The organism is Ferruginivarius sediminum, from assembly GCF_003344765.1.
Lineage (GTDB): Bacteria > Pseudomonadota > Alphaproteobacteria > Kiloniellales > Rhodovibrionaceae > Ferruginivarius > Ferruginivarius sediminum.
This window is the reverse complement of record NZ_QPMH01000002.1, coordinates 221,080-278,750: the sequence shown is the minus strand read 5'-3', so window position 1 is coordinate 278,750 and position 57,671 is coordinate 221,080. Positions and strand designations below refer to the sequence as shown.

The 57,671-nt window shown below is 66.7% G+C and carries 48 protein-coding genes (2 of these 48 only partly in view); 27 read left to right on the top strand and 21 right to left on the bottom strand.

What is annotated here, in order from left to right; all coding sequences use genetic code 11:
- Positions 1-1,128: the 5' portion of an alpha/beta fold hydrolase gene (locus tag DRB17_RS03245; protein WP_114580726.1), read on the bottom strand. The gene continues 105 nt to the left of window position 1, outside the view; 1,128 of the gene's 1,233 nt are visible here — the first part of the coding sequence; it begins with the start codon at positions 1,126-1,128; the stop codon falls past the left edge of the window.
- A 181-nt stretch (positions 1,129-1,309) separates the two neighbouring features.
- Between DRB17_RS03245 and DRB17_RS03240 the strand changes: the two genes are divergently transcribed.
- A complete protein-coding gene (locus tag DRB17_RS03240; RefSeq protein WP_114580725.1) occupies positions 1,310-1,555 on the top strand; it encodes a hypothetical protein in 246 nt (81 codons plus the stop codon).
- An 80-nt stretch (positions 1,556-1,635) separates the two neighbouring features.
- The gene (gene phaR, locus DRB17_RS03235; protein WP_114580724.1) at positions 1,636-2,391 is read left to right on the top strand and encodes a polyhydroxyalkanoate synthesis repressor PhaR; all 756 of its coding nucleotides are present in this window, start codon (positions 1,636-1,638) and stop codon (positions 2,389-2,391) included.
- A 92-nt stretch (positions 2,392-2,483) separates the two neighbouring features.
- On the opposite strand, the gene DRB17_RS03230 is transcribed toward phaR, so the two are convergent.
- The gene (locus DRB17_RS03230) at positions 2,484-4,250 is read right to left on the bottom strand and encodes a putative bifunctional diguanylate cyclase/phosphodiesterase (RefSeq protein WP_147274788.1); all 1,767 of its coding nucleotides are present in this window, start codon (positions 4,248-4,250) and stop codon (positions 2,484-2,486) included.
- A gap of 258 nt (positions 4,251-4,508) precedes the next feature.
- Here DRB17_RS03230 and DRB17_RS03225 point away from each other — a divergent pair, with 258 nt between their 5' ends.
- Together DRB17_RS03225 and DRB17_RS03220 are read left to right on the top strand one after the other, a co-directional pair.
- Complete coding sequence (locus DRB17_RS03225; RefSeq protein ID WP_147274787.1) at positions 4,509-4,871, top strand: hypothetical protein; 363 nt, start codon at positions 4,509-4,511, stop codon at positions 4,869-4,871.
- Positions 4,872-5,295: 424 nt separating this feature from the next.
- On the top strand, positions 5,296-5,673 hold the full coding sequence (locus tag DRB17_RS03220; RefSeq protein WP_277738561.1) for a helix-turn-helix domain-containing protein: 378 nt from the start codon (positions 5,296-5,298) through the stop codon (positions 5,671-5,673).
- Positions 5,674-5,695: 22 nt separating this feature from the next.
- Here the strand turns inward: DRB17_RS03220 and DRB17_RS03215 are convergent, their stop codons facing one another.
- Positions 5,696-6,427, bottom strand: a complete 732-nt coding sequence (locus tag DRB17_RS03215; RefSeq protein ID WP_114580721.1) for a DUF72 domain-containing protein — start codon at positions 6,425-6,427, stop codon at positions 5,696-5,698.
- A 166-nt stretch (positions 6,428-6,593) separates the two neighbouring features.
- Between DRB17_RS03215 and DRB17_RS03210 the strand changes: the two genes are divergently transcribed.
- Complete coding sequence (locus DRB17_RS03210; protein WP_114580720.1) at positions 6,594-9,311, top strand: HAD-IC family P-type ATPase; 2,718 nt, start codon at positions 6,594-6,596, stop codon at positions 9,309-9,311.
- Here the strand turns inward: DRB17_RS03210 and DRB17_RS03205 are convergent.
- Positions 9,289-10,152 (bottom strand): DMT family transporter, encoded by an 864-nt coding sequence (locus DRB17_RS03205; protein ID WP_161958679.1) that lies wholly within the window; start codon positions 10,150-10,152, stop codon positions 9,289-9,291. The genes DRB17_RS03210 and DRB17_RS03205 overlap by 23 nt on opposite strands.
- Positions 10,153-10,323: 171 nt before the next feature.
- Between DRB17_RS03205 and DRB17_RS03200 the strand changes: the two genes are divergently transcribed.
- Positions 10,324-11,241, top strand: coding sequence for a LysR family transcriptional regulator (locus DRB17_RS03200; RefSeq protein ID WP_161958678.1), 918 nt, complete (start codon positions 10,324-10,326; stop codon positions 11,239-11,241).
- A gap of 65 nt (positions 11,242-11,306) precedes the next feature.
- Here DRB17_RS03200 and DRB17_RS03195 read toward each other — a convergent pair whose 3' ends face one another.
- The 3 genes from DRB17_RS03195 to DRB17_RS03185 all read right to left on the bottom strand — a co-directional run bounded on the left by DRB17_RS03195 (position 11,307) and on the right by DRB17_RS03185 (position 16,005).
- Positions 11,307-12,665, bottom strand: coding sequence for a hypothetical protein (locus DRB17_RS03195; RefSeq protein WP_147274786.1), 1,359 nt, complete (start codon positions 12,663-12,665; stop codon positions 11,307-11,309).
- Between the two features lie 153 nt (positions 12,666-12,818).
- Positions 12,819-13,301: a hypothetical protein gene (locus DRB17_RS03190; protein WP_147274785.1), complete on the bottom strand. Its 483-nt coding sequence runs from the start codon at positions 13,299-13,301 to the stop codon at positions 12,819-12,821.
- Positions 13,302-13,476: 175 nt separating this feature from the next.
- Positions 13,477-16,005, bottom strand: coding sequence for an outer membrane beta-barrel protein (locus DRB17_RS03185; RefSeq protein WP_161958677.1), 2,529 nt, complete (start codon positions 16,003-16,005; stop codon positions 13,477-13,479).
- 344 nt (positions 16,006-16,349) lie between these two features.
- Between DRB17_RS03185 and glpK the strand changes: the two genes are divergently transcribed.
- Positions 16,350-17,843: a glycerol kinase GlpK gene (gene glpK / locus DRB17_RS03180; protein ID WP_114580714.1), complete on the top strand. Its 1,494-nt coding sequence runs from the start codon at positions 16,350-16,352 to the stop codon at positions 17,841-17,843.
- 16 nt (positions 17,844-17,859) lie between these two features.
- Here glpK and DRB17_RS03175 read toward each other — a convergent pair whose 3' ends face one another.
- Positions 17,860-18,429, bottom strand: a complete 570-nt coding sequence (locus DRB17_RS03175) for a CHAP domain-containing protein (RefSeq protein ID WP_114580713.1) — start codon at positions 18,427-18,429, stop codon at positions 17,860-17,862.
- Positions 18,430-18,527: 98 nt separating this feature from the next.
- Positions 18,528-19,211: a tetratricopeptide repeat protein gene (locus DRB17_RS03170; RefSeq protein WP_114580712.1), complete on the bottom strand. Its 684-nt coding sequence runs from the start codon at positions 19,209-19,211 to the stop codon at positions 18,528-18,530.
- Between the two features lie 167 nt (positions 19,212-19,378).
- Between DRB17_RS03170 and DRB17_RS03165 the strand changes: the two genes are divergently transcribed.
- The 3 genes from DRB17_RS03165 to DRB17_RS03155 all read left to right on the top strand — a co-directional run bounded on the left by DRB17_RS03165 (position 19,379) and on the right by DRB17_RS03155 (position 21,953).
- Positions 19,379-19,855 carry a DUF3830 family protein gene (locus DRB17_RS03165; protein WP_114580711.1) on the top strand — a complete coding sequence of 159 codons (477 nt, stop codon included), beginning with the start codon at positions 19,379-19,381 and terminating at the stop codon, positions 19,853-19,855.
- 96 nt (positions 19,856-19,951) lie between these two features.
- Positions 19,952-20,371 carry a secondary thiamine-phosphate synthase enzyme YjbQ gene (locus DRB17_RS03160; RefSeq protein WP_114580710.1) on the top strand — a complete coding sequence of 140 codons (420 nt, stop codon included), beginning with the start codon at positions 19,952-19,954 and terminating at the stop codon, positions 20,369-20,371.
- Between the two features lie 133 nt (positions 20,372-20,504).
- A complete protein-coding gene (locus tag DRB17_RS03155; RefSeq protein WP_114580709.1) occupies positions 20,505-21,953 on the top strand; it encodes a Do family serine endopeptidase in 1,449 nt (482 codons plus the stop codon).
- A gap of 80 nt (positions 21,954-22,033) precedes the next feature.
- Here DRB17_RS03155 and DRB17_RS03150 read toward each other — a convergent pair whose 3' ends face one another.
- A complete protein-coding gene (locus DRB17_RS03150; RefSeq protein WP_114580708.1) occupies positions 22,034-22,444 on the bottom strand; it encodes an RNA-binding S4 domain-containing protein in 411 nt (136 codons plus the stop codon).
- Positions 22,441-25,077: a helicase-related protein gene (locus tag DRB17_RS03145; RefSeq protein WP_114580707.1), complete on the bottom strand. Its 2,637-nt coding sequence runs from the start codon at positions 25,075-25,077 to the stop codon at positions 22,441-22,443. Before DRB17_RS03145 ends, DRB17_RS03150 begins: the two co-directional genes overlap by 4 nt.
- A 252-nt stretch (positions 25,078-25,329) precedes the next feature.
- On the opposite strand from DRB17_RS03145, the gene htpG reads away from it, so the two are divergent.
- On the top strand, positions 25,330-27,213 hold the full coding sequence (gene htpG / locus DRB17_RS03140) for a molecular chaperone HtpG (RefSeq protein WP_114580706.1): 1,884 nt from the start codon (positions 25,330-25,332) through the stop codon (positions 27,211-27,213).
- Between the two features lie 155 nt (positions 27,214-27,368).
- On the opposite strand, the gene DRB17_RS03135 is transcribed toward htpG, so the two are convergent.
- The 4 genes from DRB17_RS03135 to acnA form a co-directional block, all read right to left on the bottom strand.
- Positions 27,369-27,854 carry a DUF2147 domain-containing protein gene (locus DRB17_RS03135; protein WP_161958676.1) on the bottom strand — a complete coding sequence of 162 codons (486 nt, stop codon included), beginning with the start codon at positions 27,852-27,854 and terminating at the stop codon, positions 27,369-27,371.
- Positions 27,855-28,336: 482 nt separating this feature from the next.
- Entirely contained in the window at positions 28,337-29,083 is a 747-nt protein-coding gene (locus DRB17_RS03130) for a DUF1223 domain-containing protein (protein ID WP_161958675.1), read from the bottom strand.
- Positions 29,084-29,166: 83 nt separating this feature from the next.
- Positions 29,167-30,087 (bottom strand): transglutaminase family protein, encoded by a 921-nt coding sequence (locus DRB17_RS03125; RefSeq protein ID WP_114580703.1) that lies wholly within the window; start codon positions 30,085-30,087, stop codon positions 29,167-29,169.
- Positions 30,088-30,138: 51 nt separating this feature from the next.
- Positions 30,139-32,901, bottom strand: coding sequence for an aconitate hydratase AcnA (acnA, locus tag DRB17_RS03120; protein WP_114580702.1), 2,763 nt, complete (start codon positions 32,899-32,901; stop codon positions 30,139-30,141).
- Positions 32,902-33,229: 328 nt separating this feature from the next.
- On the opposite strand from acnA, the gene DRB17_RS03115 reads away from it, so the two are divergent.
- The 9 genes from DRB17_RS03115 (at position 33,230) to DRB17_RS03075 (ending at position 44,036) form a co-directional block, all read left to right on the top strand.
- Positions 33,230-33,691 (top strand): acyl-CoA thioesterase, encoded by a 462-nt coding sequence (locus DRB17_RS03115; RefSeq protein ID WP_114580701.1) that lies wholly within the window; start codon positions 33,230-33,232, stop codon positions 33,689-33,691.
- Positions 33,692-34,046: 355 nt separating this feature from the next.
- Positions 34,047-36,056, top strand: coding sequence for an AMP-binding protein (locus DRB17_RS03110; protein ID WP_114580700.1), 2,010 nt, complete (start codon positions 34,047-34,049; stop codon positions 36,054-36,056).
- A gap of 8 nt (positions 36,057-36,064) precedes the next feature.
- Positions 36,065-36,901 (top strand): ABC transporter ATP-binding protein, encoded by an 837-nt coding sequence (locus DRB17_RS03105; protein WP_114580699.1) that lies wholly within the window; start codon positions 36,065-36,067, stop codon positions 36,899-36,901.
- Positions 36,902-36,961: 60 nt separating this feature from the next.
- On the top strand, positions 36,962-37,897 hold the full coding sequence (locus DRB17_RS03100) for a branched-chain amino acid ABC transporter permease (protein WP_114580698.1): 936 nt from the start codon (positions 36,962-36,964) through the stop codon (positions 37,895-37,897).
- 4 nt (positions 37,898-37,901) lie between these two features.
- A complete protein-coding gene (locus tag DRB17_RS03095) occupies positions 37,902-38,978 on the top strand; it encodes a branched-chain amino acid ABC transporter permease (RefSeq protein WP_114580697.1) in 1,077 nt (358 codons plus the stop codon).
- Positions 38,979-39,067: 89 nt separating this feature from the next.
- A complete protein-coding gene (locus tag DRB17_RS03090; protein WP_114580696.1) occupies positions 39,068-40,405 on the top strand; it encodes an ABC transporter substrate-binding protein in 1,338 nt (445 codons plus the stop codon).
- A 117-nt stretch (positions 40,406-40,522) separates the two neighbouring features.
- A complete protein-coding gene (locus DRB17_RS03085; protein ID WP_114580695.1) occupies positions 40,523-41,377 on the top strand; it encodes an ABC transporter ATP-binding protein in 855 nt (284 codons plus the stop codon).
- 29 nt (positions 41,378-41,406) lie between these two features.
- On the top strand, positions 41,407-42,666 hold the full coding sequence (locus DRB17_RS03080; RefSeq protein ID WP_114580694.1) for a phenylacetate--CoA ligase family protein: 1,260 nt from the start codon (positions 41,407-41,409) through the stop codon (positions 42,664-42,666).
- A 191-nt stretch (positions 42,667-42,857) separates the two neighbouring features.
- A complete protein-coding gene (locus tag DRB17_RS03075) occupies positions 42,858-44,036 on the top strand; it encodes a bactofilin family protein (protein ID WP_147274784.1) in 1,179 nt (392 codons plus the stop codon).
- 20 nt (positions 44,037-44,056) lie between these two features.
- Here the strand turns inward: DRB17_RS03075 and DRB17_RS03070 are convergent, their stop codons facing one another.
- Positions 44,057-45,037: a Gfo/Idh/MocA family protein gene (locus tag DRB17_RS03070; protein WP_114580692.1), complete on the bottom strand. Its 981-nt coding sequence runs from the start codon at positions 45,035-45,037 to the stop codon at positions 44,057-44,059.
- A gap of 210 nt (positions 45,038-45,247) precedes the next feature.
- Here DRB17_RS03070 and DRB17_RS03065 point away from each other — a divergent pair, with 210 nt between their 5' ends.
- A complete protein-coding gene (locus DRB17_RS03065; protein WP_114580691.1) occupies positions 45,248-45,886 on the top strand; it encodes a cytochrome c oxidase assembly protein in 639 nt (212 codons plus the stop codon).
- Here the strand turns inward: DRB17_RS03065 and DRB17_RS03060 are convergent.
- Positions 45,877-47,250, bottom strand: a complete 1,374-nt coding sequence (locus tag DRB17_RS03060; protein ID WP_114580690.1) for an MATE family efflux transporter — start codon at positions 47,248-47,250, stop codon at positions 45,877-45,879. The two genes, DRB17_RS03065 and DRB17_RS03060, sit on opposite strands and share 10 nt — an antisense overlap.
- Before the next feature lie 214 nt (positions 47,251-47,464).
- Between DRB17_RS03060 and DRB17_RS03055 the strand changes: the two genes are divergently transcribed.
- The 5 genes from DRB17_RS03055 (at position 47,465) to glcF (ending at position 53,153) form a co-directional block, all read left to right on the top strand.
- Complete coding sequence (locus DRB17_RS03055) at positions 47,465-48,433, top strand: SAM-dependent methyltransferase (RefSeq protein WP_114580689.1); 969 nt, start codon at positions 47,465-47,467, stop codon at positions 48,431-48,433.
- Positions 48,434-48,591: 158 nt separating this feature from the next.
- Positions 48,592-48,717: a type B 50S ribosomal protein L36 gene (ykgO, locus tag DRB17_RS03050; protein WP_114580688.1), complete on the top strand. Its 126-nt coding sequence runs from the start codon at positions 48,592-48,594 to the stop codon at positions 48,715-48,717.
- A 273-nt stretch (positions 48,718-48,990) separates the two neighbouring features.
- A complete protein-coding gene (locus DRB17_RS03045; protein WP_114580851.1) occupies positions 48,991-50,472 on the top strand; it encodes an FAD-linked oxidase C-terminal domain-containing protein in 1,482 nt (493 codons plus the stop codon).
- Between the two features lie 4 nt (positions 50,473-50,476).
- Complete coding sequence (gene glcE / locus DRB17_RS03040; RefSeq protein WP_114580687.1) at positions 50,477-51,706, top strand: glycolate oxidase subunit GlcE; 1,230 nt, start codon at positions 50,477-50,479, stop codon at positions 51,704-51,706.
- Between the two features lie 106 nt (positions 51,707-51,812).
- Positions 51,813-53,153: a glycolate oxidase subunit GlcF gene (glcF, locus tag DRB17_RS03035; protein ID WP_114580686.1), complete on the top strand. Its 1,341-nt coding sequence runs from the start codon at positions 51,813-51,815 to the stop codon at positions 53,151-53,153.
- 13 nt (positions 53,154-53,166) lie between these two features.
- Here glcF and DRB17_RS03030 read toward each other — a convergent pair whose 3' ends face one another.
- From DRB17_RS03030 to DRB17_RS03020, 3 genes are all read right to left on the bottom strand, one after another.
- Positions 53,167-54,462, bottom strand: coding sequence for a TadG family pilus assembly protein (locus tag DRB17_RS03030; protein WP_114580685.1), 1,296 nt, complete (start codon positions 54,460-54,462; stop codon positions 53,167-53,169).
- Entirely contained in the window at positions 54,462-54,896 is a 435-nt protein-coding gene (locus DRB17_RS03025; protein WP_114580684.1) for a TadE/TadG family type IV pilus assembly protein, read from the bottom strand. Before DRB17_RS03025 ends, DRB17_RS03030 begins: the two co-directional genes overlap by 1 nt.
- Positions 54,897-55,119: 223 nt before the next feature.
- The gene (locus DRB17_RS03020) at positions 55,120-56,211 is read right to left on the bottom strand and encodes a M14 family metallopeptidase (protein WP_114580683.1); all 1,092 of its coding nucleotides are present in this window, start codon (positions 56,209-56,211) and stop codon (positions 55,120-55,122) included.
- Between the two features lie 76 nt (positions 56,212-56,287).
- Between DRB17_RS03020 and DRB17_RS03015 the strand changes: the two genes are divergently transcribed.
- Positions 56,288-56,845: a tetratricopeptide repeat protein gene (locus DRB17_RS03015; protein ID WP_114580682.1), complete on the top strand. Its 558-nt coding sequence runs from the start codon at positions 56,288-56,290 to the stop codon at positions 56,843-56,845.
- Between the two features lie 191 nt (positions 56,846-57,036).
- On the opposite strand, the gene DRB17_RS03010 is transcribed toward DRB17_RS03015, so the two are convergent.
- On the bottom strand, positions 57,037-57,671 hold the 3' portion of the coding sequence (locus tag DRB17_RS03010; protein ID WP_114580681.1) for an HpcH/HpaI aldolase/citrate lyase family protein. Its footprint extends 346 nt past the window's final position; the window shows 635 of its 981 coding nt (coding positions 347-981); its start codon lies beyond the right edge, outside the window; the stop codon is at positions 57,037-57,039.

The window sequence follows — 57,671 nt, the reverse complement described above, 5'->3', positions numbered from 1 at the left end:
CGTCCTGACCTCGGCGCGCGGAAGCGCCCTTCCAAGCGCGGCGGCGGAGGCCGGCGGCACGATGCGGTCATGTTGCGGCACCAGGCAAAGCGCCGGCATGTCGGCGTGCGCGGGATCGACCGGTCGCCCGGCGATCTGCCAGCCGCCGCGCGGCGGCGTGTTCGCGCCGTACCAGTCGTAGAGGCATTCCCGCGCCACCGGCGCGGCCAGCGGGACGCCGTCGTTCAGCCAGTCCTCCAGCGCGACGAACACCTCGGCGCGGCGGCTGTCCTGATCCAGGCGGCCGAACGTCAGGAACTTCCGCACCGCCGTGTGCGGGTCGAGACCCGAGAACAGCATCTGGATCGCATCGACTGGAAGCTGACCCATCGCCTGCATCGCCGGCTCCATGAGCTGCCCGGCGCGCGCGGCAAGCCGTGCCTGCGCGCCCTGCTCGGCGTGGAAGTCCCAGGGGGTTGCCAGTAGCGCCAGCGCACCGACGTCGCGGCGCCGGCGCTGCGCCAGGGCGAGCGCCAACATCCCGCCCATGCAATAGCCCAGCACCGCGACCGGCCCGCGCGCGACCTCGCATGCCGCGTCCAGCGCGCCTTCCAGCCGGCCGGCGATATAGTCGGTGAGGGTGAAGGATTTCTCAGCCGGCCCCGGCCAGCCCCAGTCGACCAGCAGGGGACGTACACCATCCGCCGCCAGCGTGCGCAACAGGCTGTTATCCGCCTTCAGGTCCAGAACGTAGGCACGATTGATGAGCGAGGGCACGCAAAGCACGACGGGCCCGCCGGACCTCGCCCCCTCGACCGCGCCGTAATCGCGCAGGCAGGTGCTCCCGTCGCGCCAGATCGCGGGGGGGTCCGTCACGTCGCGGCGATAGGGATGATGACGATAGGCCTGGATGCCGGACAGAAGATCGTGGTGGCGCCGTGTCGCCACCTTGGCCAGGGCGGCGGAGAAGGCTTCAGGACTGACGTTTTCGAGATCGGCGCGCAGCCGATCCGCCGTTTCCGCCAGTTCCGGACTCGAGGGAAGCCACCCGCTCTTCCAGAGTGGCAAGGCGGCGTAGGAGCTCGTCCACGTCCACAGCGCCGTCGCCAGATGGCCCGGAAGCGGTCTGGGTCCCAGCCGTTTGCCCATCCTGCCCTCGTGCTTGCGGCGTCCCGGCCCCGCCCACTGCCTGTGACGTGGGCGCTTCGAACGCCTGGCCGGCCTGATTCGCCGCCGTCGCCATCGCGGCCATCGCGGCGGCGGGCCAGGCAGCCCATGCCATGGCGCCGCCCGGAACGGACGATTTAGGCGCGCTTGCGGCATCCATGGAATGACCCGGCGCGGGCATTCCCGTCAACTGAAGGAAACGCTCCACAGCCTCGGCGAATTCCGCATCGCCGGCAAGCGCGGTCATCTGGTCCTGCCAGAGGTCCAGATATCGTCGTGCCAAGTCTTCGAGATCCGCCCCATCCGACATGGCCGGGAGTATAACGGCGACACCTTCGAATGGCCAGACGGCGTGCTGCGACGCAGCACGCACTTGCGCGGCGCAAACATCCGGGTCATCCGTCGTTGACAGGCCATATTGCATCGCCGCAGTATCCACAAAGGCCAGTGTAAAACCGGCTTCGCTTGCACCGGGTGAGAGGGCAGTGAATGGCGCGAGATGAGCAGAATGAGCCGCGCGGCGGCCGCTCCGGCCGTACCCAGGGTCCGATCGTTATCAAGAAATACGCGAACCGGCGGCTCTACAACACGGCGACGAGCAGCTACGTCACGCTGGACCATCTGTGTCAGATGGTGAAGGACGATTTCGATTTCGTCGTGTACGACGCCAAAACGGGCGAGGACATCACCCGCTCGGTCCTGACCCAGATCATCGTGGAAGAGGAGTCGAAGGGTACCAACCTGTTGCCGATCACCTTCCTGCGGCAACTGATCAGCTTCTACGGACACAGCATGCAGGGCCTCGTGCCCCGCTATCTGGAACACATGATGGGCGCGTTCGCCGCGAACCAGGACCGCCTGCGCCAGCAGATGCAGGAGACGATGAGCGGCATGTTCCCCTTCGGCAGCAACCTGGAGGAGATGAGCCGTCAGAACGCCGCGCTGATGGAAAGCGCGATGAAGATGTTCAGCCCCTTCGGCGTTCCGCCCACCCAGGACGAAGAAGGCGGGGGTCACGCGCAAGGCGAAAGTGAGCCGGAATCTGCTGGCGGCGAGCAGGGTCAGGCAGGCGAAAACGGCGGCGAGGACGAATCGCTGGCGCAACTGAAGCGTCAGGTTGATCTGCTGCAACAGCAGCTGGACGACCTGGCCCATCGACAGCAAGATAGCGAGGACGGCGAGCCCAAGCCCGGCGGCAAGGCCGTGGCGCAGGGCAAGCGGCGCCAGGGTTCGGGTTCGTCCTGAGCCGGCGCCACGACCGCGCGTGAGAAAGCGGACTTTTTAACCAGAAAACGGATCGCGTCGCGGCTACGGGCCCAAGCGGATCGAACCCGCGGTCAGGCCTGCCCGCTGCCCCGGCGCACGCTGGTCGATATATCCACGACCTGGTCCGCGCCGGCCGGCCCGGCCCCCGCTTCCCGCTCGGCCTCCGACCACGGCTCGTCCAGCGCCGGTTTGCCGAAGAAATAGCCCTGCAGCAGGTCGGCGCCTTCGGCGGAGAGGATGTCCGACTCTTCCCGCGTCTCGACGCATTCGGCCACCGCGGAAAGATCCAGGGAGTTCGCGAGGCCCAGCAGGTTGCGCACGAAAAGGCGGTTCTGCGGTTCGGTCGCGATATCGCGGACGAACGAGCCATCGATCTTGACGATATCGACGGTGAGCGCCTTGAGATGCCGGAACGTCATGAAACCGGCCCCGAAGTCGTCGAGCGCCACCCGGCAGCCCAGGTCGCGAACCGCGCGCACGAAACGGGCGGATTCCTCCACGTCCCGCAAGGCAGCGGTTTCGGTGATCTCGACCACCAGACGACGGGCGACATCCGGCCGGTCACGAAGCTTGCCGGTCAGCGCCCGCAGCCAAGAGCGATCGCTGGCCGTCAGCCCCGAGATGTTGATGGCGAGACTCGCCCGCGGATCGTTGCGCAGCACCTCGACCGCGAGATCGAGGCCGTGCCTGTCCAGGGCGCGCATCAGGCCAAGCTGCTCCACAACCGGCACGAAACGACCGGCGGGAACGATCTCGCCGTCGCGGCGGCGCAGACGAAGCAGGCACTCGTAGAAATCCACGCGTCCGTCGGTGCTGCGCACGATCGGCTGATAGGCGAAGACGAGCCGCCCCTCCTTCAGCGCTTCCTGCACCTCCGCCCCGATGTCCAGCGAGGCGCGATCGGAGCGGCGCTGCTCTTCCGTCATCTCGTACAGGCCGACGCAGTTGCGCCCGCGGGCCTTCGCCTGCCGCAGCGCCCCCTCGCCCTTCACCATCAGGTCGTAGCTGGTGTTGGCCTGCTGGGGGAACATCACCACGCCGGCCGAGGCCGTGACGCGCACCGGTCCTGCTGGCGTTTCCACGACCTGCCGGCGGATCTCGTTGGCCGCCCGCTCGGCCGCGGCCATTGCCTCTCGCTGATCGCAGCGATGCAGCACCGCGCCGAAGCAGTCGCCGCCAATGCGGCCGACGACGTCGCTGGCGCGCAGGCAGGTGGTCAGCCGCTCTCCGACCGCGACCAGGACCGCGTCGCCCGCCTCGTAGCCGAAGGCGCTATTGATCATGGCGAGCTGGTCCAGGCCGATCGCCAGGAAAGCGCCCGACAGGCCGAAACGTCCGCTCTCCACCAGCGCCTGATCCAGCGCCTGGCGCAGGCGGAGCTTGTTCGCCTGCCCGGTCAGCTCGTCATAGTTCGCCAGATAGGCGAGCCGCTCCTCGTTCGCCTTGCGCGAGGTGACAAGCCGCATCGTGCCGACCAGCCGCAGGGCCGCGCCGCTGCGCACCGCATCCAGGGCGCCGCGGTCGTGCACCCAGTGGAAATCGCCGTCAGGCCCGCGCAGGCGGTATTCGCAATCGTAGGCAAGGCCGCTGGAGATATGCTCGCTCAACACCTTCTGGCGCTGGGGCAGATCCTCGGGGTGGATGCGCGTGCTCAGCCGCTCTCCCGTCGCGGGCACGTCGTCGTTGGTGCAGTCGAACAGCTTGGTGAGATCGCCGTGCCAGACGATGGTATCGCTGGCGACGTCCCACTCGTAAACGATATCGCCGGCGGCCATCAGCGCCGCGCGCAGCCGGGCGAGTTCGTCCACACGGTCCTGTTGGCCGTTCGGCCCAGCCAAAATGCCCTCCTAGCGGCGTACGCCTTCTGCCTGAATTCGGGTCGCCCGACTGCCGCGAGGGTAGCGGGACGATTCTTAATAAAGGGTGAGTCGTCTTATCGGTGATTCCATTTAAATTCCTAAATAAATATATTTAAAAATCGTGGTTAATTTTGCGGCATCTTGTTGTATTTTCTAGCGCGTCTGGACTTTTGAGGGTAATTTGGTAAACTTTCTGTTAACAGGGTCGCCCCCTTACACGCCGGAGTTGCATGCGCGATGGCTCACCTATCCAACCTGCCTCCCGACCCGGCGCCATCCAGGGAAATGCGGATCGCCCCGCACGCGCCCATGCGGGCCATCGCACCCAGCGCGCGCACGTCGTCCGGTCACGGCAAGCCCTTCACGGCGATTCCCTTCCACCTTCCCGCCGGGCAGAAGGCGGCTTTGGCGGCCGGCTTCGGAGCGCGGGTCGATTCCGGATTGCTGTCGCCGGCGCTGATGTCGGCGCTGGCCCAAACCGAACGGCCGGCTGCCGACGGGCGCATCCCGGCAAGGCTCGCCAACACAGCATATCGTCGCTATGGCGCCCAGCCGCCCCTCTGGCCATCGGCCTCGCGTGTGTTCCTGACCCGCATCTGATCGCGGCCGGGCACAGGGTCCGTACCCGCCTCTTCCTGGTTCTACGGGTCTGGCTTTTCTACCAATCAGCTATATTTATGACATAATTTACTACTAATAATAGTAAACGCCTAGGTTTCCAGTCGCATAAATCTCTTTACCTTTTGATCAATTCGCGGTAGTTACGGGGCAAAACTTTTGTCGCTGCGCTTTTACGGGTCGCCCCCGGCCCGGCAGCGGCTTGAGTGGGGCACGGTGGGACGGGATGGAGAGAGGTATCGGACGCCGCCTTGTTCCGGCCCTCGCGTGCCAGCCGGCGTAGCCGGCAACATGACAACCAAAAGAGGATAAACGCCTCATGTATAACATGGAATCGTCAGAAGCACTCCTCGAATCCGCCGAGGATGCCACCCCGCACCCCGCACCCCATCGCACCGGAACCACTGTGACCAAGCGTTCGCCCAAGACCACCAAGATCGAGTGTCATGTGGGTCGCCGGATTCGTGAGCGGCGGACCATGCTGGGTCTGACGCAGCAGCAGCTTGCCGACCTCATCGGCATCACCTACCAGCAGGCGCACAAGTACGAACGCGGCATCAACCGTGTCTCGGCGGGGCGGCTCTACGAGATGGCCAAGGTCCTGGGCGTCGACGTCGGATACTTCTTCGACGGCTTCGACGAGACCGACAGCGAATCCACCTCGGAACGCCAGCGCATGTGCCTGGATCTCGCCCGCAATTTCTCGCGCATCAACGACCAGCGCCAGCAGGAGGCGCTTGCGCAGCTTGCCCGCTCGCTGGCGGAGCGGGCCTGCGAGCAGTAAGCCGGTAATCTACTCACCTCTCCTATAGGAATCCCTGGAGCCGCGTCGCATCCCGCGCGGCGTAGCCGGCCTCGTCGTTGTCGAAGAAGCAATAGACGTCACGCCCCTCGCCGCTCCACTCCCGGATGCGCGCGGCCCAGTCCTGCAATGCACTGTCCGCATAGCTACCGGTATAAGCCTCCTCCTTCGGTCCGTGGAGGCGGATATAGGCCAGCTTGCCGGTCGCTCGAAGCGGCGACAGGCGGCCTTCCAGGTCATACATCACCAGGGCTGCATGGTGCGCGTCGAGCAGGTCGAAAATCGGCTCGTCGAACCAACTCCGGTCCCTGAACTCGAAAGCATAGCGGTGACCGGACGGCAGGACCTCCAGCAAGGCGCGCAGGCGCCCCAGGTTGATGTGGAAGTTCGGCGGCAGCTGGAAGAGGATCGGCCCCAGCTTGTCGCCCAGCGTCTCCACCGCCTCGAAGAACTTCACCACACTCTGGTCCGGATCCTTCAGCTTCTTCATGTGCGTGATGTAGCGGCTGGCCTTGCAGGCGAACTCGAAGCCGTCGGGCGTGGACCCGCGCCACTCCTCGAAGGTTTCCAGCTTCGGCAGGGAATAGAAGGTGTTGTTCACCTCCGTCACCGCGAACTGCTGGGCATAATACGAGAGATAGTCGCTCGAAGCCGTGCCCTCGGGATAGAACGGGCCGACCCAGTGGCGATAGCTCCAGCCGCTCGTGCCGATCCGGATGCGTCCCGGTGCTGGCATGATGATGCTCTCCCCTTCCCGTCTCGCGTTGCGGCGGCGCTGCCCGTCTCGACTCAGCCATACACAGAGCCGCGCCGCGCGCTTTGATGCCCATCAATGCCAACCGCAAGGCGTCATGTTGCATTGCGGCTCACCTTGATCCCGCCCCGCTGTGAGCCGTCACTTGATGAAAGATATCCCACCTCCCTGGCACGCGCGCGGCATCGGCGAAACGCTGCAAGCTCTGGAAGTTTCTGAAAGCGGGCTTTCGGCGCACGAGGCCGGCCAGCGGCTGGAACGCCACGGACCGAACACCCTGCCGACGCGCCGGCGGCGCGGGCCGCTGCGGCGCTTCCTGACACAGTTCGACAACCTGCTGATCTATGTGCTCCTCGCCGCGGCGGCGGTGACGGCCGGGCTGCAGCATTGGGTCGATACCGGTGTCATCCTGGGCGTCGTGGTCGTCAACGCCATCATCGGCTTTCTGCAGGAAGGCAAGGCCGAGCACGCACTCGATGCCATCGCACAGATGCTCTCGCCGCAGGCCCGCGTCCTCCGCGACGGCCACCGGCAGACGGTCGCGGCGGCCGATTTGGTGCCCGGCGACGTGGTCGAGCTTGCCTCGGGCGACAAGGTTCCAGCGGACCTGCGGCTGCTGCGCGTGCGCAGCCTGCAGACACAGGAGGCCGCGCTGACCGGCGAATCGCTGGCCGTCGACAAAACCACGGAGCCCGTGGCGCCCGACGCGGCGCTGGGCGACCGCGCCTGCATGGCCTACTCCGGCACGCTCGTCACTTATGGGCGGGGCACGGGTGTCGTCGTTGCCACCGGCAAGGACACCGAGATCGGCCGCATCTCGGAGATGCTGGCCGGCGTGCGGACGCTGACCACGCCGCTGCTACAGCAGATGGCGGTGTTCGGTCGCTGGCTGACCGGCGCGATCCTGGCCCTGGCGGCGGTCGCCTTCGCCTTCGGCGTCTGGCTGCGGGGCTATGAAGCAGCCGAAATGTTCCTGGCGGCGGTCGGCCTTGCGGTCGCGGCGATTCCCGAAGGACTGCCGGCCATCATGACCATCACGCTCGCCATCGGCGTTGCCGGCATGGCGCGGGAATGCGCCATAATCCGCCGCCTGCCGGCGGTGGAGACGCTGGGTGCGGTAACCGTCATCTGCTCCGACAAGACCGGAACGCTCACCCGCAACGAGTTGAGCGTGCAGCACGTGGCCACCCCCACCGCAGACTACACCGTCAGCGGCAGCGGTTATCGTCCCGACGGGCGGATTTCCCTGAACGGGCAGCCCATCGACCCGCACGAGGTGCCCGAGCTGCTGGCCGCCGTGCAGGCCGGCGTACTCTGTAACGATGGCGAACTGCGGGCCGAAGCCGACGGGGAGTGGGAGGTGGAGGGCACGCCCGTTGACGGCGCGCTGCTGACGCTCGGCCTGAAAGCCGGACTGGAAAAAGAGGGCCTGGACTCGGCCTTCGCCCGGCTGGACGCCATCCCTTTCGAATCCGCGCACAAGTACATGGCGACCCTGCATGCCGCCGAACACGGGCACGGCCATGGCATCGCCTACATCAAGGGTGCACCGGAGCGCATCCTGGACCTCTGCGAAGACTCGATCGACCGGGACGCCTGGGAACAGCGGATCGAGGCGCTGGCGGCGGCGGGATATCGCACCATCGCCGTCGCTTCACGCGAGTTCCCCAAGCACGCAAGCGCACTGAGCTTTCCCGAAGTGGAGGCCGGCGGGTTCGCGCTCTTGGGCGTTTTCGGTCTGCTGGACCCGTCACGCGAGGAGGCCATCGCCGCCGTGGAGGCGTGCCGGGAGGCGGGCATCGGCGTGAAGATGATCACCGGCGACCACGCATCGACCGCCCGCGCCGTGGCGCGGCAGCTTGGCGTTCCCGGCGAGGCGGAGGTGCTGACGGGGCGGCGGCTGGACGCGATGAGCGACGCGGAGCTGGCGGATGCCGTGCGCAAGGTCGATGTCTATGCCCGCACTACGCCGGAGCACAAGCTGCGCCTCGTCCAGGCGCTGCAAAGCCACGGCGAGGTGGTGGCGATGACGGGGGACGGCGTCAACGATGCACCGGCGTTGAAGCGCGCGGATGTCGGCATCGCCATGGGCCGGCGCGGGACCGAGGCTGCGAAGGAAGCGGCGGAGATGGTGCTGGCCGACGACAACTTCGCCTCCATCGCCAAGGCGGTGCGCGCCGGGCGCACGGTCTACGACAACCTGAAGAAGGCCATCCTGTTCATCCTGCCGACCAACGGCGGCGAGGCGCTGACCATCCTCATCGCCATCCTGCTTGGCACGACCCTGCCGATCACGCCGGTGCAGATCCTGTGGGTGAACATGATCACCGCCGTGACCCTGGCGCTGGCCCTTGCTTTCGAGGGCGCCGAGCCGGACGTCATGGCCCGGCCGCCGCGCCGCCGGGACGAACCGATCCTCTCGCGCTTCCTGGTCTGGCGCATCGTCATGGTCTCGCTGCTTCTGGTCGCGGCCACCTTCGGCCTGTTCCAGCTTGCCCGCGAGAACGGTGCCAGCCTGGAAGAGGCGCGGACCATTGCCGTCAACATGCTGGTGGCGGGCGAGATCGTCTATCTGTTCAACAGCCGCGTCATCCACGGTCCCGCCTGGACGCGCGAGGCCTTGAAGTCGAGCGGCCCGGCCCAGCTTTCGGTCGCGGTCGTCGTCGCGTTCCAGATGCTGCTGACCTACTGGTCAGGCATGCATATGCTGTTCGGCACCGCCGCCATCGGCGTGAACGACTGGCTGCGTATCGTGGGGGCCGCCTTGCTCCTGTTCTTTATTGTCGAGGCCGAGAAAGCCATCTTCCGCAGGGCCGCCCTTCGCCACCGACAACGCATGCGCCTCACCTCTGCCGGCGCGCGATGAATAGCGCCGCCATCAGCAGCGTCGCCCCCGCCACCGCCTGCGGCTGAACGGCTTCCTCCAGCGCCACCCAGCCGACGGCGAGCGAGGTCAGCAACTCCGCGCTGCCGCCGATGGCCGTTCGCTCCGGCCCGGCGTGGGGGGCGGCGACGCTGAAGGCGATCTGCGGCAACAGCGCGGCCACCGTCGCCAGCCCGACCAGCGCCGACCAGCCCTGAGGCCCTCTTGGCAGGAACGGTCCCTCGGCCATGAATATCATTGCCGGCACCAGCACCAGCATGTGGCCCCAGATGCCGGCACACATGCGCGACCACAAGGGCATCGGGGTCAGCCAAGTGGACAGCGCGTGGATGATCAGCGCGAACCCCAGCGGCGACAGGAAACACAGCGCGACCGCCCGAAGCTGCGCTGCATCGAGGCCGCGCGGGGATACGACCAGCGCGCACGCCGCCAGCACAAGGGCCGCGGCGACCGTCGATTCCCGCGTCATCGGCCGTCCAAGCGCCAACCAGCCGATCAGGATCGTGAACAGGGGGTAAGTGAAATATATAAGCGCCGCGAGCGAGACCGGCAGAACCGTCAGCGCGTGGAAGTAGGCCAGTGTTCCGACGGCCATCGCGGCGCCGGCTGCAAGGCCGACCAGCGCAAGCCGCCACTGCCGCAGCAGCGCGGGCAAAACCGGCAAAAGCACCACGGACATCGGCGCGAAACGGACGAACACCGCCAGTTCCGGCGACAGCCCCTCGGCATAGAGGGCGCGCGCAAACAACGGGTTCAAGCCGAACCCCGCACCCGCCAGCGTGACCAGTCCGAAAGCATAGTCCGCCGTCCGGACCTCATTCATGGCGCCTCCCGTGCGCACAGCGCTCCACCTTGCCGCGACCCGCAGGCCGCCAGGCATCGAGAAAACAATCCGGTCAGTCGGATGAACGGGCGGGCCTTAACCTCGCCGCCGCCCGGACGCAGGCTAGCGTCAAACTTGACATGTGGGAAATTCTATATTTTCCGATATTCAATGAGAGCGATTCATGAATTGGATGCCCTGCTGCGCCTGGAGCTGCGGCACTATCATTCCATCCTGGCACTGGCCGACACCGGCAGCCTGACGGCCGCCGCCGAGCGGCTGGGAACGACGCAATCCGCGCTCAGCCACCGCCTGCGCGAAGCGGAACGGCGGCTGGGCCTCAGCCTTTACACGAAGGTGGGCCGGCGCTTGCGCATCACGCCGGCGGGCGAATGCCTGCTGGCGGCGGCGCGGGAGGTATTGCCGGCGCTGGCCAGGGCCGAGGGGGACGCGCTCGCCGTCGGCGGCGGGGTCAGGCATGTGGTGCGGATCGGCTCCGGTGCCTACAACAGCTATTACTGGCTGCCGCCCCTGCTGAAGCACTTCCAGGACACCTACCCCGACGTCGACGTGCAGATCGCAAGCGAGCCGGGCCGCTCGCCGCTTGCCGCGCTGCTGGACGGCGCGCTGGACGTCGCCGTCGCCTCGGGCCCGGTCGAGACCGAGGACGTGCGCGCGATCCACCTGTTCCGGGACGAGCTTGTCTTGATCGTGCCGCCGGACCACCGCCTTGCCGGCAAGGCGCAGGTGGAGCCCGCCGATCTGGCGGAGGAAACCTACATGACCTACTCGCTTGTCGAGGAGCACGGCTATGAGAGCGAGCACTTCTTCCGCCCCGGCGGGGTGCGCCCGCGCCGGCTGGTGAAGGTCGAGCTGACCGAGGGCATCGTCGAACTGGTGCAGGCCGGCTTCGGCGTCAGTATCCTCTCGCGCTGGGCCGTGGCTCGGCGGATCGAGAGCGGCGCGCTCTGCGCCCTTCGCGTGGGGCGCGGCGGCCTCTACGTGGACTGGCACGCGTCGGTGCGGCGCGGGGAGCCAGAGGGCTCGCCCGCAATCAGATTGGCCGAGGAGCTCGCGCGCTCTTCATAGGCTGGAAATGAAAGGGGCGGCCCCGGCGGAGCCGCCCCGAATACGAGAAGCCTGCAAGGGCCTCGTCAGTTGGTCGCCTCGGGCAACGGCACGTCGATCGCGTTGTCGTGGACGTACTCGAGAACCTGCACCGAGTCGTCGGCCGCCTGGGTGAAGATATCAAGGCCGTCATCGTCCGCCTCGATGGACGGCACGGTGTTGAAGGTGACTTGGCCCTGCTCCAGCGTATCGATGACGCCGTCGTTGTCGGTATCCAGAGCAGTGTATTCCCCGTCGCCGTTCACGTCCGTATCGACCACATAAACTGTCGTCGGGATATAGGCCGTACCGTCCTCGTTCGGCAACAGGACCTGGATCGAGGTATTGGCGTAAACCGCATCGCGGCTGTAGCTGAAGAAGGCGTCGGACGGATCGTTCGGATCGTCCTCCACGAGGGCCGCCAGCTCGTCGTCGACGCCGAGGAAGCCGCTGATGTAGGCGATCTCGTCGACCGACAGATCGCCCGTCTTGTCGGAACTGGCGGCCAGCGCGGACGCCGCGAGGCTGGGCAGCACGTCGGCCGAAACCTTGATGTCCAGTTCGACGCTTTCGCCTTCGTGGTCGGAGGTGACGCTGACTGTGTAAAGGCCGTCGGCGTCAGGCGCGCTGGCACTCGCTTCCAGCAGAGCCTTGTAAAGTGCCAGATTCTCGAGCGGCGAATCGATGGTATTGTCGAAGTAATCGATCAGGCGGCCGGATTCGTCGGTCACCTCATCAAGATTGTCGACCGTGATCACCATGCCGTCCAGCTTCGTCAATGCTTCGGTAAGCGAGTGGTCCAGCACCCGCTCCGGAGAGCGCGCGATATTCATGCGGCCGAACTCGACCTCTTGCACCATGTCGGCATACTCTTCCGGCAGTTCGCCGTCATAGTCCGCCAGCGCGACAACGGTGCCGTCGCTCAAAACCACCTGCACCATGCCGTCGACAAGGTCCGGCGTGCCGTCATCGTTGCGCACGATCACCCAGAGATCGCCGTAGTCCTCACCCTTCTTGGTGTTACCGCCCTGGCTGCCTTGGCCGGGCTTGCCTTCCCGGCCCGGCGTGCCGGCCCAGTCCGGACGATCGGAGTCCTCCTCCTCGCCGTCCTCGGCGGCGGCGTCCATGCCGTGCTTGCCGCGCATGACATCTTCTTCCAGCCGCGAGCCGCTGCCGCCGCCGGCGCCTTCCTGGCCGCCCTTCTGCATGCCGCCCTGGCCGGCGCCTGCGCCGCCCTGACCGCCATGCTTCTGCTGCCCCTGGCCCTCGCCCTGGGCCGCCTGGGCCGAATTGATGCCGAAGCCGCCATCGATGCTATTGATCGCCGCCGGGGCGACCAGAAGTGCAACGGCCGCCGCACCGGCCATCAGCACGCTCTTCACCGGAGATTTCCGTCCAGTCGTCATTGAATCCGCTCCTTCCTGATATCCTGGGGCAAGTCCGCTTTGTCGTGACTTCCGATCACGTCGCGAAGCGTCTGCCAGCGTGTCTAGTTTAGCTGTGCCTAATTTACCTGCACTGCTTTGCATCAAGTTGAGATCCGGACAGCAGGACATTTCTCATGTTTCTTCTTCTTCGTGTCCGCCACCCGCGTGTTCGGGGCGGCGTGACTCGTGCTCGGTCTCGTCGCTGTCCTCATGAGATCCTGCGTCGTGCCCTTCGTCCTCATGGCCGCCACCGGCATGCGCCGGACGCTGCGATTCGTGCTCCTCGTGGGAGCTGTCGTCCTCGTGCGAGGCTTCGTCGTGATGCCCGCCGCCACGGAACACGCTTTCCTCGAGATGACTGCCGCTATGGCCACCGCTGTGAGAGCCGGGCTCCACGCCCGGTCCGCCGCCCATGCGGCCGCGTCCGTCCTGCGGCCCGCGGCGCGCGCCGTCGCCGCCCGCACTGTGCGAGCCGCCCTCGTCCGCATTCGCGGCTGGCATGCTCAACCCCATCGCGGTGCCGCCATCGGCCGGCCCGGGAACCTCCATTCCCAGCGCCAGGACGAACCCGGCACAACCAAGCGCCCAAAGGCGGACGCGTCCGTACTTGTCCATCATTCCAATCCCGAATCTTGCGCGTCATCGCCGGCTTCGCCGATCGATAGAGCCATGATGCATTGGACGCGGGGGTTCTACATTGCTCTGAATCAATCATGAGCAACAAAAAGCTAAAGAGCGCGGACTTTGTCCGCGCTCTCGGAAAATTCATGATGTCTGGAAGTTTTATGCCCTAGAAGCGATAGCCAACACCCACTCGAATCAGGCTTTCGTCGTTGTCGAAGCGGTCGCTACCAGGACCGTAGTCGATCGAATAGCTGTCGTAGTCAGTAAAAGTGTAATCCAGCCGCACGAACAGACGCTCGCTGGCCGGCACCTCAACGCCGCCGCCGAAGCGGATGCCGGGCTCGGTCCGCTCGTCGTCCTCGTCCACACCGGAGTCCGCCAGCTTGTAAGACGTGCTGAACCCGCCGAGGACGGCGCCGACGCGTCCGTAGATGAGCGCCGCGTCGGCCAGGACATAGCCTACTCGTACGCCGCCGCCGACCGCGTAATCCTTCTTGACGGAATACACCCGGCGTCCGGGGACTCGCTCCACATCCCAGTCGGCGCTTGCCACTTCCGCGTCCACCTCGACGCCTGCGTAGATCGGGCCGAAGGTCTGGCCGTAACCGCCGAAGATGCCGCCGGCCGGCCCGTCGCCGCCGCGCTCGACGCTAAGGAAGCTCGTGCCGATGGGACGCCCGCGCCCGCCCTCGTTCTCGGTTTCGAGCCAGGTCCAGCCAAGCTGGCCGCCGCCATAGGCGCCGTTGAAGTCGTGGGCGATCCGGGCCTCTTCCTCGCCGCCGTCGGCGCGGGTGTCGTACAGCCGGTAGCCGAGACCGATACGGAACAACGACTCGTCGTTGTCGAAGGTGTCGACGCCCCTGGTGTAGTCCACGTCGTAATCGTCGTAGGCGGTATAGGTCCAGTCGGCGCGCCAGAACACACGCTCGCTCAGCGACACCTCGACGCCGGCGCCGAAGCGGATGCCGGTCTGCGTCTCCTCGAAATCGACGACGTTACCGCGCCCGTCGTCATAGAACGTATCGAACTGGGTGCGCACCAGACCGACGCGCGTATAGACCAACCCCCGCGGATTGAGCAGATAGCCGAGCCGGACGGCCCCGCCGTAGCTGACATCGCGCTGGGCCGAGAAGTCCCGGTCGCCTGGCGCATTGTCGTGATCCCAGTCCGCGTCGCCCCTGTCGGCTTCCAGCTCGACGCCGTACTGCCAGCGGTCCAGCATCGCCGCATAGCCGACGAAGCCACCAGCGACATAGCCGTCGTCGGCCTGTTCGTTGCCGACGCTTCCGCTGCCGCCCGGACCGCGCGGCCCGTCGACCTCCGTGCCCAGGACCGAGTGGCCCGCCTGCAGGCCGCCGTAAAGGCCGTGCTTCGCGTAGACCGGTACCGGGTCGAAAGTGGTCTCGGAAAGCTGCGCGCCGAGCCGGGCGAAAATGATGTTGTTGTCGTAATCCTCGCTCGGGTCGCTGGATTCGCGCCGCTCAAAGTTGTAGCCGCCTTCGACGTAAAGGTTCGACGTCAGCAGGTAGCGAAGCTGCAAGCCCACGCCCGTGGTGTCGTCCGTCCGGTCGATACGCTCGAAATCGCTTCGCACGTGGTAGAGCGGCACCGACGCGGTCAGGCGGTCGCTCAAGCGATGGCTGACGGTCACCCCGCCGACCGTGTCGATGGATGCCGGGCTGCCGATCAGTGTCGTTTCCTCTATGGACCGGTCCAGATAGGCGTTGAAGCTGACCCGCGGCGTTGCGCGGACGTTCAAGCGCGCGCCGATGTCCAGCCCGTCCACCGTGCCGAAGCGGGAATCCTCGTAGTCCTGCTGCATGTAGCCCGCGAGGACCTCGCCGCGCGCGCCCTGGCCCAGGCGGACGTTCGTGCCGATGGCCGCGCTGTAGCCGTCGCTGTCGCGCTCGAAGCCGAAGTCGTCGCGGCCGTCGTCGTACTCGCGCACGTCCCAGGCCGCCTGCACGAACGGCTGCCAGACGGGATTCGACAGTAGCGTGGCGCGGCTGCCCACCTCGTACTGGTTGCGGTCGCGGTCGTCGTTGTTGATCTCGCCGCCGCCGACCTGATCCACATCACGGAAATCCAGGTTCTGCGCAGTGCCGCCGACGCGCAGGCGCACATCGCCCAGCCGGTGCTCGGTCCCCAGCACGCCCTGCAAATCGGTGTAGGTCGTCGGCTCGTCCGCGGCGAAGGGATCGTCCGGGGAATCGCGCTCCTCGTGCTCCCGGGCGAAATCCAGGCCGGCGAAGATATTGGACGTGCTCGAAAGGTCGTAACGGCCGTTCAGTCCGACGAAGGCGTCCTGATAATCTTCGTCCTGGTTCTCGCCATAGAATGCGATATCCGCGCCAGCGCGAAAGCCAACCGCGTGCCGCTCCCAGTCGGAGCGCACGTCGAGCGTGGGCGAGACGATCGTGATCAGGTCGTCTTCCTCGCCGGTTTTCTGGGCGAAGATGTTGTCGTCATACGTCTCGGTGACGGAGATCCCGGGATCGACCAGGAACGACCCGAGGCGCAATCCTTTGTAAGGCCCCTCGCCCTCCTCCGGCGCGCGCATCGGCGCCTCCGCCCCGCCCTGATCGCGATCGGGCGACTCGTCGACGGTTTGCGCCGCCGCCGGCAGGCCGGCGAGACAGCTTCCCGCCATCAGGAGCGCCGCGAAGCTCCAGGGTTTGCGGGCGCACTTGCACATCTTGTGGATCCCCCTTTCGCCGGGCGGGCCCGGCGGTATCGATCTTGATTGCGCCCGGCGGGACTGGCCGCGTCTGCCCGCGACCAATGAAAAACCCCCTGCAATCCATAACATGAGCAGGATGAGTTATTGCAAGCGCTTACCCAACCCATCCGATGCTCCGTGTAGCGTTTGCTGGCGCACTGAACATTGCGCTGGATCAGATTACACGCGCAATGGCTGGCCCTACCGTCCCCGGCCTGGACCCCAAGGGCGCTCGACGCTGGCTAATCCCCACCTTTCGCCGCTAATCTCCCGCCAAGTGGAGACAGCGGACATCACCGTGCACGACCAATGGAAAGACCATGACGGACACGCGCCACATCCTTGCCATCGATCAGGGCACCACCTCCAGCCGGGCCATCGTGTTCGACGGGCGCGGTCGCATCGTCGCCGACGCCCAGAAGGAGCTGCCGCAGCATTTTCCCCGCTCCGGCTGGGTGGAGCACGATCCCGAGGACATCTGGCGCGACACCCTGGAAACCGCGCGCGGAGCGATGGAGAAAGCGGGCCTTGCCGCCGGGGACATCGCCGGAATCGGCATCACCAACCAGCGCGAGACGGCGGTCATCTGGGACCGCGAGACCGGCAAGCCGGTGCATAACGCCATCGTCTGGCAGGACCGCCGAGGCGCGCCGCTGTGCGACAAGTTGCGCAAGGACGGGCACGAGGCGCTGATCCAGCGGCGCACCGGCCTTCTGGTCGATTCCTACTTCTCCGCCACCAAGATCGCCTGGATCCTGGAGAACGTCGATGGCGCGCGCCAGCGGGCGGAGGCCGGGAAGCTGGCTTTCGGCACCGTGGACAGCTTTCTGCTGTGGCGGCTGACGGGCGGCACGGTGCATGCCACCGACGCCACCAACGCCTCCCGCACCATGCTCTACGACATCCGCCGGCAGCGCTGGGACGACGAGCTGCTGGCCCTGCTCGACATCCCGGCCGCGATGCTGCCGGAGGTGCGGGCCTGCGACGCGGAATTCGGGCACACGCAGGCCGACCTCTTCGGCGCGTCGCTTCCCGTGACCGGCATCGCGGGCGACCAGCAGGCGGCCGTCGTGGGACAGGCGTGCTTCGACGAGAACATGCTGAAATCGACCTACGGCACCGGCTGCTTCGCGCTGATGAACACCGGGCGGACGGCGCCGACCTCGCGCAACCGGCTGCTCACCACCATCGCCTACCGCCTGGGCGAGGAAACCACCTATGCCCTGGAGGGCAGCATCTTCGTCGCCGGCGCGGCGGTGCAATGGCTGCGCGACGGCCTGAAGCTGCTCGGTTCCGCGCCGGAGACCGAGACACTGGCACAGCAGGCGGACCCGGAAAGTGGCGTCTACATGGTGCCAGCCTTCGTGGGGCTGGGCGCGCCATACTGGGATTCGGGCGCGCGCGGCGCCATCTTCGGCCTGAACCGCGCCACCGGCCCGGCGGAGATCGCGGCCGCGACGTTGGACGCGGTGTGCTACCAAACCCGCGACCTGCTGCAGGCGATGGAGGCCGACGGCGGCGAGGCCCCGGCCGCGCTGCGCGTGGACGGCGGCATGGTGGCGAACGACTGGTTCCTGCAACGCCTCGCCGACCTTCTGAACGTCCCGGTGGAGCGGCCGGAGGTTATCGAGACCACGGCCCTCGGCGCCGCGTGCCTCGCCGGCCTCAAGACAGGCGTATTCGACGGCACGGCGGGCATTTCAGAGGTCTGGCGCGCCGAGCGGCGCTTCGAACCACGCATGCACGCCGAGGAACGCGAGCGCCGCTACGCCGGCTGGGTCGATGCCGTCCGCCGCGTGCGCAGCGACGGGTGAGGATGCCTGGCTGTGCTCAGGACTCCGCCTCCGCCGTCAGGCGTTCGGGATAGATGAACCCCGTGACTGGATAGACGCTGCTGCCAAGCTGGTCGCCCGGCGTGTACCAGACGCGCACGCGCGACCAGTCGTTGGCCTTTGAAACGTCCACCATCGGCGTGTTGCGGTGGATCTGTCCGTGGTTCAGCCAGTTGGCGTGATCGACGATGACGCGGCGCGGGCTCACGATCTCCCGCACGACGGCCAGATGCCCGCGTTGTGGCCCGGTGCTGAGCTGGGCGACGGCGCCGAGCCGGGGCGTGCGTCCGCGCGTGTAGCGTCCCTTCGCGCTGCCCCACCACGTCCAGGCGTCGCCGTAGATCTCCACCCCGGACACCTGCCGGGCGTAGGGAACGCATTGCAGCGGACGGTCCGCGCGAAGGATCGCCGGCTGCGGCAGCTCGGGGTTCCCGGCGCGCGGCGGCTGGATCGGGTCCGGGCGGACGACACGCGGTGAGGGCGCATGTTGCTCTACCGGTGCCGGTGTCGGCGCGGCGCAAGCGGCCAGCCCGGCCAGCAGCAACGCGGAGACGACGATACGCTGCACGTGAGATCCCCCTTAAAGACCGAACCGTGCCGTGCGGTATCGCATTATAACCCGCAAGCGTTGAGCGAATGTCAACACCGTCCTGCCGGGCGGACCGTTCAGTCCTCGCTCAACCCAAGCCGTCGGCGGGCGTCCGCGTCCAGGCTGTCGACGAGCCGCGCCCGCTCTTTCCGGGCCAGGGCGTTGCCATTGCCCGCCGCCGCATCGTACCAGCGCAGGGCCTGTTCCAGGTCGCGCGCGATCCCGTCGCCGTCGCGGTATAGGCGGGCGAGTTGAAGCTGCGCGCCGGCGTGGCCGCTTTCCGCCGCGGCGCTGTACCAACGCACGGCTTTCGCCGCGTCCGCCTGAACGCCTTCACCGCCGTGGTAAATCTCGGCCAGCACCATCTGCGCGCGGGCGAAGCCGGCCTCCGCCGCCTTGCGGTACCATTCCCGCGCCGCGCCGCCGTCCTTCTCCACGCCAAGGCCGCGAGCGTACATCGCTCCCAGGCCCATCGCGGCCTCGGGATCGCCCTGCTCTGCGGCCGCCCGGAACCACTCCCGCGCCTTGGCGAAGTCCGGCGCCACGCCAAGCCCGGCGGCATACATGCCCGCCAGCGCGGTCTGCGCCCTGGCGTCGCCGTCCTCGGCCAGCGTTTTCCAGATCGACACCGCCTTGCCGTAATTGCCGCGACGGGCGGCGGAATCGCCCGCCTCGAAACTTCCCGGCTCCCCGGCTTGCGCGCCGACGGCCAGGAACGCCAGCAGGCATAGCGATGCAGCGGCGAAAAGGACGCGTTTCATGCCTGCAACCTGCCGAAGAGAGCGCCCGCGGGCAAGGGTGGGATGCGCGGTCTCTTGCCTTGGTCCCTTCGCCCCGCCAACCTGCGGGCCAGCGTATACGATAGGATCATGCGTACATGGCCGCACCTGTTTGCCGGGCCCGAAGCCACAACCGATAAGGGGAGCGCATGAGCGAGCAAGGACCGGATTTCCTGCGCGTCGGGCTGCGCCGGCGCGGAGTGAGCGTGCGGCTGAAACTGCGATGGGACCGCTCGCCGCGGACCTGCGCGGCCGTCTGCCGCCGCCTGCCGGTGGAGGATCAGATCTGGCACGCCAAATACGCCAGCAACGAGGTCTACGCGCTGCTGCCCGCGTGGGAGGCGGACCCGCCGCTGGAGTGGGCCTGCGCGTATCCGGGACCGGGCGACCTGATGTACATCCCGCACCCGCCGGGCCTGTTGGCCAAGGACGAGGGCGCGCGTCTGGTCGACCTCGCCTATTTCTACGAGCGCGGCAACAACCTCTATGGCCCCTTCGGCCCGGCAATCGGCAGCATCTTTGCCACCATGACCTCGGTCGAGGACGTGGAGGCGATGGCCGAGGCCTGCCACGATGTCTGGTTCAACGGGCTCAAGGACGAACGCCTGTTTATCGAGCCCGAGTAAGGCCCGGCAGGGTACCGTTGCCGTCCTGCGTCCCCATGTGCCGATAATGGGGCATTCAAGGGCAACGGCCCGCCGGCTTCACGGGAGGCAAGCGGCATGCGACAGGCGCTGGACGAGATCGAGGTGTCCACGAGGGGCCAGGGCTTTTACGAGATCACCGGCCGCGCGGCGGAATGGGTCGGCGGGCAAGGGATCGCCGAGGGCCTGTTGACCGTCTACCTGCGGCACACCTCGGCCTCGCTGGTGATCCAGGAGAACATCGATCCCGACGTGCAGCACGACATGCTGGACTTCTTCAAGAACCTGGTGCGGGAGGACACCTCGCTTTACCGCCATATCGCCGAGGGCTCCGACGACCAGCCGGCCCACATCCGGGCCGCGCTGACCCAGACGCATCTCGCCATTCCGGTGCGCGACGGACGGATGCTGCTGGGCCGCTACCAGGGGATCTTCCTGTTCGAGCACCGCAGCGCGCCGAAGTCCCGGCACCTCGCGCTGCACCTCCTGGGCGACTGACGGCAAGCCATCGTCAGACGAACGTCACCTTCTCTGCACATTCGCTCCCGACCTGAGCCTTCAACCGTCGGCAGCCCCGTTTCCGGGGCGCGCATCCGCCGACTGTCGAATCAAGGCAAGAGGAGCAAGGAGCATGCGAGCCAAGGGCTTGACGAACGCCATTGCCGGTGCGGCCTGTGCCGCCGCGCTGGCCGCCGCACCGCTGGCCGCGCAGGCACGACAGGTGCCCGACAGCTTCGCACCGGTCGCCAAGGACCTGATGCCGGCCGTGGTCAACATCTCTACCACCCAGACGGTCGAGGGAGAGACCGGACCGCTTGGCCAACTTCCGCCCGGCCATCCGCTGCGCGAGTTCTTCGAGCAGTTCCAGGGGCAGCAGGGGCAGCAGAAACGGGAATTGCACTCCCTGGGTTCCGGCTTCATCGTCGATGAGGACGGCTATGTCGTCACCAACCATCACGTCATCCGCAAGGCCGACAAGGTGACGGTGGTCCTGGACGACGACACCAAGCTGGACGCCGAGATCGTCGGCACCGATCCGAAAACCGATCTCGCGGTGCTGAAGGTCAAGACGGACCGGGAGCTTCCATCCGTGAACTGGGGCAACTCCCGCAAGGCGGAGATCGGCGACTGGGTGCTGGCGATCGGCAACCCCTTCGGCCTTGGCGGATCGGTTACCGCCGGTATCGTCTCCGCACGCGGCCGCGACATAAACGCCGGTCCCTACAGCCGCTTCATCCAGACCGATACGGCCATCAATCGGGGCAACTCCGGCGGGCCGCTGTTCAATCTCGACGGCAAGGTCATCGGCGTGAACACGGCCATCCTGTCGCCCAACGGCGGCAGCGTGGGCGTCGGCTTTGCCCTGCCGGCGCGCGTCGCCCAACCGATTGTGAGCGAACTTCGCGAGGATGGCGAAGTCACGCGCGGCTGGCTGGGTGTGACAGTGCAGCCGGTGACGGACGATCTGGCCGCCGGACTCGACCTTCCCGAGGACAAGGGCGCCCTTGTCGGCAACGCCGCGAAGGGCGGCCCCGCCGCCGAGGCCGGCCTGAAGCAGGGCGACGTCATTGTCTCGCTCGGCGGCAAGCCGGTCGAGGATGCCGGCCAGCTTGCCTGGCTCGTCTCCCAGCGCGACCCCGGCGACGAGGTCGAGCTCAAGCTGTGGCGCGACGGCAAGAAGATGGCGAAGACCGTCAAGCTCGGCGAGTTGTCGGATCAGAAGATGGCGCGCGCCGCGCCCGGTCAGCAGGACAAGGCCGGCAATATCGTCGCCAAGGCCCTCGGCCTGCAGCTTGCGCCGGCGAAGCCGCAGGTGCTGGAGCAGTTCGACCTGCCTTCCGGCATCGAGGGCGCCGTCGTCGCCCGCGTCGCGCGGGGCGGCCCGGCGGCCAGCCGCGGTATCCGGCCCGGCGACGTCATCACCCAGATCGGCCGCCGCGCCGTCGATAGTCCCAAGGACGTACGCCAGCTTATCGCCAAGGGCGCCGAGGAAGGCGCCGACGGCGTCGTGCTGCTGGTTCAGCGGGGCAACAAGTCGCAGTTCGTCTCCGTCCCGCTGGCGAAGCCGGAAACCGGGTAGCGCGGCAAGCGCAAGGTGAGCTGAGGGGCGGGGGCCCCCCGTAAGATGCAGGCGGTCACAGGGGTGCCCCCGCGCCACCTTCACACTTCGTCGCCGCGTCCGTGCAACCTGTCGAGTTGCCTGCGATCACGCTTGGTCGGGCGGCCGGCGCCCTTCTCGCGTTCGGCGCCCGGCGGTGGGGCATCCTTGGGTTTGGCGGGCTCGGTCGGCTGCAGATCCTCGTAGAGTTGCTGGGCTTCCGGTGCCGGGCCTCGGCGCTCGCCCAGCGCGACGACACGCACGACGCGGATTTGGCGGCCCTGCGGAAAGGTCAGGACGTCGCCGACCCGTAGCGGATGGTTGGCCTTCGCGACCTTGGTGCCGGAAACACGCAGGCGGCCCGCCTTGCACACCTCCGCCGCCAGCGTCCGGCTTTTGAAGAACCGCGCGAACCAAAGCCATTTGTCGGCGCGGCGGGTTTCGCCCTGCGGGTCTGGGGGCGGTGCGGTCATTTCACGAAGGTCAGGTGTTGCAGCTTGGCGAAGGGATGATCGGGGTCCGGCTTGACGCGCGGCCTGACCGGTTCCGTTTTCTTTGCACCAGATTTGTTGCCGCGCGGCTTCCGGCTCTCCTTCGCACGCGCCGCCTTGGCGTTCGCAGGCTTCTTGCCAGGGTGCGCGGCGGGACCGCGTCGGGGCCGGAAGGCCGAGACCTCGTTGTCGCCGAACGTGCCGTAGCCGAGGGCCGGCAGCGCCACGGCCAGGGCCTCGCGGTCGTTGTCCAGGATCCGCGCCAGCGCGGCGGTCGGCGTGAACGGGCCGGCGGGGTCCAGCTTGTGCATGGCCCCGGCAAGCCGTTCCAGCGCGTCCACGCGCACCGCGACCGCATTGGCCTGCTGGTGTTGCCGCCCGCGTCCGCGCCGTCCCGGCTCGATCCGGCGGTAGCCCAGAGTGCGGCAGGCGGCGTCGTCCCGCCCGGCCCCCGGCCAGAAGGCGGCGGCGTTCTCCGATGGAGCGTCGACTGTTTCGCTGCCGGAATGGATGGCCGCCAGCATGGCCTTGAAGCGCCGCGCCTGCGGCTTCAGTACGGCAGGCATCCAGATGCTCTCGCGCCCCAAACGGACACCCAGGTCGGCAAGCGCCTTGCGCTCGGGCTTGGTGAGGGTGCGCACATGTTCCGCCACGTCACCGCGATGCAGGACGCCCATCGCTTCCACAAGCTGGAAGGCCAGGCCGCGCGCCCGCGCCGGCAACTCCGCCTCGGCAAGCACGAACAGCGGGGCCAGCTTGTTGCGGATATGCCGCTCGAACCAGCCGTCCACACGCTTGCGGATACGCTCGCGCTGGGCGCTGTCGAGAAAGTCGCTGCCGTCGATGGCGACCTTCGGGTGCAGCGCATCGTTGCCGCGCACGAGACGCCCGATAACGTCGCCGCGCCAGGTCAGGCGACCCTGTTCGTCCAGCGCGAAGGCGCCGTCGTTGTCCGCTTCCAGCCGCAGCACGCGGGCCGGAATCTCGCCGGAAAGCGCCCGGCGGGCGGCCGCCAGCATGGGGCGCGCGGACTCGCTCGTGGCCGTCTTGTCGAGCGTGAAGCGGAAGGCCGTCAGCTTGCCGACGTGCTCACCCTCGACCAGCACCTCCCCGTCGCGCCGGACGGCGCCGATCAGGTCGGAGCCGTCCTTCAGCCGCTTGACCAGCGCCGCCGTGCGGCGGTCGACGAAGCGGTCGGTGAGACCCTCGTGAAGAGCATCGGACAGCCGGTCCTCGATCTGCCGCGCGCGCTCCTGCCAGTGCGCGTTGTCGGCCAGCCAGTCGCCGCGATGGGTGATGTAGGTCCAGGTGCGCACGTGCGCGATGCGGCCGATCAGGCTGTCGATGTCGCCCTCGGTCCGGTCCAGCCGCTCAAGCTGCTTGCCGACCCAGTCATCCGGCAGCCTGCCCTCGCCCTGCATCAGGTAGCGATAGATCTGACCCAGGAGGCGGGCATGGTGTTCCGAGAGGATCTTGCGGAAGTCCGGCACCTGGCAGACCTCCCACAACAGGCGCACCGCTTCCGGGTTCGTGGCAAGGCCGGCGATGTCTGGGTCGCGGGCGAGCGCGCGCAAGGCCTGATAGTCCTCGGCGTCGCGCGCCTTGGTAAGCTGCGGCACCGGCGGTGCCATCTCCAGGGTGCGCAACAGCCGCTCCGGCGAGCGGAAATCGAGATCGCGGTTGCGCCATGCCATCGCCTCGACAGGGTCGAAGCGATGGGCCTCGACGGCTTCCACCACCTCTTCGTCGATGCCGCCGGTATTGGCGGTGGTGCCAAAGCTGCCGTCCGACATGTGGCGGCCGGCGCGCCCGGCGATCTGCCCGACCTCCGCCGCCGTCAGCCGCCGCGAACTGCGGCCGTCGAACTTCGACAGCCGGGCGAAGGCGACGTGGTCGAGATTGAGGTTGAGGCCCATGCCAATGGCGTCGGTGGCGACGAGATAGTCCACCTCGCCCGCCTCGAACATCGCCACCTGGGCGTTACGGGTGCGCGGGCTGAGCGCGCCGAGGACCACCGCCGTGCCGCCCCGGTTCCGACGCATCAACTCGGCCGTGGCGTAGACATCGTTCGCCGAGAAGGCCACCACCGCCGAACGCGGCGGCAGGCGGGTCAGCTTCTTCGCCCCGGCGTAGCTCAACGTCGAGAAGCGCGGGCGGGAGACGATCTCCGCATCGGGAACCAGGGCCCGGACCATGCCGCGCATCGTGTCCGCGCCCAGGAACATGGTTTCGCAAAGGCCGCGGGCGTGCAGCAGGCGATCGGTGAAGACGTGCCCGCGCTCCGGGTCGGCGCAAAGCTGGACCTCGTCCACGGCCAGGAACTCGACCGGCCGGTCCACCGGCATCGATTCCACCGTGCACAGGAAGTAGCGCGGGTTCGGCGGCAGGATCTTCTCTTCGCCTGTGACCAGGGCAACCTGGTTGCGCCCCTTGATCTTGACCACGCGGTCATAGTTCTCGCGGGCAAGAAGGCGCAGCGGAAATCCGATCATGCCCGAGGTATGACCCAGCATCCGGTCGATGGCGAGATAGGTCTTGCCGGTGTTCGTCGGCCCCAGGACCGCGGTGACGCGTCCACGCCGGGTCGTCGGCTGGCTCGGCGCTGATCTCAACATGATCCCTAGAGAATCGGACATGCGCGCCCGGCGTTCAAGAGGCGGCTCCATGGTGCCGACGGGATAATTTCGGCTGCGCGCTCTCCGTCCCGGTTAAGGCCGGGTCCGGATGTCCCGGCACGCGGCGTGGTCTTGCAACATTGGCCGCCACACCACATATGCGGCGCGGTTGCCCGGCCATTCACGCGGGCGCGGCCACTTTCAGCCAGCCCGACGCCAACCACGAACCTTGGATCAAGGACGAGTCGCAAGATGTCGAAGGAGACGCTCAACTTCCAAGCCGAGGTCAGCCGGCTTCTGGATATCGTTGCCAACTCCCTCTACTCGAACAAGGAGGTCTTCCTCCGCGAGTTGATCTCGAATGCCTCGGATGCCTGCGACAAGCTGCGCTACGCGGCGATCACGCAGCCGGATCTGGCGGCCGAGGATCCCGATTACCGGGTGAACATTGTCGTCGAGAAGGACAATCGCACGGTCCTTGTCGAGGACAACGGCATCGGCATGAACCGGGACGACCTCGTCGAGAACCTTGGCACGATCGCGCGTTCGGGCACGCTGAAGTTCATGCAGCAGATGGAGCAGGCGCGCGACGCGCAGGGACAGGTGAACCTGATCGGCCAGTTCGGCGTCGGCTTCTACGCGGCCTTCGTCGTCGCCGACAAGGTGGAGGTGGAGACGCGCCGCGCCGGGGAAGAGCAGGGCTGGCGCTGGACTTCCGACGGGCGCGGCGAGTTCACCATCGAGGACTGCGCGGACGCGCCGGCGCGCGGCACCCGCGTGCGCCTGCACCTGAAGGAAGGCGAGGACGAGTTCCTGGAAGACCTCCGCCTGCGCCGCATCGTGCAGACCTATTCCGACCACATCGCGATCCCGATCTACCTGGGCCAGGGCGAGGAGGCGGAGCAGCTCAACACCGCCTCGGCGCTGTGGACACGGCCGAAGTCGGAGATCACCGATCAGCAGTACAAGGAATTCTATCACCACGTCGCCCACGCGATGGACGACCCCTGGCTGCGCCTGCACTTCAAGGCCGAGGGCAAGGTGGAATACACCTGCCTCTTGTACGTGCCCTCGCAGAAGCCGTACGACCTGTTCCATCCCGACCGCAAGCACGGGGTGAAGCTCTATGTGCGCCGGGTGTTCATCACCGACGACTGCGAGGAGCTGGTTCCCGCCTACATGCGCTTCCTGCGCGGCGTGGTGGACAGCGAGGATCTGCCGCTCAACATCAGCCGCGAACTGCTTCAGCACAATCCGCTGGTGACAAAGATCCGCCAGACGCTGACCAACCGCGTGCTGAACGAGTTGAAGAAGAAGGCGGAGAAGGAGCCGGAGGACTACGCGAAGTTCTGGGATTCCTTTGGCGCCGTCCTGAAGGAGGGGCTCTACGAGGACCCGGAGCAGCGCGACACCCTGCTTGAGCTGGCGCGCTTCCGCTCCAGCGAGCGCGACGATGTCGTCAGTCTCAAGGATTACGTCGCCAGCATGAAGGAGGGGCAGGAGTCGATCTACGTCATCACCGGCGAGAACGAGGATGCCCTGCGCAAGAGCCCGCAACTCGAAGGCTTCCGCGCCAAGGGGATCGAGGTTCTGCTGCTTTCCGACCCGATCGACGACTTCTGGGTGCCGGCTGTCGGCGAATACGAAGGCAAGGCAATCAAGTCGGTCACCCGCGGCGCGGCCGAGCTCGACAAGGTGAAGACGGACGACCAGTCCGAGGAGAAGGCCGAGGACAAGGGCGACGAGACCGCGATCGGGACGCTGGTCGCCTTCCTGAAGACGGCGCTGGAAGACGATGTGAAGGATGTCCGTTCCACCCAGCGCCTGACCGACAGCGCGTGCTGCCTGGTCGCGGACGACGGGGACATGGATATCCACCTTTCCCGCCTGCTGCGCCAGCACGGTCAGAGCGTGGGCGACGCCAAGCGCATCCTGGAAATCAACCCGAAGCACCCGCTGATCACGCGTCTGGCCGAATGCGCGAAGGGCGGCCTCAACGGCGCACAGGGCGACCTGAAGGATGCCGCCTTCCTGCTGCTCGACCAGGCGCGCATCATCGAGGGCGAAACCCCGCAGGACCCGGCCGCCTTCGCCCGCCGCCTTTCGCAACTCGTCGCGAAGGGGCTGGCAGCCTAGGGGCGACCGCGTTCTTTCGAGTCGACATCTCCTGGAGCGCCGGAAACGCAGTCGACAAGGCCGAGTTCGACAGGATCAGGGTGGCAAATGTTGCAGGAAGCAGCATGCCACCCGACGCGGCCTTGATTTTCAGGAACCGCGCTAAAGCAATTCGCTCAGTCCTCGACCCGCGTCCAGACCTTCGTCTCTCCGAACAGCGGCAGCATCACATAGATACGAACATGCAGCGTGTTGGGGTCCACCACTGTGACGCGGGCCCTATAGGTCTCGCCGTCATCGGGATTGTAGATCGTGCCGTCGGTCCACACACGCGGGCCGCTGCGAACGAGTCCGTGGATCACGGTCGTGCCTATGACTAGCTGATCGCGCTGGGCTTGATCGGGGTTCTCGGTATCCAGGCGCGGCTTGCCTTCTTCGTCCTCAGGGTTTTTGAGCCAGACGATCTTGCCGCACAGCGGTTCGTCACGCTGTTCGTCACATGGCGCGACCTTCACCCGGATACGTTCATTGTCGTGAAGCCAGACACCCACTGGCGTCAGCTCCTGCGCGCTCAGCGACACGGGCCCGTGCACCACGGACAGCAACATGACGATCAAGAAAGGAACAAGTTTCATCGTTGCAACGAATCCCTGATCCGACATTCGCCGGATCATTCGGACTCACAAGCCAAAGTGCTGGCCTCTGGCGTCGCTCGTTACAACTCGCCCCGTGCCTGACGGCCGCGCTCAGATGAGACGAGTGCGCGACGGCTGCTGCCACGGCCAGCTTGGGCCGCGATGCCGTTCGTCCATGTTGAGCATATAGCTCTTCTTCCGGCAAATGCCATGGCGCCACGTGCCCGAATTACGCCACCGCAGCTTCGGCTATCTGAAAGGTGATGTCGCGAGCGTGGCTGACAGCCTTGGCAACGATCTTGACCAGCTTCTCACACAGCGTCGTCGGCGAGCGCGTGGAACGGGAGCCGTATGGCGGGCGCGGCAAACCGGCTGCACGACAGCCGCATCCACTTGATCGCTGCGTTATCAGGCCCAGCCAGCCTCATGCTCTTCGTCTATCCGGAGAACGCGGGTTGGTCCGTTCGCTTAATTGGCAGGTGCTGGCCGTGACTTGGCGGCCGGCCCTCTCAACCCCCGCCGGGCCCGATCTCGACGTTGGCGGCGCCCAGGATGGGGCCGGTATCGCCAAGCTGGACCAGCAGGGCGCAGCCGTCGAAGCTGTTGGCGCCCATGGCTTGCGGGTCGAGATCGATCTCCATGCGCTTGCCATTCCAGGTGGCCAGCCGCCGCAGTTCTCGGACCACGTTGTAGTTGGCGAGCGTGTCGCCGGCATTCTCGCCGTGCTGGACGGTCGTGACGTGCTTGTCGTCGTAAAACGCCATCCAGACCGTTGCCGGGCCGGGCGGGTCGCCGGCGGGAATGATCACTTTCGCGCCATCCGGGCCCCAGCTCATATGCGGTGTGACCGGTTTGCCTCGCATGCGCGCGCGCTCGATCGCCTCGGTGACGCTCTCCGCGCGAGAGCCGACGGTCTGCCACAGTCCGTCCACGATGATCTGCGGGGTGTAGATGAAGCGGCCGTGCATGCGCCGCATGTAGGCCTGCTGGCGTTCGGTGAACTGCTTCTTCGCGAAAGGGTCGGTCCAGCCGATGTAGTTCCAGTAATCCACATGCAGCGAGAGGGCGACGACGTCCGCGCGCTTGGCAAGCTCCGCCAGCAACTCGTCCGCTGGCGGACACGACGCGCAGCCCTGCGAGGTGAACAGTTCGACGACCGCCGGGTCGTCGACGCCTTGCCCGGCCACGGCCGGCAGCGGCGGCGCGAGCGCCAGGACCAACCATGCCGCCGCAAGTGCTCGGATCGGAGTTCGCAACCGTAACCGCATATCGATAGGATACGTTGGCGCTGGGACGCTCGCCAATCAACTCCGGGTGAGAGGGTGTGAAGCGGCGGACGTCAACCGCGCGTCTCCCGTCCGCCTGCGTCCGGGCCCTGCCGCGAGACCTGGACGTCGACGCGCATGTCGAGGAAATCGTCGCCGTAGCCGGTGAAGGAGCCTTGCAACGGCACGGCCTGGGCCGGATCGCGGGCGACTGCCACGCGGATCAGGTTGCCGCCGCCGACGAGGCCGTTGGTCGGATCGTACTCCACCCAGCCCGCACCCGGCAGATAGACTTGGACCCAGGCATGCGTGTTGCCGCCGCCCTGCAGGGCTTTGGCATCGTCGTCGGCCTTGTCAAGCGCCGGATCGTAGAGATAGCCGGAGACGAAGCGCGCCGCGAAGCCCAGGCTTCGTACCGATTCCATCATGAACAGCGCCAGGTCGCGGCAGGTGCCGCCACCGTTATCCAGCGTTTCCACCGGCGTCCGGGTGCCGACCGCATATCGCTCCGTATACTCGAATTCCTGGTTCACCGCCCGCGTGATCTCGCCCAGCAGATAACCGGTGTCGACCAGGCCTTCGCCACCCTGCACGAAGCGTTTCGCCCAGTGATCGACCTTGTGTTCCGGGTCGGGATAGTGCCGCTCGACCAGGCGGTGCAGGTCAGGGCTTTCCTCCGCCGGATAGCTGAAGGGATAGGTGCTGGCGTAGGGCGCGATGGGGAAGTCGATATCGTTCAGGCCATAGTGCTCGATATCAATGACGCTCTCGAACGAAAGCTCGCTGGCGGCCTCCGAGAAGGACGCCACCGCGATGGAGTTGGAGAACACGTCATGCAGCCAGCGCACCTGCGCCGGCGGTGAGATGCGCAGCCGCGTCGAGACGAGCCGCAGGTCGTGGCTGTCCCGTGGCCGGAACATCAGCCGGTGCTCGCCAAAGCTCACGGGCCGCTTGTAGCGGTAGACCGTGGTATGCCGCACCCGCATGCGTTTCATGGCGTCATCCCCCGCCCGCCGACGAAGCGTGGGCGAGGAACGCACCCGCCATCAGGCGGATGCGCCCTCCTCGGTGGCCATGCGGCGAAGGACGTAGTGCAGGATGCCGCCGTGCCGGTAGTATTCCACCTCGTCGGCCGTATCGACGCGGCACAGCAGGTTGACGTCCTGGCTGCTGCCGTCCGCCTTGTGCACGGTCGCCTTCACCTGCATGCGCGGCTCTACGCCCTTCTCGATGCCGGTGATGTCCCAGGTCTCCTCGCCGGTTAGGCCAAGCGACTTGCGGTCGGTGCCGTCCGGGAACTGCAACGGGAGTACGCCCATGCCAACCAGATTTGAGCGGTGGATACGCTCGTAGCTCTCGGCGATCACGGCCTTGACGCCCAGGAGCCGGGTGCCCTTGGCGGCCCAGTCGCGCGAGGAGCCGGTGCCGTATTCCTTGCCGGCGACGACCACCAGCGGTGTGCCCTCGTCCTGGTACTTCATGGCGGCGTCGTAGATCGGCATCTGTTCGCCGTCGGGCAGGTGCTTCGTCACGCCGCCCTCGACGCCCGGCACCATCTCGTTGCGGATGCGGATATTGGCGAAGGTGCCGCGCATCATGACCTCGTGGTTGCCCCGGCGCGAGCCGTAGGAGTTGAACTCCTTGGGCTCCACGTCATGGTCCAGGAGGTACTTGCCGGCCGGGCTGTCCTTCTTGATGGCGCCCGCCGGGGAGATATGGTCGGTGGTGACGCTGTCGCCCAGCATCGCCAGCATGCGCGCGCCCTTGACGTCGCGGATCGCCGGCGGCTCCTTGCCCATGCCCTCGAAGAACGGCGGGTGCTGGACATAGGTGCTGGCGGCGTTCCAGTCGTAGGTGCGGCCGCCGCTGGCCTGGATCTTGCGCCACTCCTCCGGGCCCTCGAAGACGTTGCCATAGCGCTCGCGGAACATCGCCGGCGTCAGCGAGGACTTGACGCTCTTCTGGATCTCGCTGCTGGAGGGCCAGATGTCCTTCATGTAGACCGGGTTGCCCTGCCGGTCCTCGCCCAGCGGATCGTTCAGCAGGTCGACCCGCATGCTGCCCGCCAGCGCGTAGGCCACCACGAGCGGCGGCGAGGCGAGATAGTTCGCCCGGCAATGCGGGTTGATGCGGCCCTCGAAGTTGCGGTTGCCGGACAGCACCGAGCAGACGATCAGGTCGCCCTGCTCGACCGCCCTGGCGATATTGTCGTTCAGCGGGCCGGAGTTACCGATGCAGGTGGTGCAGCCATAGCCCACGAGGTTGAAGCCCAGCGCATCCAGGTCGTCCTGCAGGCCGGCGGCGTCCAGATAGTCGGTCACCACCTGCGAGCCCGGCGCCAGCGAGGTCTTCACCCACGGCTTCACCGTCAGCCCCTTCTCCAGCGCGTTGCGCGCCAGCAGCCCGGCGCCCAGCATGACGCTGGGGTTCGAGGTGTTGGTGCACGAGGTGATAGCGGCGATCACGACGTCGCCGTGGTTCAGGCGGTAGTTCTCGCCCTCCACCTGTACGCCGTCGTCGTCGTGAGCCTGCATGTCCTGCCCCACCGAGGCCGGGCCCTCCTCGCACATGTCCGAGGCGGCGCCGTTCGCATCCAGGCCCAGCTCCTTGTACATGTGGGCGGTGAACTCCTTCGCGGCGTAGGTCAGTTCCACCCGGTCCTGCGGCCGCTTCGGCCCGGCCAGGCTGGGCACCACCTCGGCGAGGTCCAGTTCCAGCGCGTCGGAGAACACCGGGTCGGGCGTATCGTCCTCGCGCCACAGGCCCTGCTCCTTGCAGTAGGCCTCGACCAGCTTCACGGTTTGCGGGTCGCGGCCGGTGAACTCAAGGTAGCGGGTGGTCTCCCGGTCGATCGGGAAGAAGCCGCAGGTGGCGCCATATTCCGGCGCCATGTTGCCGATGGTGGCGCGGTCGGCCAGCGACAGGCTGGACAGGCCGGGGCCGTAGAATTCGATGAACTTCCCGACGACGCCCTTCTGGCGCAGCATCTGCGTGACGGTGAGCACCAGGTCGGTGGCGGTGGCGCCCTCGGGCAGCTCGCCCTTCAGCTTGAAGCCGACGACCTCGGGGATGACCATCGACACCGGCTGGCCCAGCATCGCGGCCTCGGCCTCGATGCCGCCCACGCCCCAGCCCAGGACGCCCAGGCCGTTGATCATCGTGGTGTGGCTGTCGGTGCCGACCAGGGTGTCGGGCATGGCGACCTTGCGGCCCTCTTCCTCGTTCACCCAGACCGACTGACCCAGGTATTCCAGGTTCACCTGATGGCAGATGCCGGTGCCCGGCGGAACGACGCGGAAGTTATTGAACGCGGTCTGGCCCCAGCGCAGGAAGGCGTAGCGCTCGTGGTTGCGCTCGAACTCGCGCTCGACGTTCTTCTTGAACGCCGTGGGGTTGCCGTAGACGTCCACCATGACCGAGTGGTCGATGACGAGATCGACCTGATTGGCCGGGTTGATGCGGTCGGGATCGCCGCCCAGCTTGGCGATGGCGTCGCGCATCGCCGCCAGGTCGACGACGGCGGGAACGCCGGTGAAGTCCTGCATCAGCACGCGCGCGGGACGATAGGCGATCTCGTGGTCGGACTTGCGGTCCTTGATCCACTGGGCCATCGCCTTGGCGTCGTCGGTCGTGACGGTGCCGCCGTCCTCATAGCGCAAGAGGTTCTCCAGCAGGACCTTCAACGAGAACGGCAGGCGGGAAACGTCGCCCAGACCGTTCTCGCCGGCGGCCTCGATGGAGAAGTAGTCGTAATCCTGACCCTCGACGGTCAGGGTGCGGCGCGTTTTCAGGGTGTCCTTGCCTGCCACGGTTCTCTCTCCCGATTACTGAGCGCGCTTCGCCCCGCGAAACATGGTGTGCGGCGCGCTTTTCGCGGCATCGGCGCGCCGTATGAAGGGCCGCCGCGCCGCTTGCGAAACTGAGCGGCGCCTACCTTAGTCATATGGCTTTGCGTGTCCAGTGTTGCACCGCAGCGGGAGGGCTTTCCGCCGCTTCGCCGCGTTGGAGGGCCGTGATTTTCGGAATAATGCGCGCCAAAGACCGCAAATTCGAAACTTTGCGTGCCAGAGAAACGTCTGGACAGGTCCGGCGTGGGCGATAGAAATGGCGCTCTGGTCCAGCGTTGAGGGGGCGCGGATGACATCCAGCGAGGACGAGCGGCCCGATCTGGCCGATGCCGGCATCTACCCGCACTGGACGCGCGACGTCCTGCGCTATGCCGACACCGACCGGCAGGGCCATGTGAACAATGCCGTCTTCTCGGTGTTCCTGGAATCCGGGCGCGTTTCCGTCCTCTACGACCCGGACGCGCCACTGGCTCCGGAAGGAGCGTCCTTCGTGATCGCGCGGCTGGAGATGGATTTCCGCGCCGAGATGCGCTGGCCCGGCGAGGTGGCGATCGGCACCGCCGTGACGCGTCTGGGCCGCAGCTCCATGACCCTCGGCCAGGGCATCTTCGTCGATGGGGCCTGCGTGGCGACGGCGCATACGGTCATCGTGCTCATGGACGAGGAAACGCGGAAATCGCGCGCTTTCCCCGATGAAACGCGCGAGGCGCTGATGCGGTTGGCACCGGCGGGGGCGTCTGGCGCCGCCTAGAGGCGAAAGCGCGCGATTTCGCGGCTTCCACCAGACTCGAAGCGGAAATTACCGCCGGGCCGGCAGCCAGGGCCCTGCCATCCGCTCTAAAACGCCCCGTTTGAGGCCTCCGGCGCGCTTCACCGTCACACCCGCTTGACGGCCCATGCCGTTTGATCGAAGCTGTCATGCGATAACCGAGGGTCGGAACACGAAAGAAGACCCCGAAAACGAACAGGGCAGGTCGAGGCTTTGTGCGCCATGTCAAAAATTGGGCGCGCTTGGCGTGCGGTCGCGAAGCGCGACTGCTACCATGGACGGCGGCGGCACAATGAATGCCGGCCCGAAGCCTCGCGTTGACAGGAGATCGGCTTAGGTGACTCAAGCCGCAAACGAAGGAAGCCGGCAAGGCGATGAGGGCGCGGCCGGGGATACGCTGGATACATTTCCCAAGCTCTTGCTGCATCAGGCGAGGACGCGTCCAACCCGCCCGGCGGTGCGCGAAAAGGACTATGGCATCTGGCAGGCCTGGACCTGGGCCGAGCAGGCGGACGAGATCCGTGCGCTGGCCTGCGGTCTGGCGGCGCTGGGGATGAAGCGCGGGGACCGTATCGCCATCGTCGGCGACAACCGGCCACGGCTTTACTGGACGATGACGGCGGCGCAGGCCATCGGCGGCGTGCCCGTTCCGGTCTATCAGGACTCGGTGACGGACGAGATGGCCTTCGTGCTGGAGCACGCCGAGGTCCGCTTCGCCGTCTGCGAGGACCAGGAGCAGGTGGACAAGCTGCTGGAAATCCGCGAGCGGCACCCGGGCATCGAGGCGGTGATCTTCGACGATGCGCGCGGCTTGCGGCACTACAAGATGGACTGGCTGCACGACTTCGAGTCGGTGCAGGAAAATGGCCGCGCGTTCGACCGCGAGAACCCGGACTTCTACGAGGCCGAGATCGCCAAGGCGCATGGCGACGACACGGCGATCATGCTCTACACCTCGGGCACCACGGGCAATCCCAAGGGCGTGGTGCTGACCTTCGACAACCTGATCAAGAGCGCGGAGGCCGGCATCGAGTTCGAGGGCCTGCGCGAGGACGAGGAGGTGCTGGCCTACCTGCCGATGGCGTGGGTGGGCGACCACCTGTTCTCCTTCGCGCAGAGCTATGTCGCCGGATTCTGCGTGTCCTGCCCGGAATCGGCCTCGACGGTGCTGCAGGACCTGCGCGAACTGGGGCCGACGTACTTCTTCGCGCCGCCGCGCATCTTCGAGAACATCCTGACGACGGTCATGGTGCGGATGGAGGATGCCGGGGCCTTGAAGCGCAGGATGTTCCACTTTTTCATGAACGTTGCGCGGCGCAGCGGGACGCGCATCCTGGACGGCAAGCCGGTCTCGACGATGGACCGGATCCTCTATGCCATCGGCAAGGTGCTGGTCTATGGCCCACTCAAGAACACGCTGGGCTTCTCCAACGTGCGGGTGGGCTATACCGCCGGCGAGGCCATCGGCCCCGATATCTTCGAGTTCTACCGCGCGCTCGGCATCAACCTGAAGCAGCTTTACGGCTCCACCGAGGCGTCGGTGTTCATCACCATCCAGCCCAACGGCGACATCCGCTCCGACAGCGTCGGGCGGGCGGCGCCGGGCGTGGAGTTGAAGATCGACGAGGACACCGGCGAGGTGCTGTTCCGCGGCCCCGGCGTTTTCCGCGAGTACTACAAGAGCCCGAAGGATACGCAGGATACCAAGACGGAAGGAGGCTGGGTGCGCACCGGCGATGCCGGTGTCATCACCGAGGACGGGCATCTGAAGATCATCGACCGCGCCAAGGACGTCGGCCATCTCGACGACGGCAGCCTGTTCGCGCCGAAGTTCCTGGAGAACAAGCTGAAGTTCTTCCCCTTCATCAAGGAGGCGGTCGCCTTCGGGCACAAGCGCCCGCATGTGTCGGCATTCGTCAACATCGACCTGGAGGCCGTGGGCTCCTGGGCGGAGCGTAACGGCATCCCCTATGGCAGCTATCGCGAGCTTGCGGCGCGTCCGGAGGTCTATGAGGTCATCAAGGGCAACGTCGAGCAGGTGAACCGCGACCTCGCGGCGGACCCGAGGCTCTGCAAGTCGCAGATCCACCGCTTCCTGATCCTGCACAAGGAACTGGACGCCGACGACGGCGAGCTGACGCGCACCCGCAAGGTGCGGCGGCCGGTCGTCGCGGAGCGCTATGGCGAACTCATCGATGCGCTCTACGGCGACGGCGAGACCGGCCACATCGAGACCGAGTTCACCTACGAGGATGGCAGCAAGGGCCATATCCAGGCGGACCTGCGGATCGAGCGCGCCGAGACCTTCGCGGCCGAGGCCGCCCCCGATCTGAAGATGGCCAGCTAGGACAGGCGATGAGTGAAGCCTACGCCGACGCCGCAGTTTCCGCCGGGGCGCCGCAAGCGCCGGCACGCGTGTTCACCGAAACACTGCTTTCGGTCGATGACATCTCGCTCTCCTTCGGCGGCGTGAAGGCGATCTCGAACGTCAGCTTCGATATCAAGCAGGGCGAGATCCGCGCCATCATCGGGCCGAACGGCGCGGGCAAGACGTCGATGCTGAACGTCATCAACGGCTTCTATCACCCACAGCAGGGCCGGATCACCTATCGCGGCAAGGTGCGCAAGAAGATGCGCCCGAACGAGGCCGCGAAGACCGGCATCGCCCGCACCTTCCAGAACGTCGCCCTGTTCAAGGGGATGAGCACGCTCGACAACATCATGACCGGGCGTCTTTTGAAAATGAAGCGCAACTTCTTCTGGCAGGCCCTGTACTGGGGCCCGGCCAAGGCGGAGGAGTTGCAGCACCGCGAGTACGTCGAGCACATCATCGACTTTTTGGAGATCCAGTCGATCCGCCGCACGCCCGTCGGGCGCCTGCCCTACGGCCTGCAAAAGCGGGTGGAACTGGCCCGCGCGCTGGCGATGGAGCCGCACCTGCTGCTGCTGGACGAACCGATGGCCGGCATGAACGTCGAGGAGAAGGAGGACATGAGCCGCTTCATCCTCGACGTGAACGACGAGTTCGGCACCACCATCGCGCTGATCGAGCATGACATCGGCGTCGTCATGGACCTGTCCGACCGGGTGGTGGTCCTCGACTATGGGCGCAAGCTGGCCGACGGCACGCCCGACGAGGTCAGCCGTGACCAGAAAGTCATCGACGCCTATCTTGGAGTGCCGCACGAATGATCGCTTGCACGACGCCTCATCTTCGTTCCGATCCTTGCGGCACAGGGGAGTAGCCCGGCGATGGACGCGCTTTACCATGTGCTGATTTCGCCTTTCGTCGACATGGCCACACAGCCGGTGTTTTTCGCCGAGGTGGTGATCGGCGGCCTGATGGCCGGTGTCATGTACGCCCTGGTGGCCCTGGGTTTCGCCGTGATCTTCAAGGCGTCGGGGGTGGTGAACTTCGCGCAGGGGGCAATGGTCCTGTTCGCCGCGTTGACGCTGGTCGGCTTCATGGAGCACGGTCTGCCGTCGTGGGCGGCGATCCCGATGACCATCGTCGTGATGATCGCGCTCGCCTACGCCATCGAGCGGGTGATCCTGCGCCATCTGGTGAACCAGCCGCACATCGTGCTGTTCATGACCACCATCGGCCTTGCCTTCGTGTTCGAAGGGCTGGGCGAGCTGATTTGGGGCTCGAACGTCAAGGCGCTCGACATCGGTATTCCGGACCAGCCGTTCTTCGTCGGCGGCATGCTGCTGAACCAGTTCGAGATCTTCGCGGCCGTGACGGCGGCGATCCTGGTGACGCTGCTGGTGATCTTCCTGCAGAAGACCGCCATCGGCCGGGCGCTGCGCGCGGTCGCCGACGACCACCAGGCAGCGCAGTCGGTGGGCATCCCGCTGCAGACCATCTGGGTCGTGGTGTGGTCGGTCGCCGGCTTCATCGCGCTGGTCGCCGGCGTGATGTGGGGCGCGCAGAGCGGCGTGCAGTTCTCGCTGTCGCTGATCGCGTTCAAGGCGCTTCCGGTGCTGATCCTGGGCGGCTTCAACTCGATCCCGGGCGCCATCGTGGGCGGTCTCATCATCGGCGTTGGCGAGAAGGTGGCGGAGATTTACTGGGGTCCGATCATCGGCGGCGCCATCGAGAACTGGTTCGCCTACGTCCTGGCAATGGTGTTCCTGATGTTCCGGCCGCAGGGCCTGTTCGGCGAGAAGATTATCGAGAGGGTTTAGGCGCGTGCTTTACCGCGAAGCCGGTCAGTTCAAGACCACCTACGGCGCCGATCAGGCGATCTTCCCGATCCCGCAGGACCGCTGGGTGGTCTATGCGGTCATCGCGCTGGCGTTCGTCGCGGTGCCGTCGGTGGCGAACGAATACTGGCTGCAGGCCATCCTGATCCCGGCGCTGGTGTTCACGCTGGCGGCCATCGGCCTGAACCTGCTGACCGGCTATTGCGGCCAGCTCAGCCTCGGCACCGGCGGCTTCATGGCCTGCGGGGCCTATGCGACCTACAAGCTGTCGACCGCCTTCCCGGAAATGAACATCCTGATCGTGTTCCTGCTCTCGGGAATACCCGCGGCGGCGGTGGGCTGCCTCTTCGGCATTCCCAGCCTGCGCATCAAGGGCTTCTATCTGGCGGTTGCCACGCTGGCGGCGCAGTTCTTCCTGGTCTGGCTGTTCAACCGCGTGGAGTGGTTCTACAACTACAACCCCTCCGGCACGATCACCGCGCCGCCGCGCACGATGGGCGGCTTCATGGTGACGGGTCCCGAGGCCACGGCGGAGGCGCGCTATCTGGTCGCGCTGGGCTTCGTCGCGCTGTTCGCGCTGTTGGCCAAGAACCTGATGCGCGGGCGCGTGGGGCGCGCCTGGATGGCGATCCGCGACATGGACATCGCCGCCGAGATCATCGGCATCCGGCCGCTCACCACCAAGCTGGCCGCGTTCGCCGTCAGCAGCTATGTCTGCGGTGTCGCCGGCGCGCTTTACTTCGCGATCTACCTGGGCAGCGTTGAGACGGCGGCCTTCGACATCAGCGTCTCGTTCCTGGTGCTGTTCATGGTCATCATCGGCGGACTTGGCAGCATCCTGGGCTCGATCCTGGGCGCCTTCTTCATAACGGTGGTGCCGATCCTGCTCACCAACGTGCCCGAGGCGCTGGGCCTGCCCATCGGTGTGGCGCTCGCCAAGCAGCTTGAGAACATCGTCTTCGGCGCGATGATCGTGTTCTTCCTGATCGTCGAGCCGCACGGGCTTGCGCGCCTGTGGCAGATTGCCAAGGAGAAACTGCGCCGCTGGCCCTTCCCGTACTGATACGGTTCAATAGGAGACGGATCGCGCAAGCCCGCGCGGTTTCGAACAAGAACGATAACAATGGTGTGCGAACCTGGGAGGTAACGAAGATGAAACGAACCGGGAAACTCGCTCTGGGGGTCCTGACCGCGGCGGCGATTGCCGTCGGGGGCGTGGCCGCCGAGAAGGCCGCCGCGGCGGACGAGGAGATATTCATTCCGCTGACGGTTTACCGCACGGGGCCCTACGCGCCCAACGGCATTCCGATCGCCAACGGCTGGCGCGACTATCTGAAGCTGCTGAACGCCCGCGACGGCGGAATCAACGGCGTCAAGATCGCCTACGAGGAGTGCGAGACGCGCTATGACACCAAGCTGGGCGTCGAGTGCTACGAGAAGCTGAAGAACAAGGGGGCCAAGGGCGCGGTCGTTTTCAACCCACTGTCCACGGGCATCTCCTACCAGCTTATCCCCAAGGCGCGGGTCGACGAGATCCCGCTGCACACGATGGGCTATGGCCGCACCGCCGCCGCCGACGGCAGTGTCTTCAAGTGGACCTTCAACTTCCCCGCCACCTACTGGAGCCAGGCCGCGGCCTTCATCCGGCATATCGGCAATGTCGAAGGCGGGCTGGAGAACCTCGACGGCAAGCACATCGGCCTGATCTACCACAACAGCCCCTACGGCAAGGAGCCGATCCCGACGCTGGAGACACTGTCGGAGCAGCACGGCTATGAACTGACGACCTACCCGGTGGACCATCCGGGTCAGGAGCAGAGCGCAACCTGGCTTCAGATCCGCCGGGACCGTCCCGACTGGCTGATCATGTGGGGCTGGGGTGTGATGAACCAGGTCGCAATCAAGGAGGCGATCAACATTCGCTACCCGATGGACCACTTCATCGGCGTGTGGTGGGCCGGCAGCGAGCAGGACGTGGAGCCCGCCGGCGCGGCCGCCAAGGGGTACAAGGCCGGCAACTTCAACGGCGTCGGCACCGACTTCGCGGTCCTCGACGACATCGTCGAGCATGTCTACGGCGGCGACATGGAAGCGGCGAAGGAAGAGGGGCTGGGCACCGTTCTCTACAACCGCGGCGTCGCCAACATGCTCTACGACACCGAGGCGATCCGCACGGCGATGGGCAAGTACGGCGACAAGGCCCTCTCCGGCAAGGAAGTGCGATGGGGTCTTGAGAATCTGGAGCTGACCGAGGCGCGCCTCGAAGAACTCGGCGCCACGGGCCTCGTCCTGCCGACCAGGATAAGCTGCGCCAACCATGAGGGCGAGGGCCAGATCTTCGTCCAGCAGTGGGACGGCGAGCAGTGGAGCAAGGTCACCGACTGGCTGGAGCCGTTCCACGATGTGGTCCGGCCGAAGGTCGAGGCCGCGGCCAAGACCTATGCCGAGGAGAACGGACTGCCGGTCCGCGACTGCAGCCAGGAAGGCTGATCCGGCAATGACCGACGGGCGGGTCCCGCTTGGCGCGGTGCGCCGGCGGGGCCGCCTTTCGGCCCTCTTCGGCCGGCCGTGACCATCGAACGAGCAAGCAGGGCACGCTGAACCGCCATGTCCGTCCAGGAAGCCACCGCCGCCCAAGCCGGCCCGGCGCCCGCAGAGGCCGAGCCGCTGTTGTCGGTCAACAACATCGAGGTCATCTACGACCACGTCATCCTGGTGCTGAAGGGCGTGTCGCTGTCGGTGCCGGAAGGTGGCGTCGTCGCGCTCCTGGGCGCGAACGGGGCCGGCAAGACCACGACGCTGAAGGCGATATCCAACCTGCTGCGCGCCGAGCGCGGCGAGGTCACCAAGGGCAGCATCCACCTGCGGGGCGAAGAGGTGCAGGGACTGACCCCCAACGACCTGGTCAAGCGCGGCGTCATCCAGGTGATGGAAGGCCGCCACTGCTTCGAACACCTGACCATCGAGGAGAACCTGTTGACGGGTGCGTATACGCGCTCCGCCAATCGCGGGCAGATCGCGCAGGATCTAGAGATGGTCTACACCTATTTCCCGCGCTTGAAGGAGCGGCGCAGCTCCCAGGCCGGCTATACCAGCGGCGGCGAGCAGCAGATGTGCGCCATCGGCCGCGCGTTGATGAGCCGCCCGCAGATGATCCTGCTGGACGAGCCGTCGATGGGTCTGGCCCCGCAGCTTGTCGAGGAGATCTTCGAGATCGTCAAATCGCTCAACCGGGACGAGGGGGTGTCCTTCCTTCTGGCCGAGCAGAACACCAACGTCGCGCTGCGCTACGCCACCTACGGCTATATCCTGGAAAACGGCCGCGTCGTGCTGGACGGCGAGGCGCAGGCGCTGCGCGAGAACGAGGACGTGAAGGAGTTCTACCTCGGCATTTCCGGCGCCGGGCGTAAGAGCTACCGCGAAGTGAAGCACTACAAGCGCCGCAAACGCTGGCTCTCCTGAGCCGCCGCGGCAACAGGACCGGAGGGCGAATGTCCGCCGACGACGTATTCTACGACTCCCTGGAAGCGAGAGACCCGGCCGAGCGCGAGCGCGAGCAGATGTCGGCCCTTGCCGGCCACATCGCCCGCGCGAAGGAGCGCGCGCCCTATTACGGCCGCATCCTGCGCGACGTCGACCCGGCGGAGATGGTCTCGCGCGACGCGCTGGCGCGGCTGCCGGTCACGCGCAAGAAGGACTTGGTGGCCGAACAGGGCAAGCTGCCGCCCTTCGGCGGGCTGAACGCGACCTCGCCGGGCCATATGGCGCGCGCTTTCGCCTCGCCGGGGCCGATCTACGAGCCGCAGGGCGCGTGCGACGACTACTGGCGCATGGCCCGTGGCCTGTTCGCGGCCGGCTTCCGGGCGGGTGAGCTGGTTCACAACACCTTCGCCTATCACCTGACGCCGGGCGGCTGGATGATGGACAGCGGGGCGCGGGCGCTGGGCTGTCCCGTCGTCCCGGCGGGCGTCGGCAATACCGAGCTTCAGGTTCAGGCGATCGCGCAACTGCGGCCCACCTGCTTCGCGGGTACGCCGGACTATCTGAAGGTGCTTCTGGACAAGGCGGACGAAGAGGGGCTGGACGCCTCCTCGATCCGGCGGGCGCTGGTGTCCGGCGGGGCACTGTTCCCGTCGCTGCGCCAGGGCTACCAGAACCGGGGCATCGAGACGCTGCAGTGCTATGCCACAGCCGAGTGCGGGCTGATCGCGTATGAGACGGCGGCGGCCGGCGGCGGGCCGAACGAGGGCATGGTGGTGGACGAGCATGTGCTGCTGGAAATTGTCCGCCCCGGCACCGATACGCCAGTGCCCGAAGGCGAGGTCGGCGAGGTCGTGGTGACCGTCCTGAACCCGGACTATCCGCTGATCCGCTTCTCCACCGGCGATCTCTCCGCCGTGCTGCCGGGCCAGAGCCCCTGCGGGCGGACCAACATCCGCATCAAGGGCTGGATGGGCCGGGCCGACCAGACCGCGAAGGTGAAGGGCATGTTCGTCCGGCCCGAGCAGGTGGATCAGGTCGTCCAGCACCACCCCGAGATCGCCAAGGCCCGCCTCGTGGTGGAGCGGCGCGGCGAATCCGACATCATGACCCTGGTGTGCGAGGTTCCCGGCGGCGACGAGGCGCTGGGCCGCAAGATCGCCGAGAGCGTCCAGGCCTTCTGCAAGGTCAAGGGCGACGTCGCCCTGGTCGAGCCGGGCGAACTGCCGAACGACGGCAAGGTGATCGACGACCAGCGCTCGTATGAGTAGGTGGCGTAGCTTGATGCGCCGTTCGCGGCTGGCCGAGGGTATACGCTTATCCGTTTTGGGCATGCAGCGTATCCGTTCAGTTATATTTGCCGCGGCTTATAGTTTTGTAACGACGGCGTCATCCCGGATGAGCTAAGGTCTAGCCGGGTTCTCGCAGCCGGGAGGACGTAGCCGAGATGCGGGCTGGACGGGTGAGAACGTTTTCGGGTTTGCTATCGGTCGTCCTGTTCCTCCTCATCACCGCCCTGCCGGACATGTCCTTCGCCTCCGACGAGGATCGGGAGGCTTGGCACAGCCCGGCGCGTCTCTCCGGCATCCATGGTGACAAGCAGTTCCTGGCCGGCTCCGAGGTCTATGTGCAGGCGGAGGTGGAGGACGACATCTTCGCCGCCGGGGGCGAGGTGCGGGTGCGCGATACCAAGGCGGCGGATCTGTTCCTGGCCGGTGGGTTCGTCAACCTGCGCGGCGTCGAGGCGCAGGACGGCATTATGGCGGGCGGGGAAGTCGATATGTCTGGCCGCTTCTCCGGCGACGTCATCGCCGCCGGCGGCAGCCTGGAAATGGAGCCGGACACCGAGGTCGCGGGGGACGTCCTGATGGCCGGCGGGCGCCTGGGGGTTTCCGGGCGTATCGCCGGTACGCTGCGCGCCGCGGGCGGGCAGGTCCGCATCGACGGGCCCGTGGACGGCGACGTCTATCTTGCAGGTGGGCGGCTTGTCCTGGGCCCCAACGCACGCATCGGCGGCAACCTGAGCTATTCCAGCGGCGAGGAGATCGAGATCGCCGGCGGCGCCCGGGTGGCCGGAGAGGTCACGCGCCGGCCGGGCGTTGACTTCGCCGCCCGCATGCCGGGCGTGGCGCAGCTTATTGTCGCCGGTGTCCTGACCTGGATCGGCGTTATCGTCAGCCTGATCGTCCTCGGGGCCGTGCTGCTGGCCGCTTTTCCGCGTCTGGTGGCGGGGGCGAGCGACACCATCACCCTGCGGCCGTTGCCCAGCCTTGCGCTGGGCGTCGTGCTGATGGTCGCCGTTCCGATTGCCGCCGCAATTGCCATGGCGACGGCAATCGGCCTGCCGTTGGGTCTTTTCGCGTTGCTGCTCTACGCCCTGGCCCTGGCGACGGGCCTCATCGCGGCGGCGCTGTGGATCGGCCAATATCTACCAAAGCTGCGTGGCCGCCATGCCCAGCATACAGAGTATCGCTGGTGCCTCGCCCGCGTGGCCGCCGGTCTTGTGGTGCTGGGGCTGGTGGTGCTGGTGCCGTTTCTGGGCGGATTGGCGCTTGCCATTGCCGGGGTGCTGGGGCTGGGCGGCGTGGCCGTGCAAGGCTGGACGCTGATCGGCAAGGGAGCCGGGTCGTCGTCCGCATAGCGCTCCAGCGCAGCCTCCGATCAGCGCGCGGAGGCGGCGTCCAGCACTGGGTTCAGGTTCGCCTCGATCAGCAAAGCGGTCTCCAACGCGCGCCGGCCGTCCTCGCCCGTGACCATGGGCGAGCCACCCTCGATCACGGAGTCGAGGAAGGCAGCCAATTCCTGGCCCAGGTTGTCGTTGATCAGGACGTGCCGGCCGTTCAGCCCGCCCTTGCGCTCCGGCATCCGCGGCTCGATCGTGCCCAGGCTGGAGTGGGTACAGGTGCGCGCCAGGAAGTCGATCTCGATCTCACCCTCGGCGTGCACGATCCGGGCGGTGCGGCGCCTGCCCTCGCTGGCGCGGCTGGCCACCAGCCGGACGTTGCAGCCGTTGGCGTAATAGAGCGTGACGTCGGCCTCGTCCGGGTGGTTAGTGACGCTGGGCGTGCCCAGGCCGATGACACCGGTGACCGGCCCGCGCACCAGCGACTGCGCCAGGTCGATGTCGTGGATCATCAGGTCGGTGACGACGGAGCAATCCACGCTGCGCCCGGTGAAGGGGCCCAGCCGCTGGCAGTAAATCTCGCTCGGTGTCTTGGCCAGATGTTCCAGACCAAGCTGGGCGACGAAGAACCGCTCCTGGTGGCCGACCTGAAGCACAAGGCCGTTGCGGGCCGCCAGTTCGATAAGATCGTCCGCCTGCTCCACCGTCGAGGTCATCGGCTTTTCCACCAGCACGTGGATGCCGCGCTCCATGCAGGCGCGCGCAACGTCGTAGTGCGTGCTGGTCGGTGTCGCCACGCTGACCGCATCGACCCGATCCAGCAGGGCGCCCAGGTCGGTGAAAGGCTGGCCGCCGTACGCATCGGCCGCGGCGGCGGCGCGCTCGGCATCTATATCCGCGACGCCGATCAGTTCACAGCCTTCGAGTGCGGCATACTTCGCGGCATGGAATCGGCCGAAATAGCCAACGCCGACAACGCCAACGCGAAGCGGCGCATGGCCTTGAGATTCACCTGGAATGGCCCCCTCCGTAACTCGGCTGTCTTGCCCGGGTGCTTACCCGCGCCCAAAACGGCAACATAAAGGGTAATGGCTCCTGTCTCAATCTATACAGCCGTCAGCCCCCGCATGCGGACGGAGGCTTTGAACGGACGATTTGCCGCACCCCGGTTGCGGACTCGCCTCTAACTATACGACAACGCCGCGTAAAGGGTTTGGAGGCACGCAAAAATGACACGGACGGTGGATAACCGGCGGAACATACGGCGCACCGTGATTCCGCTTCTGTGCATCCTCGCGGCGATGGGGGTGCTGATGTACTACGCCGTGCCGCTTTACAACATGTTCTGCCAGGTGACCGGCATCGGCGGCACGACCCAGCGCGCCGCGGCGGAAAGCCCGGTGGAGACGGTGGACCGGAACGTTACCGTGCAATTCGCGACCCAGGTGAACCCCGAGCTGCCGTGGAGCTTCCGGCCCGAGCAGACCAAGGTGACGATGAAGCTGGGCGAGCGGAAGACGGTCTATTTCCGCGCCGCCAACAACGCCGATCGCACCATCGTCGGCCATGCCGCCTACAACGTCACGCCGCTCAAGGTCGGGCGCTACGTCAACAAGATCGAGTGCTTCTGCTTCACCGAAGAGCGGCTGCATCCCGGCGAAAGCGTGCGCATGCCCGTCCAGCTCTTCGTCGATCCGCAGCTTGCCCGCGACGACGACGTCAGCGAGGTGAAGACGATCACGCTGTCCTATACTTTCTTCGAATCGAAGTCGCCGGAGGGCGCGAAAGACCTGAAGCGCCTGGATACGCCGGAAGACGGCAAGAAGGGCCGCAAGACCGGTGACAAGGACGGCGGCGATCAGGTATAGGCCGCCGCCACCGGCCGGCGCGAGACCACGGTGAAGCGGGCGGCCAGTAGCAGCATGGAAACCGCCATCCCCGCGAAGATGCCGGCCAGGATGCCCTGCACGCCGAAGCCGATCTGGAACGCCAGGATATAGGCGACCGGCACCCCGACGCCCCAGAAGGCGAAGCCCTGCATCGCGGTGGGCACCATGACATCGGCGGCCCCGCGGTGCGCGCCCATCAGTACGGCCTGTCCGCCGTCGAACATCAACACCGCGGCAACCCAGAAATATCCGGCGCGCGCAATCGCGCGCACCTCGTCGACATCGGAATAGAGGCTGGCCAGGAAATCGCGCTGCCAGACCACGAGCACGCTCAACAGCAGCATGAGCGCGACCAATAGGGCGAAGCCAAGCCAGCCGGCCAGCGCCAGGCCCCTGCGGTCGCCGCGACCCACGGCGTTCGCCGCGCGCACCGACGTGGCGGTCGACAGTCCGATGGCAAGCATGAAGGCGAAGCTGACCACGTTCATGCATGCCTGATAGGCCGCCATCTGGGTCTCGCCCAGCCGGCCGGCGAAGGAGGCCATGGTCATGAAGGACGCGGACTCCAGACCCGTCGCGACCGCCAGCGGCGTGCCCAGGCGCGCCAGCCGGCGCACCATTTGCCAGCCTGCGGCATGTGCCGCGCGAACCCCGTAGCGCTCGCCGTCGGCCATGCGGAAAACATAGGCGACAAGCGCCGCCAGGATGATCCACCGCGTCACCGTCGTAGCCAGCGTGGCGCCGGCCGCGCCCATCGCCGGCGCGCCCATGTGCCCCTCGATCAACAGCCAGTTCAACGCCGCGTTCGGCAGGTTGCCGAGAAGCGAGACCACCATACCCGCGTGCGGCCGGCCGATGCCTTCCAGAAAGAACGAGGTGGCGAGGTACATCATCGCCGCCGGCATGCCCGGCGCGAACCACAACAGCGCCCGGCCGCCGCCCGCCGCCATCGATTCGCTCTGCCCCAGAAGCAGCAGGATCGTCTCGCCGAACAGCAGGAACGCGCCGAACACCACGCCAAGCCCGGCGGCGATCATCATCGAGCGATGCCAGATCGCGCCGCATTCCCGGCTGCGCCCGGCGCCATCGGCCTGCCCCACCAACACGATGGTGCCGACGAGGAAGCCGATGCCCACGACCAGCACGAAGACGTGCGGGGCAAGCGAAATGCCGTAATGCGCCAGCGCTGTCTTGCCCGCCTGACCGGCCATGATCGAATCGACGGTAATCATCAGGATCATGCCGATACGCGCGCCCATCACCGGCCATGCCAGCGAGAGCGTGCGCCCGACATGCCATTTCAGGCTGGCGTCGGCGGCTGCGGAGGGGGGTGCGGAAGTCATCACGGCACAGCCTATAGCGGGCCACGCGGGCCGCAAAGCGTGCGATGAGCATGGCCCGGCTGCGCGTTTTGCGTATTAAGTTCGGACATATGCCGGCCCAATCCTCCGAGTGACAAGGTTTAACCAAAGGTTTACCGCCGCTCGCCCACTTTGCAGTGGCATGTGCGTCGGGATGCGAGCGTCGCACGGACGGGCACACGACGGGGATTCAGCGATGGCGGCGCAGAAGGGACCAACGGTGCGCTTGAGCCGGCGGGACGTGGAGGCTGGCCGCATCCCGCTGCAAGCGCGGCTGAAGGCCTGGTGGGACGGCTACGACATCCGTCTGCCGCGAACGGGCAAGGCCGGCAAGACCAAGGCACGGCACGAGATCACCGCGCCCGAGCAGAAACTGCCATGGGACGACCCGCGCATCTCGCTGGTACAAGCTGTCTGGGGCGACGGCTTCGACCGGCCGGGCAGCGAGGAATTCGTACTGGAACTCATTAATCCGGTTGGCCTCGACCCGTCGATGAGCGTGGCGATCCTCGATGCCGGACTTGGCGGCGCGGCGCGGTCGATCTGCAGGGCGTTCGACGTCTGGGTGACCGGCTTCGAGGGCGACGCGAAGCTGGCGGAGGTCGGCAACAAGCTCTCGAATATGGCCGGACTTGCCAAGAAGGCGCCCATCCACCAGACCGACCCCAGCGAGCCGGACCTGAAGAAGCGCGGCTACGATTGCGTGTTCGGGCACGAGTCGTTCTTTCTCGTGCCGGAAAAAGCGCTGATGCTGGAGACGATCGAAAAGGGCATGAAGCCGGGCGGGCAGCTTCTGTTCACGGACTATGTCCTGGCCGACAGCCGCGCGACGTCGCCGGCGCTTCAGGAAATGAAAGAGAACGAGCCCAAGCCGCTCAAGCTGTGGAGCGTCTTCGATTACCATCAGGCGATGAGCGATCTGGAACTGGATATCCGGATCAGCGAGGACATTACCGAGCGGATCGCCGCCATGATCACCCGCGCCTGGGGCGAATTCATGAACAAGCCCGATGCGCGCAAGAACCTCGGCGCATCGCCGGAACTGCTGCTTGAGGAGGCGGAACTGTGGACGCGCCGCCTGCGGGCGTTGCAGGAAGGCGCGCTCAAGGTCTATCGCTTCCACGCCTTGAAGAAGAGCAGCGGCACGCTCCTCTCGAACTGGTAGGCGGCTTGACGGCGGCACGGGCCATGGCTATGGTCCGCCGCCATATCCCGCCGGCGGGGCCGTGGGGTGCGAATACGCGCCTCTTCCGGGCTTGCCAGCATCAGGACACGTAAATCACGCTGCACGGCACCGGGCAGCAAACGCCGGGACGAAGAACGATGCGAGTGCGCAACTCTCTCAAGACCGCGAAAAAGCGGGACAAGAACTGCCGCGTGGTCCGGCGTCGGGGCCGGGTCTACGTGATCAACAAGACCAACCCGCGCTTCAAGGCGCGCCAGGGCTGAGTCGCGCACGCCCTCTCGGGCGTGACGCCGATTCGCAGGGTCTGACGAAAGCCGTGCCGGGGTACCGGTGCGGCTTTTGTCGTTTGCGTCACCAGGGCCGCGGCCGCGCTTCGCACGGATCGCCGCGGCGCGTTTCAAGGCCGCTTGACCGCACCGCTGGTTGGGCCACATATTACGGCGCTGGTATTACCACTTGGAGCGTGCGCGGCCGGACCGGCCAATAAACCGGCTGGACCGTGGCGAAGCGCTTGAGGGAGGACTGCCGTGGTCGCCATGCCCGAGCCGAAGCGGGACATCCTGGCCCGCAAGGACGAGATCGTGGCCCGCCTGCGCGACATCGTTCCGGGCGAGGGCGTGATCGTCCGGGAAGAGGAGTTGCGCGCCTACGAGACCGACGGCCTGACCGCCTATCGGCAGTCCCCGATGGTCGTGGTGCTGCCCTCCACCGTGGAGCAGGTCAGCAAGGTGATGGCCTATTGCCACGAGCAAGGCATCCGCGTCGTGCCGCGCGGGGCCGGCACCTCGTTGTCGGGCGGCGCCTTGCCGCTTGAGGACGGCATTCTGCTGGGCCTCGGCAAGTTCAACCGGATCCTGGAAATCGACTACGAGAACCGCTGCGTCGTGGCGCAGCCGGGCGTCACCAACCTGGGCATCACCAAGGCGGTGGAGCACGAGGGCTTCTATTACGCGCCCGATCCCTCCAGCCAGATCGCCTGCTCCATCGGCGGCAACGTGGCCGAGAACTCGGGCGGGGTGCACTGCCTGAAGTACGGGCTCACCACCAACAACGTGCTGGGCGTGGAGATGGTGCTGATCGACGGCACCGTGGTGCGCCTGGGCGGCAAGCACCTGGACAGCGACGGCTACGACATGCTGGGCCTGATCAACGGCTCGGAGGGCCTGCTTGGCGTCGTCACCGAGGTCACGGTGCGTATCCTGAAGTCGCCGGAGACGGCGCGCGCCGTGCTGGTCGGCTTCCCCTCCAACGAACAGGCGGGCGACACCGTGGCGGCCATCATCTCGTCGGGCATCGTGCCCGCCGGCGTGGAGATGATGGACAAGCCGGCGATCCACGCGGCCGAGGATTTCGTGCAGGCTGGCTACCCCCTCGATGTCGAGGCGCTGCTGATCTGCGAACTGGACGGGCCCGAGGCGGAGGTGGACGAGCTGCTGGCCCGCGTCTCCAGGCTGGCCGAGGAGAATGGCGCCACCTACGAGCGCGTCAGCAAGGACGAGGAGGAGCGTGCCCGCTTCTGGGCCGGTCGCAAGGCCGCCTTCCCGGCGGTGGGGCGCGTCACGCCGGACTACTACTGTATGGACGGCACCATTCCGCGCCACCGGCTGGCCCACGTACTGGGCCGTATGCGCGAGATGAGCGAGCACTACGGCCTGCGCGTGGCCAACGTGTTCCACGCCGGCGACGGCAACCTGCATCCGCTGATCATGTACGACGCCAACGAAGGCGATCAGCTTGAGCGCGCGGAGAACTTCGGCGCCGATATCCTGAAGCTCTGTGTCGAGGTTGGCGGCGTGCTGACCGGCGAGCACGGCGTCGGCGTCGAGAAGCGCGATCTCATGGGGACGATGTTCAACGAGGTCGACTTGAACACGCAGCAACGCGTCAAGTGCGCATTCGATCCGAACGGCCTGCTCAATCCCGGGAAGGTGTTCCCGACGCTGCACCGCTGTGCCGAGCTGGGCCGCATGCACATCAGTCGCGGCAAGATGCCGTTTCCGGACCTGCCGCGGTTCTAGCGCGATGGCCGATACCTACCGTCCCGACAGCGCTGAGCAACTGCGCGAGCTTGTCGCCTGGGCCTCCGCCGAGGAAGCGCCGCTCGAAGTCCTCGGGCGCGGCTCCAAGCGTGGGCTTGGCCGGCCGATGCAGGCGCAGGCCGGCGTCGACATGACCGGCTTTACGGGCATCATCGAGTACGAGCCCGATGAGCTGATCCTGGCCGCGCACACGGGAACGCCGCTGGCGGAGATCCAGGCGGAACTGGCGGCGAAGGCGCAGGACTTCGCCTTCGAGCCGCCGGACCTGGGGCCGCTGTTGGGCGGCGAGGCCGGGCAGGCCACCATCGGCGGCACGGTAAGCTGCAATCTGGCGGGGCCACGCCGGGTGAAGTCGGGCGCGGTGCGGGACCACTTCCTGGGCTTCCATGCCGTTTCCGGGCGTGGCGAGGCGTTCAAGTCCGGCGGCCGCGTGGTGAAGAACGTCACCGGCTATGACCTGTGCAAGCTGATGTGCGGCGCGTACGGCACGCTTGCGGTGATGACCGACGTCACGCTGAAGGTGCTGCCGGTGGCGGAGGAGACGCGGACCGTCCTGCTGGTCGGCCTGGACGAGGACGCGGCCGTGAAGGCGCTGACAGCGGGCTTGCAGTCCGCCTACGAGGTGTCCGCCGCCGCCCATATGCCGGCGGATATCGCCCGCGCGAGCGGCGTGTCCACCGTCAGGAAATCCGGCGGCGCGGTTACCGCGCTGCGCATCGAGGGGCCGCCGGTCTCCGTCAAGCACCGGGCGAAGAAGCTGGCCGAAGAAGTGCTGCACGGGCACGGCGAAACGCACGAATTGCAGGACCGCACAAGCCGGGATTTCTGGGCGGAGGTGCGCGACGTGCGGCCGTTCGTCGGCCTGGACGGCACGGCCGTGTGGCGCATCTCGGTGCCGCCGGCCGAGGGTGCCGGGGTCGCGAAGCGGCTTGGCGAGGCGGTGTCCGGGGCGCGGTATTACCTGGACTGGGGCGGCGGCCTGATCTGGCTGGCGGTGCCGCAGGGCGAGGACGCACAGCACGCTAGTGTTCGCGCGGCGCTGGGCGATTCGACCGGCCACGCGACACTGATCAAGGCCGATCCCGAGGTCCGCGCGGCCGTGCCGGTGTTCCAGCCGCAGGCCGACGGCGTCGCGGTGCTGACGAAGAACCTGAAGGACGCCTTCGACCCGCGCCGGGTGCTGAACCCGGGGCGGATGTACGCGGGGGTGTGATGAGCTTGGCGGCTTCCCCCTCACCCTGTCCCTCTCCCCCGCGTCGGGGGAGAGGGACAGGGTGAGGGGGCACTCGCCCAGACGGAGACGAGGCAAGAGACGGCCCATGCAGACCGAATTCAGCCTGGCACAACTGGCCGATCCCGAGGTCGCGAACTCGAACGAGATCCTGCGGCGCTGCACGCACTGCGGCTTCTGCACCGCGACCTGCCCGACCTTTGTGCTGCTGGGCGACGAGCTGGATAGCCCGCGCGGGCGAATCTACCTGATGAAGAAGATGCTGGAGGGCGGCGCGGCGCCGGATGACCGTACCGTCCTCCACATCGACCGCTGCCTGTCCTGCCTGTCCTGCATGACGACCTGTCCGGCCACGGTGCACTACATGCACCTCGTCGACCACGGCCGGAAGTATATCGAGGAGAACTACACGCGCCCCTGGCCGGACCGGGCGCTGCGCTGGCTTCTGAAGGAGGTCCTGCCCTACCCCTCGCGCTTCCGCGCCGCGCTGGCCGGGGCCACCCTGGCGCGGCCGTTCACGCGGCTGTTTCCGGGGCGGCTGAAGACGCTTGTTGGCATGGCGCCGCGCGCGCTGCCCTCGCCCTCGTGGGTGGACAGGCCGCAGGTCATTCCGGCGGAAGGGCCGCGCAAGGCGCGCGTCGCGATGCTGAATGGCTGCGCGCAGCAGGTCATCGACCCGGACATCAACGAGGCGACCGTCCGACTCCTGACCCGCCACGGTGTCGAGGTCGTGGTGGCGAAGGGCGCCGGGTGCTGCGGTGCGCTGGTCCACCACATGGGCAAGGAGCCCGAGGCGCACGTGCAGGCGAAGGCGAACATCGCCGCCTGGGTGCGCGAGATGGACGGCGAGGGGCTGGACGCCGTCATCATCAACACCTCGGGCTGCGGGACGACGGTGAAGGACTACGGCTACATGCTGCGCCTGGACGACGAATGGAAGGACGCCGCCCAGCGCGTCTCCGCCCTCGCGAAGGACGTCAGCGAGTTCATGGCCGACTTCGGGCTGATGCCGCCCGTGCGCGGCAGCGACATGCGCGTCACCTATCACTCCGCCTGCTCGATGCAGCACGGCCAGGGCATCACGCGCCAGCCGAAGCAGCTTCTGGCCGACGCCGGGTTCACCGTCGCGGACGTGCCGGAAGGGCATATCTGCTGCGGCTCGGCCGGGACCTATAACCTCTTGCAGCCGGAAATCGCCAACCAGCTTCGCGAGCGCAAGGTGGAGAACATCGCGCGCACCCGGCCCGACGTGATCGCCACCGGCAATGTCGGGTGCATCACCCAGATTGCGGCGGGGACGGACGTTCCCATCCTGCATACCGCGGAATTGCTGGACTGGGCGACCGGCGGCCCGCTGCCGAAGGCGCTGGAGGGCGCGGACATCAAGGAACGGCCGCCCCGGCCCGCGACGGCCGAGGCGGCCGAGTAAACTTCAGTGTTTCCTAGCTGACGAGCTGCACGGCGGTGATGTTGATCCGGTTGCCGTTGAGCGGGTCGCAGTTGATCTCGAAGTCCGGGGTTCCGGCGAATTCCACGCTGTTGGTGACGATCTGCAGGCAGCCGACGGACCCGCTCGTGCCGCGGAAATCCAAGTCGGTATCCGGCATATAGATTGCGCCGTCGAAGACGAGGTCGGTGTTGCCTGCGAGATCGCTGCTGCTGCTTGAGCCTTGCCGGGCGAGGACGATGCCGCTGGTCGGGCCGGAGCTTGGGGCGGTTAGGTCGACGTTGGGCCCGCCGCTGACGTTGATGTCGGAATCGTCCATGATGATAGTGACATCGTCGCCCGTGACATTGGCGCCGGAACCGATCGATACGTCCCCACTCATAACGTAAACACCGGGGTCCAGGTGGACGGCGCCCTTGAAGTCATATCCGCTGGGGTAGCGGCCAGGCTTCAGGTTGACGCTGTTGCTCGGTTTCGACTTCTTGTTGTGAGTGGGGCTGATTGAAGCATTGGCGATTTCGTTGGCGATCTCATCGTCGCGCTCTGCATAGGGATTCCGAAGCGGGCGCCCGGTTCCGGCAATTATGGGTTCCGTGGTGCTGATTACGCCATGCGGATCGTCGACGCCGCCAGCAGAATAGAGCGTCAGAATCTGCGCTGAGGCACTGCTACCGTCGGTGACAACACTGGCGTTGGGCGATGTCGAGTTCGCGGCAAAGCCACACTGCGTCGCCTGGATACTGACGCTGCCGCTGATGGTGATGCCGGTTCCGGTCGGCGACAGGGCCAGGACGCAGGCCTGGTTGTTCGCAAGCAGCGCGGCCACCGCCTCGGTCGAGACATTACCGACGTTCTCGCCGAAGACGGGAGCGAAGATAAGTACGACGCCGTTGTTGTTGGTCGCGGCGCGGCGTGTCACCACGCGAATGGCATTCGGCGCCATGTTGGTTTGCGTGAACGTTCGCGTCGCCGGGTCCCAATCGCCAAAGGTCACATCGGCGTTTTGCAGCACGTTGCCGTGAATATTCGCGGACATGTTCATGCCGGCATAGGTGATCGCCCGCTGCTCGGCTGTATCCACGTCGGGGAGCTGCCAGGCGCCGGCGCGGGCAGCCACGTCGGCGGTTGCCTGCAACTCGCCTCGGATCGAGGAGAGGTGGGCAAGGTCCACGGCAACGGCGCCGGCACCCAGAATGACGGGCAGGCTGACGGCGATGAAGGGCATGGCGGCGCCGCGCTCGCCGCGGATCAGGCGGCGCAGGCCGCGCATCAGTGCATTCTTTCGCGACATCACGATTGCTCCTGACGCATGACGATCTGCTGGGTGATGTTCTCGTCCGTGAAGAGGCCGAGGACATCAACCAGCACGGCTTCCTTGGCGGGCACCTGGATGGTGACGGATACGTTCGGATTGCCGTTGGACGGGTCGGCGTCCACGGCAGTCACCGTAAAGCCCATGTCGCCATAGGCCGACAGGTGCGCGTTCGCGAGATTCACGCCCTCGGTCTCCGTCGCGCCTTCGACGGCCATGGCGCGGGCGGCCTCGCGGGCGGCGTTGATCATCTGGTTCTGGACGGAGAATAGGATGCCGAACTGCACGATGCCGAAAAGCACCAGCAACAGGACCGGCAGGATCATCGCGAATTCGACGGCCGCCGCGCCGCGCTCTCCAATTCCCGGCAACCGCCGGAGGCGAATCAAGGGTTGGATCTGCTGCTTCAGCATGGCCGACGTCTCCAAAGGCCACTTGGCCCTTCTACCAATCAGGATGATGCTGAAGGTCTACGCTCCAACCGTTAGGAAAGCGTTAAATATTTCGAGCAAAGCCCTACAAATACTTTATGGATTGGTGTTCGACCGGCATCGCCTAAGTATTAAATCACAAGTTTTACCTATTCTGATTATTCAATATTAAAACAATTTGGCCTAATTTCATGACGGGGCGACATCAGTCGCCGTCCTTCAGCCAACCCAACGCCGCGTCCAGCGTCTGCATGGACCGCGCGACGACCATCTCCCGCCAGTCGTCGCGGTCGGGATAGAAGACGCGCCGCAGCTCCGCCTTGATGGCACGGCCCTTGGCCGAGTCCAGCGTGCCCTCCGGGGCGTGGGCGTGCAGCCAATTGTCGCCGCGCAGCGCCCGGCGCACCTCCGGCGACGGCGAGGTGCCGTATTCCAGCGCGCAAGCCGTCAATTCGGCGTGCGAGAGCGCCGCCTCTATGCCGTCCAGGTTCACGCCATGCAACTCCGTCGCTGCCGAGGTGCCGAGGAACGGGGAGGCGATGTCGTCGTCCCACACCTGCCGCGCCCGCTCGTAGGCGGCGGTATCGGGCCGGTGCACGACGATCCGCTCGCCGTGGCCATAGGGCCCCAGACCGGTGTGATAGTCGACCAGCGCCACGCGCCTTGCCTTGGAGAGATAGCGCGACAGGATACTCTCCAGCGTTCGCCGCGACCACGTCGGCGCGTGCCCGCCGAAGAAGATGCCGTCGGGATGCGCGTATTGCCCGCCCGAGATTGCTTTCTGCAACGCGCGAGTGCCGTGCTTCTCGGCATAGGCGTCCAGGACCGCGTCGCATTCCGCGACCGTGTCCGCGTCCCACGTCGCGGGGCAGAGATAGGGGAACAGCTCCTCGAAGCCGTGGTTCACGGGGTAGGGCCGGCCGTGGTCGATGAAGTTCCGGTTCAGGTCGACGTTGCCTTCCGTCACCCGCCGCAGCCAGGCGAAGCCGTGCGGGTTGATGGCATGGATGTGAAGCTGTGCAAGACTATCCGGCGTCCGCGCGCCATCGCGAAGCCAGGCGACCTGACTGCCGGAGCCGCAGAACCCCTCCGCCCCATGCGTGCCGGAGATGGTGACGAGCACGCGCTCCGCATTCCTTGGGCCCAGCCATGCGACGTCGGTATCGACGGGCCCTCCGTCCGGTCCCGGCGCCGGGTTCGACCAGGCCTCGACCGCCGCGCCGGCATCGCGCGCGGCATCCCGGAAACGTGCCCTGGAGTCGCTGTAATCCTCACCGAAATGCACGTGAACCGGCATGACTGCCCTTTCCCTCCGTTCATTGTGAAGCAATCGGGACTATGCTGTTTCGTCACTCTAGGCCATACTTCGATCCATGACACCAACGGCGCGAGCTTTCGTGGCCGCCGCCCTGCTAACGTTGAGCGCAAGCGGCGCGGCGGCCGACCAGAACGACCCCCGGCTCGACACGCTGTTCCGGCAGTTGGGCAAGGTGGATACGCTGTTCGAGGCGCAGCGGGCGGAGCAGCGCATCTGGCGGATCTGGCACAAGCACGACGACGACAAGGTGACGGCCGCCATGGCGACCGGGCAGGCCGCCCTGTCGGAACAAAACCGTAAGGCCGCCCTGTCCTCGTTCGACCGCGCCGTCAAGCTGGCCCCGAACTTCGCCGAGGCCTGGAACGCGCGCGCCACGGTGAACTACCTGCTCGGGAACTACGAGCGCTCGCTCGCCGACATCCGCCGCGTGCTGGCCCTCGAACCGCGCCACTTCGGCGCACTCAGTGGGCGCGGTCTCTGCCTGATTGCCCTCGAAAAACCCCGGCAGGCGCTGGATGCCTTCGAGCAATCGCTGAAGGTCCACCCCTTCCAGCCCGGTACACGCCAGCGCGCGGAGCAGCTTCGAAAGCTCTTGGACGAAAACGCGATCTGAGGCGAACCGGACGGGGTTGCCCCTCACCGTACGCGCCCGTGCCGCAACGGAAGCTCCCGTTCAGCCCGCCGGAAAGCGGCTATGTGGCTGATATCCCCGGAAAAATCGCCTCCCCTCCAGGGGGAGACAACTCGCCGCAAGGCGAGCAGAGGGGACTATCCCCTCTGCTCCGCCGAAATCCGGCGTGACGATTACCGCCCGGCGATGGCGTCCGCCTTCTGCACCAGGTTCTCGGCCTGGCGGATCGAGGCGAGGTCGATCAGCTTGCCGTCGAGCGTGACCGCGCCGCGGCCTTCCTTCTGGGCCTGCTCCATCGCCTCCAGGATGCGCCGCGCCTGGCTGACGTCCTTCTCGGACGGGCTGTTGATGTCGTTCGCCAGGTCGATCTGCGTGGGGTGGATGGCCCATTTGCCCTCGCAGCCCAGGACGGAGGCGCGGTTCGCCTGTGCCTTGTAGCCCTCGGCGTCCTGCACGTCGCCGAAGGGACCGTCGATCGGGCGCAGGCCGTTGGCGCGGGCGGCAACCACCATGCGGGCGATGGCGTAGTGCCACATGTCGCCCCAGTGGTAGTCCCGCTCGCCGCCGCCCTCGGGCGCGTCTGTCAGCACGCCGTAGGAGGGGTTGGGGCCGCCAATGGTGGTGACGCGCATCTTGGTCGACGCGGCGTAGTCGGCGACGCCGAAGTGCAGGCTTTCGTTGCGCGGGCTCGCGGCGGCGATCTCGTTGATGTTGGCCATGCCAAGTGCGGTCTCGATGATCAGCTCGAAGCCGATTTGCTTCTTGCGGCTCTTCGCGGCCTCGACCTGGCTGACCAGCATATCGACGG

Excerpts from the sequence above, each read along its gene's own strand:
- glcE (WP_114580687.1), top strand. The coding sequence starts at position 50,477 with ATGGCCGATACCTACCGTCCCGACAGCGCTGAGCAACTGCGCGAGCTT.
- glcF (WP_114580686.1), top strand. The coding sequence starts at position 51,813 with ATGCAGACCGAATTCAGCCTGGCACAACTGGCCGATCCCGAGGTCGCG.
- DRB17_RS03210 (WP_114580720.1), top strand. The coding sequence starts at position 6,594 with ATGAAAGATATCCCACCTCCCTGGCACGCGCGCGGCATCGGCGAAACG.
- DRB17_RS03205 (WP_161958679.1), bottom strand. The coding sequence starts at position 10,152 with ATGAATGAGGTCCGGACGGCGGACTATGCTTTCGGACTGGTCACGCTG.
- DRB17_RS03135 (WP_161958676.1), bottom strand. The coding sequence starts at position 27,854 with ATGTCGGATCAGGGATTCGTTGCAACGATGAAACTTGTTCCTTTCTTG.
- htpG (WP_114580706.1), top strand. The coding sequence starts at position 25,330 with ATGTCGAAGGAGACGCTCAACTTCCAAGCCGAGGTCAGCCGGCTTCTG.
- DRB17_RS03100 (WP_114580698.1), top strand. The coding sequence starts at position 36,962 with ATGGACGCGCTTTACCATGTGCTGATTTCGCCTTTCGTCGACATGGCC.
- DRB17_RS03190 (WP_147274785.1), bottom strand. The coding sequence starts at position 13,301 with ATGGACAAGTACGGACGCGTCCGCCTTTGGGCGCTTGGTTGTGCCGGG.
- DRB17_RS03145 (WP_114580707.1), bottom strand. The coding sequence starts at position 25,077 with ATGTTGAGATCAGCGCCGAGCCAGCCGACGACCCGGCGTGGACGCGTC.
- DRB17_RS03020 (WP_114580683.1), bottom strand. The coding sequence starts at position 56,211 with ATGCCGGTTCACGTGCATTTCGGTGAGGATTACAGCGACTCCAGGGCA.
- DRB17_RS03215 (WP_114580721.1), bottom strand. The coding sequence starts at position 6,427 with ATGCCAGCACCGGGACGCATCCGGATCGGCACGAGCGGCTGGAGCTAT.
- DRB17_RS03055 (WP_114580689.1), top strand. The coding sequence starts at position 47,465 with ATGGCGGCGCAGAAGGGACCAACGGTGCGCTTGAGCCGGCGGGACGTG.
- DRB17_RS03195 (WP_147274786.1), bottom strand. The coding sequence starts at position 12,665 with ATGACGACTGGACGGAAATCTCCGGTGAAGAGCGTGCTGATGGCCGGT.
- DRB17_RS03170 (WP_114580712.1), bottom strand. The coding sequence starts at position 19,211 with ATGAAACGCGTCCTTTTCGCCGCTGCATCGCTATGCCTGCTGGCGTTC.
- DRB17_RS03085 (WP_114580695.1), top strand. The coding sequence starts at position 40,523 with ATGTCCGTCCAGGAAGCCACCGCCGCCCAAGCCGGCCCGGCGCCCGCA.
- DRB17_RS03185 (WP_161958677.1), bottom strand. The coding sequence starts at position 16,005 with ATGTGCAAGTGCGCCCGCAAACCCTGGAGCTTCGCGGCGCTCCTGATG.
- DRB17_RS03115 (WP_114580701.1), top strand. The coding sequence starts at position 33,230 with ATGACATCCAGCGAGGACGAGCGGCCCGATCTGGCCGATGCCGGCATC.
- DRB17_RS03150 (WP_114580708.1), bottom strand. The coding sequence starts at position 22,444 with ATGACCGCACCGCCCCCAGACCCGCAGGGCGAAACCCGCCGCGCCGAC.
- DRB17_RS03165 (WP_114580711.1), top strand. The coding sequence starts at position 19,379 with ATGAGCGAGCAAGGACCGGATTTCCTGCGCGTCGGGCTGCGCCGGCGC.
- DRB17_RS03025 (WP_114580684.1), bottom strand. The coding sequence starts at position 54,896 with ATGCTGAAGCAGCAGATCCAACCCTTGATTCGCCTCCGGCGGTTGCCG.
- DRB17_RS03045 (WP_114580851.1), top strand. The coding sequence starts at position 48,991 with ATGCCCGAGCCGAAGCGGGACATCCTGGCCCGCAAGGACGAGATCGTG.
- DRB17_RS03015 (WP_114580682.1), top strand. The coding sequence starts at position 56,288 with ATGACACCAACGGCGCGAGCTTTCGTGGCCGCCGCCCTGCTAACGTTG.
- DRB17_RS03030 (WP_114580685.1), bottom strand. The coding sequence starts at position 54,462 with ATGTCGCGAAAGAATGCACTGATGCGCGGCCTGCGCCGCCTGATCCGC.
- DRB17_RS03155 (WP_114580709.1), top strand. The coding sequence starts at position 20,505 with ATGCGAGCCAAGGGCTTGACGAACGCCATTGCCGGTGCGGCCTGTGCC.
- ykgO (WP_114580688.1), top strand. The coding sequence starts at position 48,592 with ATGCGAGTGCGCAACTCTCTCAAGACCGCGAAAAAGCGGGACAAGAAC.
- DRB17_RS03125 (WP_114580703.1), bottom strand. The coding sequence starts at position 30,087 with ATGAAACGCATGCGGGTGCGGCATACCACGGTCTACCGCTACAAGCGG.
- DRB17_RS03080 (WP_114580694.1), top strand. The coding sequence starts at position 41,407 with ATGTCCGCCGACGACGTATTCTACGACTCCCTGGAAGCGAGAGACCCG.
- phaR (WP_114580724.1), top strand. The coding sequence starts at position 1,636 with ATGGCGCGAGATGAGCAGAATGAGCCGCGCGGCGGCCGCTCCGGCCGT.
- DRB17_RS03065 (WP_114580691.1), top strand. The coding sequence starts at position 45,248 with ATGACACGGACGGTGGATAACCGGCGGAACATACGGCGCACCGTGATT.
- DRB17_RS03160 (WP_114580710.1), top strand. The coding sequence starts at position 19,952 with ATGCGACAGGCGCTGGACGAGATCGAGGTGTCCACGAGGGGCCAGGGC.
- DRB17_RS03090 (WP_114580696.1), top strand. The coding sequence starts at position 39,068 with ATGAAACGAACCGGGAAACTCGCTCTGGGGGTCCTGACCGCGGCGGCG.
- DRB17_RS03240 (WP_114580725.1), top strand. The coding sequence starts at position 1,310 with ATGACCCGGCGCGGGCATTCCCGTCAACTGAAGGAAACGCTCCACAGC.
- DRB17_RS03200 (WP_161958678.1), top strand. The coding sequence starts at position 10,324 with ATGAGAGCGATTCATGAATTGGATGCCCTGCTGCGCCTGGAGCTGCGG.
- glpK (WP_114580714.1), top strand. The coding sequence starts at position 16,350 with ATGACGGACACGCGCCACATCCTTGCCATCGATCAGGGCACCACCTCC.
- DRB17_RS03225 (WP_147274787.1), top strand. The coding sequence starts at position 4,509 with ATGGCTCACCTATCCAACCTGCCTCCCGACCCGGCGCCATCCAGGGAA.
- DRB17_RS03105 (WP_114580699.1), top strand. The coding sequence starts at position 36,065 with ATGAGTGAAGCCTACGCCGACGCCGCAGTTTCCGCCGGGGCGCCGCAA.
- DRB17_RS03060 (WP_114580690.1), bottom strand. The coding sequence starts at position 47,250 with ATGACTTCCGCACCCCCCTCCGCAGCCGCCGACGCCAGCCTGAAATGG.